Below are 56,135 nucleotides of genomic sequence, written 5' to 3'. Positions count from 1 at the left end.
GGGCCTTGTCCACGATGAACAGGTGGGGCTGGAAGGCCTTGGCCGTGGCCACCACGATGTTGCGCCGGATGTTCAGCGCGTGGCGCGAACTCAGGCGGATGGACAGGGGCTGGTATTCCTCGTTGGTGCGCTTGATCATCCCCGGGATGCGCACGAAGTCCACGCCGTCGGGGAAGTCGAAGCGCCCCACCAGGGGCGATCCGGTGAGAATGAGCACGTTCACCCCGCGCCCGCGCAGGTGCTGGGCGATGGCCATGGTCCGCCGGATGTGGCCCAGGCCGTAGGTGTCGTGGGAATACATCAGGATATTGAAGGTGGGCGCGCTGACCATGGGCGATGCCATATCCCCAATCGGCCCGGCCTGCAAACCCGGCCCTGGCAAACCCGCGCTTGCCAGAGGGACGCGCGTCGGGTAGGTGTGGAACATCGGGACCGGTCCCCCCCGCCGGTCCCGGGAGGGCTATGGGCACGGTCTACATCGAAGACCTGCGTCCCGGCATGGTCTTGTCCGCCGACGTGCGCAGTCGCCAGGGCAGACTCCTGTTCTCCAGGGGCCTCATCCTCGACGACCTCTCCATCCAGACGCTCAAGTTCTGGGGCGTCACCGAGACGCTCGTGGACGGCCACGACCAGCAGGCGCTGGATCGCGAGCGCATCCGCTCCCTGGACCCCGCCCTGGCCCGAACGGCCTGGGAACTGGCCGGGGAACGCCTGCGCCTTTCCCGGCAGGACCACCACGCCGTGCGCGAACTCAGGCGCGTGGCCTTCATCCACCTTGTGGCCTCCGGCGTTTCGCCGCCCCCCCCGCCGCGCCGCGATCCGCCGCCGCCCGACCCCCGCAAGCGCCCCGACCTGGCCCGCCTCGCCGGCGGGGCCGTGAAGCTGGCCTCCCTGCCCGCCGTGGTGGCCCAGGTGCTGGAAGCCATCAAGGACCCCAACGTCTCCTATTCCTACGTGGCCGAAGTGATCGGCAAGGACACCGCGCTTTCGGCCAAGCTCCTCAAGCTGGTCAACTCGGCCCTCTACGGCTTCCCGGAGCCCGTGGACACCATCGGCCGAGCCGTCACCGTGGTGGGGGCCAACCGCCTCACCAGCCTGGCCTTGGGGGTGTCGCTCATCAACGTCTTCGACGCCATTCCCCGCGACCTTCTGGACATGCGCTCCTTCTGGACCCACAGCCTGGCCTGCGCCGTGCTGGCCCGGCTCCTGGCCGTGCACGCCGGACACCCCAACGAGGAGCGCTGCTTCGTGGCCGGGCTCCTGCACGACATCGGACGCCTGGTGATGCTCAAGAACCACCCCGCGCACACGCTCCACGCCTTCTGGCGCGCGAGAGAGAGCAACACCGCCCTGTGCGGCGTGGAGAAAGAGCTCTGGGGCTTCGACCACGCCCAGCTGGGCGCGCGCCTGCTCGCGGCCTGGAAGTTCCCCCCCAGCCTGGAGCGCGCCGTGGGCGAACACCACTGCGCGGACTGCAGGCCCCCGCAGCAGGACGCCGCCCTGGTCCATCTGGCCGACGTGATGGCCCACGCCCTGGGCATCGGACAGAGCGGATCGCCCCTGGCCCCGCCGCTCTCGCTACCCTCGTGGGAGCTGATCAACATTCCCCAGAGCGCCCTGGGCGCTGCCGCCGCCCAGGCAGGCCGCCAGCTCGACGACCTCGAACGCATCCTCCTGGCCGACCATGACGCCGCCGCGCAAGCCAGCTAGCCACTCCGACAAGGAGCGCATGGCCTCCCTGGAAGAGGCGAGACGGCGCACCCTGGAACGCCTGGAGCGCCTGATCTCCCTGGGCGTTCCCGAGGGGGCGCGGTCGCTCGGCACGGCCATCCAGGTGCTCGACGAGACGGCCGCCCGGCTGCGCTGGCTCATGCCCTTCCGGGCGGTGGCCTTCTTCATGGTGCGCGAACCCCACGGCGACTTCTATCTGGCCCGCTGCCAGCCGCCTTCCCATGCCCGGTCCATGGAGCGCGAGCTGGCCCTGCTGGTGGATTCCGGCTCGGCGGGCTGGGCGCTCCAGCGCAGGCGGCCGGTGTTCACCACCTCGGAGCTGTCGGGCCGGCTGGTGCTTCTGCACTCCATGGCCACGGCCTCGCGCATCCGGGGCATGTTCCTTGGCATCCCGTCCCAGGAACAGCGCGCCATGGAGGACGACGCCCTGGCCATGGTCAGCCTGGTGCTGCGCGGGGCGGCCTCGCTCCTGGAGGGCATCGAACTCTACGGCCTGCTGCGCGAGGCCAACGCCGGGCTCAAGGCCAAGGTGGCGGCCCTGGAAAAGGCCCAGCGCGTGCTGCGCCAGGAGGTGGGCAGGCGCTGCAAGGCCGAGGAGATGCTCACCCGCCAGGCCCTGCACGACCCCCTCACGGGCCTGGCCAACCGCGTGCTCCTCATGGAACGCCTGCAGCAGGCCGTGCGCCGCTCCCAGCGCCGCGACGCCTGCCACGCCGTGGCCTACCTGGACCTGGACCGCTTCAAGCTCGTCAACGACACCCTGGGGCACGCCGCAGGCGACCAGCTCCTGACCGAGGCCGGACGGCGCATGGCCGCCCTGATCCGCCAGTCGGACACCCTGGCCCGCTTCGGCGGCGACGAGTTCGTGCTCTTCCTGGAGGAGGTGGAGAGCCCCGCCGAGGCCCTGCAGGTGATGAAGCGCATCCTCTCGGCCCTGGCGGAGCCCTTCGAGATCGGGGGCCACGCGGCGCGCGTCACGGGGAGCGTCGGCCTGGTGGCGGGGTCGCTCCAGCACCAGACGCCCCAGGGGGTTCTCAAGAACGCCAACACGGCCCTGCACTCGGCCAAGGAGGCCGGACGCAACCGGGTGAAGGTGTTCAATTCCCGCATGCAGGGCCGCGCCCAGGAGCGCTCCACCCTGCTCTCCAGCCTGCGCCGCGCCGTTGAGGCCGGGCGCACGGGCGTGGCCTGGACCCCCACGCGCCTGGGGGCCGGCGGGGCCTTCGACGGTTTCGAGGCCGTGCCCTGCTGGAAGCGCCGCGCGGGCGGAACCATCTCCGGCGCGCAACTGGTGGACCTGGCCCGGCGCGAGGCCGTGGCCTGGGACCTCTGGCTGGCCACCCTGCGGGGCGGGCTGGCCCAGCTGGCCCTGTGGGACGCCAGGGACGGCGCGGCGCGGGGCCTTACGCTCTCCCTCTCGCTCTTCCTGCCCCAGCAGCCCGAGCAGGGCTTCGCCCAGACCTTGCAGGACGCCCTGAACCAGGCGGGGCTGCCTGGCGCGCGCCTGCGCCTTCTCATCCCCATGGAGACCCTGGTGAAGGGCGGCGAGCCCTTCGCCCAGGAGCTGGGCAGGCTGCGCCAGGCCGGGGCGCGGCTTTTCGCCGCCGACGTGGGCGAGCGCTTCTTCCGCTACCGCCAGGAGCACCCCGGGCTCATCGAAGGCCTGAGCGTCACCCCGCAACGGGCGCCCCACGGCATCCTGGACGAGAGCACCACCACCGCCGCCGTGATGACCCTTGCCCGGATCATGGGCCTTACCGTGGTGAACGCGGCCTGGGACGAGGCCGAGGCCCGGGACCGACCCGAGGACTCGCCCTGCGGCCCCGTGTCCGGGCTTCTGGACGCCAGGCAGGCCCTGGCCTGGGCCGGGAAGGCGCGGGAGAAGGCGCCCGACTGACGCCCGGTGTCCGGCGCGCCCCCGCGAGCCCGCGTATCCTCCGACGCCAAGCGCCCGGCCGCCGGAAGCAGCCGCCCGGACCGTGCCCTCCCCTGACGCGCCCGCCGCAATGCGCCGCGGGCGCGGGAAGCGTTCCGCTCAGGGCACTTCCAGGCCCTGCTGGCGGTATTCCGAGAGCTTGTTGCGCAGGGTGCGCACGGAGATGCCCAGGAGCAGGGCGGCCTGGGTGCGGTTGCCAGAGGTCTGGTCCAGGCTTTTGAGGATCATCTGGCGCTCCAGCACGTCCAGGGGCACGATGCCCGGGGGCAGGTGGCCCTCCGGTCCCGGGGTCTGGGGCTCCTCGGGCGGGGCGCTGAGGGAGGTGACGCGCTCCATGGACACCGCGGGCTGCTCGTCGGCCAGGGGGAACTCGTCGCCCTCCAGGAGGAAGTGCACGGTGTCGATGGGGCCGTCCCCGGCCAGGAGCACGGCGCGCTCCATGAGGTTCTGCAGTTCGCGCACGTTGCCGGGCCAGTCGTGGGCCAGGAGCCAGTCGCGCGCTGCGGTGGAGAGATCGAGCCTGCCCAGACCGTAGGCCTTGCGGAACTTGTCCACGAAGAAGGCGGCCAGGCCCAGGATGTCGCCGCCGCGCTCGCGCAGGGGCGGCAGCTTGAGGGGGATCACGTTCAGGCGGTAGTAGAGGTCCTGTCGGAACTTGCCCTCCTCCACATACTGTTCGAGCCTGCGGTTGGTGGTGGCCAGCACGCGCACGTCCACGCCCACGGTCTCCACGCCGCCCACGCGGTCGAACTCGCCCTCCTGGAGCACGCGCAGCAGCTTGGCCTGGAGCCCCAGGTCCATCTCGGAGATTTCGTCCAGGAGGATGGTGCCGCCCTGGGCCAGCTCGAACTTGCCCAGCTTGCGGGCGATGGCCCCGGTGAAGGCCCCCTTCTCGTGCCCGAAGAGTTCGCTCTCCAGCAGGTGCTCGGGCAGCGCGGCGCAGTTGAGGGCCACGAAGGGCCTGGCGGCGCGGTCGGAGTGCGCGTGCAGGAAGCGGGCGAACATCTCCTTGCCCGTGCCGGACTCCCCCGAAATGAGCACCGTGGCCTTGGAGCGCGCCACCTGCCGCGCCAGGGCCAGCACGCGCAGGATGGCCGGATGCCCCCCGATGATGGAGAAGCGTTCGCCCTGGACGCCCTGGGGCGCGGCGATGGCCCGGGCCGCCGGCGGCGCGGCGGCAGCGGCCTGGACCGGCGCTTTCGCGGCAGGCGCAGAGGCCGGGGCGGCGGAGAAGGCGGGGTCGTCCTGCGCGTCGCGCGGGAGCACGGCCTCGATCTTTTGCCAGTCGAGGGGCTCCAGCCAGTAGTCGCGCGCGCCCTGCTCCATGAAGCTCTGGGCCTCCTGGGCCGAACCGCGCCCCGTGAACACGATCACCGGCGGGAAGTCGCCGGACTCGCGCGCCGCCGCCAGCAGCGTCTCGGCCTGGTATGCCCCGCCGATCTTGGCCTGCGTGAAGATCACCGCAGGGCGGTTCTTCTTCATCCAGGCCATGGCCCCCGGGAGGCTGTCGGCTATGCCTGCCTCGATCCCCGCTCCCTTGAACATGGGAAACAGGGACGTGATCGCGTGGGCCTGGGCCACGAAAAGGATGGTCTTCCCGGGCATGAAAACCCCATATCCGCAAGTCAAACGCATTTCAACGGCAACCGTCCACAATTGCACGGATTCGCGGGAATAAACCCGTGCGACGCCCAAGGCCCCCCCCTGCGGGACCCTCCAGGCGAGTGGTTTGCCTCTTTTGACAAATCCGCTAGGATGCGCGGAATCTCGAAACGAGGAACCCCATGACGCTCACCGTGCAGACCCTTTACGGCCCCCTGGGGCCGGTGGACTTTCCCGAATACGGCCCGGACGGGGCGCTCGTCGGCTGCGTACCGGCCGGCCCCCTCGCCCTGGAGACGCCTCTGGGGCGTCTGGACGCGCAACACTCCACCGACGACGCCCGCCGCCCCAAGGTGCATCCCGTCGAGTTCCATCCGAACGGCTCGCTCAAGTCCATGGCCCTTGAGGAGCGCACCGTGCTTCCCACCCCTCTGGGACCGCTCCCGGCCGAGTTCGTGAGCTTCCACCCGGACGGCGCGCTGCGCCGGGTCTTCCCGGTCTACGGCAAGCTCTCCGGCTACTGGACCGAGAAGGAGGAGGCCACCCTCAACGACCCGCTTACCCTGGAGACGCCGGCCGGACGCATCACGGCCCGCATCGCGGGGGTGCAGTTCTTCCCGGGCGGAGCGCTGAAAAGCGTGACCCTCTGGCCCGGCGAGAGCGTGGAGATCGAAACCCCCCTGGGGCGGCTCAAGGCGCGCATCGGCGTCTCCTTCCACGAGTCCGGGGCGCTGCGCTCCTTCGAGCCCGCCGCGCTCACCGCCGTGCCCACGCCCATCGGCATCCTGGAAGCCTTCGACCCGGACGCCCTGGGCGTGCACGGCGACGTCTGCTCCCTGGAGTTCGGGCCGGACGGCGAACCCGTGGCCCTTTCCACGCCCATGAACACCGTGGAGGCGACGCTCCCGGACGCTCCCCCTCGACGCTTCGCCCCCACGCGCGTGCCCAACCTCTGCGACGAGCGCGTCCAGGACGTGAAGCCCCTGCGCGTGCGCTTCCAAGGCGGCGCGGCGCTCCTGGGGGAAGACCCCGCCCCGGCCTTTCCCCTGGACGCCGCGCGCTTCACGGTGGGCAGGCTCCTGGAGGGCCTCTTCGCGCCCATCGGCTACAACTGCGGTCTCTAGCCCCCGCGCCAACCCTCAACCCGTGAAGGTCCATCCATGAAAAGCCCGGAATATTTCGAGAACGTCAAAGCCAAGGCCGTGGCCAACGTCTTCTTCAACGGCAGCGTGGTCAGCCACTCCATCTGGGACGCCTCGGGCGTGCGCCGCTCCCTGGGCGTGTGCCAGCCCGGGGCCTACACCTTCACCACCGCCGACCCCGAGATCATGGAGATCACGGCGGGCAGCGTGCGCGCCAAGGTGGACGGCGAGGACGAATGGGGAGTCTACGGACCGGGACAGGCCTTCAACGTGCCCGCCAACACCTCCTTCGAGATGGTGGTGGAGGGCGCGGTGGCCCAGTACGTGTGCACTTTCGGCTAGCAGACTGTCGAGGCGGGGGCGGGGTCAGCCTGCGGGCCTGCCCCGCTCCTGCCAGGCCTTGAGAAGCCCGAAGCAGCCCGTGAGCATCATGTCGCCCAAGGGGGCGGGGAAGCGCGCCGCGAGATGCCCGGCCAGCTCCGCGCGCCTGGGGCCGATCACCAGCGTCTCCCGGAAGGCCTCGCCGCCTCCGTGGAAGGCGCAGCCGTGCCCGCCCGCGCCGAACACCTCGGCGCAGTCCACCGCTCCGGCGCGGAAGCGCTCCAGCTGCCGGGCCAGCTCCGGGGCTTCCAGCATGCCGGTGTGGTGCTCGTAGACCCCGTGCAGGCGGCCGAAGCGCACCAGGAGGCCCAAAACGTGGCTGTTGCCCATGTTCACCACCAGCGCGCCCTCGCCGTCCACCAGCGCCTCCAGTTCGGGGTCGTGGAGCACGCCCAGGGCGGCCGCCGGGCCGGTGTCCATGACGGGTCCGCCGCCGATGGCCTCCTGGAGCTCGGCCAGCCGCGTGAGCTCCGGGGGAACTGCCTCATAGAGCAGGTCCGCGAGACGCCCCGGCCCCTGGGCCAGGAAGCGCTCCCAGAGCCGGAAGCGCCCCAGGCGGCTGGACTGCCCGGGGTGGCAGCCGTGGTCCTGGGCGCAGGCCAGCACCATGTCCGGGGCCTCGACGCCAGCCTGGGCCAGCAGGCCCTGCCAGAAGCCGGGGTCGAAATCGGCCTGGTGCACGGGGACGTGCCCCGCCGGGCAGCGCTCCAGGACGCGCACGCCCATGCGCGCCTCCAGGGTGGAGGGGTCGTCGGTGAGGGCCAGGGCGGCCCGGGGCGTGGCGCTCACGCCGAGCCCGGCCTGCAGGTGGGCGCGCACGGCCCGCACGAAGCCGCCGCCCATGTTGGCGCCGCACAGGTGGACGCCCGCGCCCCGGGCCGTGAGTTCCCGGATGCGCGCCCCCACCCTCCTGGCCGGGGAGGGCAGCACGAACTTGGGGCAGTTCTCGATGGAGAGCCCCGGCTGCCAGCAGAGCGCGTCCTGGGTGCCGCTGCCCACGTCCACGCAGAGGATGCCCGCCATCAGCGCCCCTTGGCCACGCCGTGCTTGAGGCTCACCCCCGGCTCCACCCCGCGCATCACACGGCGCACCAGGATGAACTCGGGGTCTGGCACGCGGGCGCGCAGTTTGTTGTCGGCGTCGCGCACCTCCACGGCGCTCGACAGGGGCCGGAAGGACTTCATGTCGCCCGAGTAGCCGAACTCGGCCACATAGAACACGCGGTAGGAATCAGAGCCCGCGCCCAGGGCCTCGGCCTCCAGGGGCATGCGCAGGGGGACCGTGACCACGGCCGTGCGCGAGGCTGCCGGTCCCCGGGCGATCCACTTTGCGGGTCCGGCGAACCACGGATAGCGCGAGAAGGCCTGCCCCAGGGTGAGCTGGCCGTCCACCTTGGGGAACACGCCGTTGACGATGCCCGCCAGGGCCGGATCGTCCGCAGGGTGGACCACCACGGGCTGGCCGTTCAGGGGGGCCTTGCCCTCGCTGCCCGGCCCGGTGGGCCGCAGGGCCGTCCCGGTGGCGATGGCCAGGGCGAAACCGGCCAGGAGCAGCCAGAACAGAGTGTCGCGCAGGATCAGTTTCAGCGCCATGAGATGCTCCTCGGGCGGCTCATTCGAGTCCGCAGGGGATGTTCTTGTAGATGTAGTCCACCTCGCCGGTCTTGCGGGAGGCGTCGTAGTGCAGGAGGATGTCCACGTTGGTTCCGCTCCAGGAGAGCATGCCGCCCTGGAGCGTCTCGGGCTTGCCGTGGCGCGCGGTGAGCTCCGCGGCCAGGCGGTCGTAGGCGTCTCGCCCGGCCACCTCGGCGTCCACGGTGTAGAGGTAGCCCTGCATGAAGACGTAGCGCAGGTTCTTCAGGGGCACGCCCAGCAGGACGAGATGGTCCGTGGCGCGGGTGCAGTTGAGGCCCTCCTCCGAATCGCGCTGGCAGGCGAAGGAGCGGTCGGGCTCGTAGGGTTTGGCGAAGGGGATGCCCAGGAAATCCTTGGGTTCGGCCTGCATGGCGGCCCAGGCCTGGGAGGCCGTGGCCAGCAAGAGCGCCAGGACGGTCAGGGAGGTGAGACGGCGGCTCACGTTCAGGCTCCTTCGGCCCATTCGCGCCGGAAGTCCGCTGCGGACTCCAGGCGATAGCCCTTGGCTTCCAGGCCGGCGCGGATGGGCGCGTCGTCGCGGGCGTTCACGCGCAGGATCACCATGCGCCGTCCGCCGTGAAAGAAGGTGCTGGTGGAGAGGATGCTCGCGCCGTGGGCGGCGATGACCCCGGCGGCTTCCAGGATCACGCCCGCGCGGTCCTCCACCTCGAAGACCAGGCGCGAGCCGCCCAGGGCCAGGCCCATTTCCTCCACGAGCACTTCGAGCATCACGGTGCGGTTGATGTAGCCCACCAGCCGCCCCTTCTCGTCCACCACGCCCAGGCCCGCCAGGTTCTTGTCGTGCATGATCTGGGCGGCCTGTTCGATCTCCATCTCCGGGGGCACGGTGGTGATGTCGCGGCGCATGACCATGCCCACGGTGAGCTTGGAGATGAGGTAGTTGGCCTCGTGGCGCTCCAGGGTGGAGACCAGGGAGGGCAGCGCGGCGGCCAGGTCCTCGTGGCGCACATAGCCCGCCAGGCGTTCCCCCTCGGTGACGAGGAGCATCCAATACTCTTCTTTTTCCAGGATTTTCCTGGCTTCGGAGAGGGGCGTTGCCGGAGTGACGGGGTGGAAATCCTTGAGCATCTTCAGGCCTACGTACATGGGGCCCTCCTGGAGTGTGGCGGCGCGTGCCGTGGGCAGGGTGCATAACCCACAAGGCCGCCCGGAGGGAAGAACCCAGGACGGGTCGGAAGAAACGTCCCGGGGCCTTGGGGCGGGGGAGCGCAAGGCCGCCGCGCCCGGCGCCCGCACGGCGCGGCTAGCCGAGCCAGGTGAGCGAGTAGAACCTGGCGTAGACGGTGGACACCTTCCTGGCCTGGAGCCTTCCGAAACCGATTTCGCAGAGCCTGCAATAGATGTGCGCCGGGTTGAGCCTGTGCTGCAGGTAGTGTCTCAGTGTTCTCAGTCTGTTCATGGCCGCCTCCCGCCGTGGCCGATCGGCTCTCTTCATGCCCGGGACGATGCATACCGCATGCCGGACGCTTTTCGCGGAAAGGGCTTCCGCCCGCTCCGAAAGGCTTATCGGACGCCCCGGGAAAAGGGTTTAGCCCGGCCGGGGTCCGCCTCCCCGGCCGGGGGTCCCTCGCCGCGCCGGGCCTCACGGGGTGAGGCGCGGCGCGGCGTCCTCCGGGATCAGTTGACCCGCGTGGCGGCAGGGGCGGTCTTGACGGCCGTCTCGGGCTTGGCCTCGGGCTTGGCGTCCGCCTTGGCGGCGGGCCTGGCCGCTTCGGCCGTCGGCTTGGCCTGGGCTTTGGATTCGGGCTTCGCGTCCGCCTTGGCATCGGCCTTGGCCGTTTCGACCACCTGCTTCGCGTCCGCCTTCACGGCGGGCTTGGCCTCGGACTTGGCGGCCGTGGCGGAGGGGTCGGCCTTGACGGCCTCGGGCTTGGCCGGATGGGCGGACTTCTCCAGCGGGGCCGGGTTCTTGGCGTGCACGGCCTTGTCGGGCGTCCCGTTCTTGGCGGCCGGGAGCGCCGTCTCCTTGGCGGAGGCCGCCTGGGAAGCAGGGGCGGCCACGGCGGGGGCCTCGGGCTTCTTGACTTCCAGGGCCGGAGCCGAAACCGGCGCAGGTTTCGCGGCCTGGACCGTATCGGCCTTATCCGATGCGAAAGCGTTGAATCCCGTCAGCAGAACGGCGCCAAGAACACCAACGGAAACGATGCGTTTCATTTTCTTTCTCTCCATGATGCGTTGCATTTTCGCTCTTCGGCCATCCACACCGGATGACCGACGCGAACATGCAGTCTATAGCATCAGCCGTGCCAACGCATGAATGCCCGCCGACCGGCCTTTCGCGGACATCATCAAGACATTATCCATCTCAAAGTACGCTTTTTGCGCTCCATCCAGCCCGCGAGTACGTTTTTTTCCTGCGTGCGCCTCCCGATTGACGGCCAAGCGCCCCAGCGCCTACACCCGTCCGGTCATGAGCAAGACCATTCGCCAGGCCCTGGCCGTGCCCTACGAGTTCCCCGTCGTCTTCACGCGCGACGCTTTCGACCCCGAAAACCCCGCCCTGGCGGACATCCTGGCCCAGGCCCCGGGCGGACCGCACCGCCTGGCCGCCGTCTTCGACCAGGGACTCCTCCGGTCCTTTCCGGACCTGCCCGCGCGTCTGGAGGCCTACCTGCACGCCAGGCCCGAGGCCGCGAACGTCGTGCCCCCCCTGGCGCTCCCCGGGGGCGAGGCGGCCAAGAACGACCTCTCGGTCTTCCAGGCCGTGCTGGAGCACATCTTCGCTGCGCGCCTGTGCCGCCAGTCCTTCCTGCTGGTGGCCGGGGGCGGCGCGCTCCTGGACGCGGCCGGGTTCGCCGCCGCCACGGCCCACCGGGGCGTGCGCCTGATCCGCATGCCTTCCACGGCCCTGGCGCAGAACGACGCGGGCGTGGGCGTGAAGAACGCCGTGAACTTCTTCGGCCGCAAGAACTTCCTGGGCACGTTCGCCCCGCCCTTCGCCGTGCTGAGCGATTTCGCCCTCCTGGACGGGCTGCCCGCTCGCGAACGCCGCGCGGGCCTGGCCGAGGCCGTGAAGATCGCCCTGATCAAGGACAAGGCCTTCTTCGACCGCCTGCACGCGGAGAGGGACGCCCTGGCGCGCTTCGAGCCCGGCCCCTACGAGCATTCCATCGAGCGCTGCGCCGAATTGCACCTGGAGCACATCGCCACCGGCGGCGACCCCTTCGAGTTCGGCTCCTCCCGGCCCCTGGACTTCGGCCACTGGAGCGCCCACGCCCTGGAGGAGGCCTCGGGCGGCAGCCTGGGGCACGGCGAGGCCGTGGCCGTGGGCGTGGCCCTGGACAGCGTCTATTCCAGGCTGGCTGGGCTCCTGCCGGAGGCCGACCTGGAGCGCATCCTGGAGGTCCTGCCCGCCTTGGGCTTCACCCCCTGGCACGCGGGCCTCGACAGCCTGGACATGGAGGCCGCCCTGGAGGCCTTCCGCGAGCACCTGGGCGGCAGATTGTTCCTGAGCCTGCTCACGGGCATCGGCGCGCGGGTTGAGGTGAACGCCGTGGACTTCGCGCTCATGCGCCGGGCCTCGGACCTGCTCCGGGAGCGTTTCGCGTGAGCCGACTGCCCGTCACCTACTGCACCAACATCCACCCCGGGGAGTCCTGGACCGACACCTTCGCCAACCTCCAGGCCCACACCCTGCGCGTGAAGGCCCGGCTCAGCCCGGACGCGCCCTTCCCCGTGGGTCTGCGCCTCTCCGGGCGCGCGGCGCGCGAGCTGGACCACGCCGAAGCCCTGCGCTTCAGGGACTGGATGGAGGAGCACGGCCTCTGCGTCTCCACGGTGAACGGCTTTCCCTACGGCGCCTTCCATGCCGCGCCCGTGAAGGAGCAGGTCTACCTGCCCGACTGGCGCGACCCGGCACGGGCCGCCTACACCCTGCGTCTGGCGGAGCTTCTGGCCCTGTGGCTGCCCGAAGGCGGCACGGGCTCGGTGTCCACCGTGCCCGTGGGCTTCCGCGCCGGGTTCGACCCGGCCCAGGAGCGCCAGGCCCTGGAAGGATTGCGCGGGACCCTGCGCGCCCTGCAGGAGCTGGCCCGGCGCACCGGGCGCACCGTGCGCCTGGCCGTGGAGCCCGAGCCCGGCTGCCTGGTGGAGACCACCCCCCAGCTGGCGGACCTGCGCGACCGCCTGGAGCTCTCCCCCGGGCTGGCCCCCCACTTCACCGCCTGCGTGGACTGCTGCCACCAGGCCCTGCAGTACGAGGCCCCGGCCGAGACCCTGGCCGCCCTGGCCCGCGCGGACCTGGGCATCGGCCACGTGCAGGTCTCCTCGGCCCTGCACCTGGACGGGCCGGACCTGACCCCCCTGGCGCGCTTCCACGAACCCGTCTACCTGCACCAGTGCGCGGCCCGCCTGGAGGACGGCTCGATCCTGCGCTTCGACGACCTGGACATGGCCCTGGCCGCGCGCCCCGCAGGCGTGGAGAGCTGGCGCGTGCACTTCCACGTGCCGGTGTTCCTGAAGGAGCTGCCCGGCTGCCTGAGCACCCGGGACTACCTGGAAGGCTTCCTGCCCCGCGTGCCCGGCCGTGTGCCCCTGGAGGTGGAGACCTACACCTTCGACGTGCTCCCCGAGGAACTCAAGGAAAAGGACGTGGTGGATTCCATCGAGCGCGAGATCCGCTGGGTGGAGGGGCAAAGAGGACCGAGGCCGGGAGCGTAGAGGGCGGGAGCAGGGGCGCGGAGCCGGAGACGGCGGACGCTGGAGATGTGCTCCCGCCGGAGACCAGGCGTCCTGATCTTCCTTGGTGAAGCGCCAAGGCCTGGCAAGGCGACGCGGCGGACAAAAAAAAGCGGCCCTCGCAGGCCGCTCGAAAAATGCGAAGGATTCGCTGGCGCACGAGCCGGATTGTCCGGCAGCCTCCCCTTCCTTCAGGTGTGGCTCTTGTGACGCGCTTTCGCGAATCCTTCTTCGCGCCCTTGGCGCGGCGTATGGGAATGAAGGCTTATTTCGCTCACCCCTCCGCTGGATTCCGGGCCGCTTCGCCCGTAGACACATTATAAGTCCGCTCTTGCAGGAGGGAAGGGGCTGTAAGGCGCGGCCGTCGAAATTTTCGGCGCATGACCGCTCGTTTCCGTCGGCATCCCGCGCGCCCCGCGTCCGTCCCGGATGCGCGGTGCGCGTCGTCCGTACGCCCCTGCTGAGACGCCCTGCGCAAAAACGCCCGGCGGGTTCCCCGGCCGGGCGTTTGCGATGCGTCGGACGCGGGCCGGGCAGCCCGCGTGTTGGGTCCGTCGGCCGCTGGTGTCGCGTCCACGAAATGCGCCTCTACGGATAGAGTACGTAACAAGCTAAAACAATTAACTTTAATTTTGAAAAACATATTCATGTTTTTCAAAATCGCGACACTAGAAACCGCAGGCCGTGAGGATGTCCCCCAGCACCTTGTCGGAGTCGAAGAACTCCTCCGCGATGGCCCGGGCGGCCTTGCGGTGGCGGGGGTAGTCCGAGAGCACGTGCTCGATGGCCGCGGCGGCGTTGTCCACGCCGTCGAAGGTGACGAGGCCCTCGCCCACGGGCAGGTAGGTGCCGAAGCCCGTATCCTCCACGATGACGGGACGCCCCGAGGCCAGGTAGCTCGCGGAGCGGTCGGAGAACCAGCCGGACTTGAGCTGGATGTTCTGCTCCTTGGCCACGGTGAACTCGGCCGTGGAGCCCAGGATGTAGTCGTGGTAGTTCCAGATGTCGCGGGAGAGCTCCAGGGCGTTCTTCACCACCCAGCCGTGCTCGGCGAAGCGCTTGGCGTCCTCCTTCATGCCGCTCATGGTCAGGTCGAGCGTCACGCCGGGGAGCCTGCCGGGCAGGTCGATGATGCGCTCGTACTTCTCGCACTTGCGCCAGGAGAGTTTCTTGCCCTCGTGCACGATGTCGCGGCCCTGGGCGTCCCAGTTGCCGATGGTGGTGAAGCCTGCGCCGGGGCCTTCCACGTTGGGCCAGAGGTCCAGGACGATGGGCACGTTGGTGGGGATGTAGTCGATGCCGGAGAGTTCCACCCCGGTGGAGCCGGTGGGGATGTTGCGTCCCCAGGTGAAGAACACGTCGTGGCGCTTGAAGTAGTCCCTGGTCCAGTCGTCCCCGGCGATCTTGGACTGGGTGAAGATGGGGTCGGTGTCGATGATGGCGCGCACCTTGGCCTTCATGAAGGATTCGCGCAGGGGGATCACGCCCGAGACGTTCAGGAAGAGGTCGGCGCTTTCGCAGAAGGCGTCCACGGCCTCGCGGGACATGCCGTAGTGTTTGCCCTCGAAGATGGTGCTGTAGGCCCAGCGGTCGCCCAAGCCGAGGCGGTCGAAGGCCTGGCCGATCACGCCGCGCCCGTAGGCGGAGTCGGCGGAGGCGTAACCTTTCACGGGGTCGAAGGGCAGCGCCCACTCGGCGGTGTCTTCCACGAAGATCACTTCATGGCCCAGCCGTTCGAGTCCCTTGAGGTAGTGCAGGAACATCCACACCTGGCCCCCGAGGGGAAAGCTGACCAGATAGCCTCCGACCGCGATCTTCAGTTTACGCATCCTTATGAACCCTTCTTGGCGATGGTTTTTTGCTTCGTGTCGTTTTGCCGGGCGGCCTGCATGGCCTTTGCGCCCTCGCGCACCGTGACCATGGGGATGCCCTCCTGGGCCACCCAGGCGCAGAGCTGGTCGAATTTGTCGGCGGGATAAGGCTCCCAGCCGGTCTTGTCGCCCACGCCGTGGAAACAGAAGACCACCCAGCCGCCGTACTCCAGGCAGTGGTCCTTGACGATGCGCGCCAAGGCCTGGGCCGAGTCCTTTTCGTGCACCATGAAGCGGCGGATGGCGTGGGGATTGAACGTGGAGGGGCGGTTGTCGGAGTCGCGCCCCGTGCAGGCCCGGGCGTAGGAGCGCCGCGAGAGGGCCTCCACGTCGTCGGTCCAGTAGTTGTGGGGGGCGATGTAGGTGTCCACGTCGAAGCCCAACTCCAGGAGCATGGCCTTGGACTGCTCCATCTCCCGCTGGTAGGAGCCGGCCGCGATGCCCAGGCTGGAGGGATCGCCCGGACGGGGCGGACGCACATGCAGCTCCGCGATGGCCCTGTCCAGCCAGTAGCTGCCCGGCGTGGCCTGCAGCGCGTCCAGGCTCTGCACCTCGGCGAGAGGTCGGCCGTCCTGGTAGAGCCCGGCGATGCGCTCGTACTCGTACTGGGTCTGGTACTGGCCGGGGAATTTCTCGCAGACGTGCCAGCCGTTGACCGGCTCCTGCTCGTAGGTCTTGGGAATCTGCGTGGGGCGCGAGTGGGTGAGGCTGTGGGAGGCGATCTCCCAGCCGTTGGCGGCAAGCTCGCGCACCTGTTCGACGGTCATGTAGTCGTCGTTGTTCGAGAGCATGCGCGAGACCACGATGCCCGCCGTGGCCACCTGCCCCCTGCTCTTGAGGATGGGCAGGGCGTAGCGGTGGTTGCTCACGATGCCGTCGTCGAAGGTGAAGGTGAGCATGCCCTTGGGGAAGGGCCGGGCCACGTTGGCCAGCGACGCGCCGGGCAGGGCCGCGCAAACGCCCGCGCAGGCGCACAGCGACAGGAAATGGCGGCGTTTCATACGGATGGACAACCTCACGGGCGCAGGACTCCTGGCCTGGACTGCGGGACCTGCCAGGAACGTCCCGCATGCAGAAAGCGGGCCAAACCTGGAACGGGCGCAAGCGCGCCAAGTCCGGCATGCCATGCCAGAAACCTTACCATAATGAAAAGCTTCGTCGAAATCAAACAATCCCCTGGCGCATGTCGCGCCGGTTACGTTTCCTGCACCCGGCGCGCAAAATCCGTCATCGCGGTCACTTGACCCCGCCGCTCAAACTGCTAGGAGGCCAGGACGCAGGAGGTGCCCATGCTTTTTTTCGTCCGAGCCCTGATCGTCGCGGCCTGCCTGGCCCTGCCCTCCCCGGCCCTGGCCCAGGCCAAGCACTTCGCAGCCTCCCAGCGCCACTTCGAGGACCTGGCCAACAAGGCTGCGGACCTCTCCGCCACCATGGACGACCCCGGCGAAAAAAACCTCTGCAACTACTACACCGCCACGGCCATGCTCTACTCCCTGCGCGCCCACGCCCTGGCCCAGCTCGCGGCCGTGGAGGAACGCCTGCGCCAGCCCGAGGACATGGCCCTGGTGCGCTCAAAAATCGTGGAGACCAAGGACGTGGCCGCACGGCACCTGACCAACGACCTCAAGGCCCTGGAGAGCCTGGCCGCATCCTCCGACAACTCCCGCATCCGCGACCTGGGCATGCGCCTGGTCAACGAGGTGCGCGTCTTCAGCCACAACGCGGACACCGCCGTCAGGCAGTGACCCCGGCCTACTCCCCAAGCCCCGGACCGGCCAGCCACACCCCCAGGGCGCGGTGGTCCTTGATGCCGTGGGCCATCAGCGGGAAATAGGGACGCGCCGCGAAAAGCCACACCCGCTGCCCCGGACGGGCCGCCTCCGTCGGGATCGTCAGCGTCGCGCGGCGCGGGCCTTCGCCCCCCAGGAGCGCCCGGGCCAGCATCGCGCCCCCCGAGGAGAGCCGCACTTCCACGGGCTGTTCCAGGTCCGGCCGCGACGCCCCGGCCTCGAAGGTCCAAGGCCCCTGCCCCGTGAGCAGGAACGACGCCGCACCGGGGCTCCACAGGGCCACCCGGCCGTCGATGAGCTCCGGCCCGTAGAAGCCCTGGGTGTCCTGGACGCCGGGCGCAGGGTAGGACGCCAGCCCCAGCGAGCGCGCCGTGGCCGCGAAGCCCGCGTTGCCCAGCTGCAAGGCCAGGGCCGCGCACAGGGCCAGGGCCGCGACGCGCGCCGCCAGGCGGCCCGTCCAGGGCGCGCTCCAGCCCGGGAGCTCGCGCTCCATGCGCAGGCACGCCGCCAGCACCACGAAAAAGAGCAGCCACACCGCCGGGATGTAGACCATCTCCTGGAAGAGCCCGAACGCGTGGAACACCGCCAGCGAAAGCGCCGCCGCCAGCGAGAGGGCGTCCGCCCGGAGCCTGTGGCGCGCCAGGGCCACCCGCAGGGCCCGCCAAGCCAGAAGCAGCCACGCCGCGAGACCCAGAACGCCGCCCCCGGCGAAAATCTGGATGAAGAGGTTGTGCGTGGCCTCGAACACCTCGGCCGAGGCGGGAACGCCCCGGGCCAGGGCGCTTTCGGGAACGGCCATCAGGTGGGGGTAGTGCCAGGCGTAGGTTTCGTAGCCCATGCCCGCCGCCGGGGCCTCGGCCCCCACCAGCACGCCGCTCTTGAAGACCATGGGCCGGGGACTCTCCAGAAAGCGCTCCAGGCGCTCGCCGATCATCACGGCCAGGGGGAAGTTCATGAGCGAAACCCGCGTGGCGGCCAGGGTTCCGTAGAGCCCCAGGGCCACCACCCCGGCCAGGGCCAGCCCCGCCAGCGCGCCCCGGGCCATGCGGCGGCGGTCCAGGGCGAAGAGGTCGAAGCGCGCCGCCGCGAGCACGGCCAGGGACACGGCCAGGCAGCCGAAGACGATCCACGCCCCCCGCGCCATGGTGAGCACCATGGCCGCCACGCCCGCCGCGGTGAGCGGCCACGCCAGCAGGCCCGCCCGACCGCGCCCCAGGAGCAGCAGGAAGGGGAAGGCCACGCAGAGGTATTCGGCGTACCATCCGGGATTGAGGAAAAGCGACGTGAGGCGGTCGCTCATGGCGAAGGCCTTGCCCTTGGCCAGGAAGAACTCGCTGAACCCGAAGGCCATGGAGGCCGGGAGCGACGCGGCGGCCCCGAGCAGCACGGCCCGGGGGGCGTCGCAGCCCCGCAGGCGGGCCAGCTCCCGGGCCAGCAGGGCGTAGAGGACCAGGCGGTCCAGCCCCGCCAGGGCGTAAAAGGAGCTCCTGGCCGGTGAATAGCCGAGCATCCGGGCCAGCCCCAGGGGGCCAAGCTCGCGCAGGGCGGCCCAGGCCTCGCCCAGGGGCATGAGCGGCACCCCGCAGAGCATCACGCCCACGAAGGCCGTCAGCCACAGGTTCAGGGGCGAGGGGGACGCCCCGTCCTCCCCCGGCAGGGGCTCCCTGCCCGAGGAGACCGCCAGGGCCAGACCCGCCAGGCCCGCCAGGTACGCCAGGGCCTGGGCGTGCACGGAATAGGACTGGAACCCGAAGAACATCAGCACGGCCCCGAGGCCCGAGAGCGCATGGGGCCACAGCGCCGGGCGCAGCACGCACAGGGCGAAGGCCAGGGGCGCGAAGGCCGTGAGGTTTCGGGCCGCCGGGCCCATCTCCAGGCACAATAGCGCGGCCGCCAGGGCGTTGGCGGCGAAGAACGCCAGCTTGGCGAAGTGCAGGACGGTCGCGACCATGGGGTGGTGCTCTAGCCCAGGCGCTCCCAAAAATCGAGGACCGATCGGCGCTGGGCCTCCAGGGAATAGGCCCGGGTCGTGGCGGCGCAGGCCTCCCGCACTCGGGCCAGGGGCTCTCCGCCCGCGCGGTGCAGCTCCAGGGCTTCTTCCAGGGCCAGGGCCGCGCCCAGCACGTCGTTGTCGGCCACATAGAAGCCGTTGCCGCCCCAGGGGCGCTCCTCCAGGGGGCAGTCCGGCCGGTGGCGGTCCGGGGCGGCCTGGCGCATGTAGTCCCAGCCGCCCAGGCCCGCGAAGCCGCAGGGCACGGCCCCGCAGGCCATGGCCTCCAGGGGGGGCAGAGGGCAGCCCTCGGGGAAGCCCGTGGCCAGGAAGGCGCGGCTCTCGCGCAGGACGCGGGCCACCCCGGCCTGGTCCAGCCCGGCGATGGGGGCGAAGCGCACTGCGAAGCGGCCGCGCGCCTCCAGCACGGCCATGATCTCGTCGGCCAGGGCCTTGTTCTTGCGCGGCATGTAGGCGACCGTCAGCTCGCCGGGCTTTTCCTCCGGCGGGGCGAAGAGCCCCAGGTCGATGCCCGGGCGCAGGATCGGGGCGTCCACGCCCAGGCTCTGGCGGATGAACCAGGCCACCGGAGCCGACACGGCCAGGAACGTCACCGGCAGGGAGCGCCAGTCCACGCCCGGGGGGAGCCCCGAGAAGAGATAGGCCCAGTTCTGCACGTACACCAGGCAGCGCGACCCGCCCTTGAGGCCCGGGGCCAGGGCGTTCACCCAGCCCTCGGGAACCACCCAGGCGTCGCGGGACGTGGGCGCCACGGTGAGGAAATCCTCCTCCGGGACGCTTTGGCCCGCGTCGTCGGGCCGCCAGTCCCCGGCCTCGCGCAGCACGACGCGGGCGTCGCGCCCGGCCTCGCGCAGGAAGCGGGCCATGCGCCAGAGCACGGCCACGCCCCCGGCCGCCCGGCGCACGGGGGGGATGAAGAAGAAGGTCCTCTCGGGTCTTGATTGCATCTTGTCACACCGCCTTGCGGGAGGCTAGGTTGGGGGCAAGTCATCGTAAACCGCGCGCGAGGCCATCATGCACCAAAGCGAACACCCAGGCCAGCCCTGGCCCCACCTGGACGCCGAGAAGACCCGCACGCCCAACCTGGGCGCGGCCAAGATCCCCAACCCTCGCCGTCACTCGCTTTTCGTGGACGACGAGCAGGGGGTGCTCGTGAACATCCTGCACCCGGGCCAGGGCAAGCGCCCCTCGGTGGCGTCCATGGAGCAGGCCGGCCCCCGGCGCATGATCTATTTCGACCCGCCCAAGACCAAATGCGCCGTGGTCACCTGCGGGGGCATCTGCCCGGGCACCAACGACGTGATCCGCTCCATCGTCATGGAGGCGCACCACGGCTACGGCCTCTCCGGTGTGCTGGGCGTGCGCTACGGCCTGGCCGGGTTCATCCCCAAGACCGATCCCGACGTGATGGAGCTCTCCCCCGCCTCCGTGGCCGACATCCACGAGTTCGGCGGCACCGTGCTCGGCACCTCGCGCGGGCCGCAGAACCCCGAGGACGTGGTGGACGCCCTGGAGCGGCTCAACGTGGGCATGCTCTTCGTGATGGGCGGCGTGGGCTCCATGCGCGCGGCCCAGGCCATCCAGGCGGTCACGGCGACGCGGGGGCTGCGCATCGCGGTGGTGTGCATCCCCAAGACCGTGGACAACGACATCCACTTCGTCTCGCGCACCTTCGGCTTCGAGTCGGCCGTGGAAAAGGTGATCGAGGCCGTGCGCTGCGCCCACGTGGAGGCCACCGGCGCGCCCTACGGCATCGGCGTGGTGAAGGTGATGGGACGCGAGTCCGGGTTCATCGCGGCGGCGGCGGCGCTCTCCATCAAGGAGGTGAACTTCGTGCTGGCCCCCGAGGAGCCCGTTGTGCTCGAAGGCCCCGGCGGCTTCCTGCCCGCCCTGGAGGCCAGGCTCCGGCGGCGCGGCCACGCCGTGGTGCTGGTGGCCGAAGGCGCGGGGCAGGACCTGCTCCCCGAATCCGGGCTCACCGACGCCTCGGGCAACAAGGTGCTGGGCGACATCTGCGGCCTGCTCATCGGCCGCACCAAGGCCTATTTCAAGGAGCGCCTGCCCATCAACCTCAAGTTCATCGATCCCAGCTACATCATCCGCTCCGTGCCCGCCAGCGGGGCCGACCGCGCCCACTGCAACATGCTGGGCGCCATGGCCGTGCACGCGGGCATGGCCGGAAAAACCGGCATCATGGTCAGCCGCCTGCACGAGATTCCCGTGCACGTGCCCCTGCCCCTGGTCACGGTGGGCCGCAAGGTCATGGACGTGCGCTCCAGCGCCTGGCAGCAGGTGCTCGACACCACGGGCCAGAGCAGGCTGCGCGCCGAGCCCGCTTGACGCCGCGCCCCCGGCCGCGCTAAGCCGCCCCCGCATCCCGGCCGTTGCGGAACACGGTGCGATTCCGTGGCGGACCCGCCGCAGTAAGCGGAGACGATGCCCGCGGAACCACTGTCCCTGGGGATGGGAAGGGCGGGCGGAGGACGACCCGCGAGCCTGAAGACGAACGGCCGGACCCGATCCGCGGATTGATCCCATGGCAACGGCAATCCCTTGTCCCCCCTCACGGGGGGCCGGGGGATTTTTTCATTGCACCGGCAGGCCCAGGACCGCCCATCACAAGGACTTCACCATGCACCCTCGCCTCAAGGCCCTCACCGACCCCATCGCCCCCGTGGACGCCTCCCTCGTCCCCGCGATCCAGGCCCGCCTCGACGACCTCACCAAGCCCCAGGGAAGCCTGGGACGCCTGGAGGAACTGGCCCTGCGCCTGGCCCTCATCCAGGGCGGCGGCAAACCCCAGGCCGACCCGGCCGCACTCTTCACCTGCGCCGGAGACCACGGCGTGGCCCAGGAAGGCGTGAGCCTCTACCCGCAGGAGGTCACCAGGCAGATGGTGCTCAATTTCATGGGCGGCGGCGCGGGCGTCAACGTGCTGGCCCGACAGGCCGGGGCGGAACTCGTGGTGGTGGACGCCGGATGCGCCGGGCCGGACTTCCCCGAGCACCCGGGCCTGGTGCGCGCCAAGGTGGCTCCGGGCACGCAAAACATGGCCAAAGGCCCGGCCATGACCATCGAACAGTGCCTGCAAGCCCTGGAACTGGGCGCGTCCCTCGCCCGCCAGGCCGCCGGGCGCGGCGTGCGCGTCATCGGCACGGGCGACATGGGCATCGCCAACACCACGCCCTCCACCGCACTCTACTGCGCCTTCCTGGACCTGGCCCCCCAGGCAGTCACCGGCCCCGGCACCGGGCTGGACCCCCAGGCCGTCAACCGCAAGGTTCGCGTGATCGAAACATGCCTCGACGTGAACCGCGCGGCCGTGGCCTCGGGCGACCCACTGGCCATCCTCGCGGCCCTGGGCGGCTTCGAGATCGCCTGCATCGCCGGGTTGATCCTGGGCGGCGCGGCCAACCGCCAGGCCGTGCTGGTGGACGGCTTCATCTCCACCGCCGCCTGCGTGGCCGCCCTGAAAATGGCCCCCGCCGCCAAGGACTACTGCTTCTTCAGCCACGCCTCGGCCGAACCCGGGCACATGGCCGTGATGCGCGCCCTGGACGCCGCCCCCCTGCTCGACCTGGGCCTGCGCCTGGGCGAAGGCACCGGCGCGGCCCTGGCCCTCATGCTCCTGCGCGCCTCGGCCGCCGTGCTCAACGAGATGGCCACCTTCTCCCAGGCCGGCGTGAGCCGCCAGGACGGCTGAACGCTCGACAAACCCGGCCAGGGGAGTTATTCAGAAACCAAAGGGCGGCCTTCCCGGCCGCCCCGCGCTCTCCCCCGGAGTCCGTCATGAACGACGGCCTTGTCCACTTCGCAGGCTATGACGGCCTGGTTCACTCGCCGGACGCCATCGTGGCGCAGCCGCCGGGACATTTTTGGGCCCACGACCCCGGACACGTGATCATCCCCACCCCGCCCGCCGACCAGGTGATCCACACCCTCACGGAAAACTTCGTGGGACACGTGATCAACGAGATCGTCTAGACGCCTTCAGCACGGTATCCGGGCCAGGCCCACCGCCGCGAACGACCACGCGGACATCAGCCACAACACCGCGCCCAGGCTCCACAGCCACGTCCGGCCGCGCCCCAGCTCCGGGCCGAACAGCGCCAGCACGCAGCCCGTCATGGGCAGGATCGGGAACAGATACCGCCCCTGGGACTGGAAATCGTTGTTCCACGAATGCCACAACGACTGGCCCGCCGTGAGCAGCGCGAACGCGAGCCACAGCGCCCACCCGGCGCGCGCCCACATCCCCGCCCGCCACAGCGCCGCCGCGTACGCCAGGCCGAACACCGCCGCCGCGCGGCCGATCCAGCGGTAGAACAGCAACGGCGCCTCCACGTCCATGGCCCCGTACTTGCCGAACGCGCTGCGGAATGTGAACACGTGCCACTTCCACTCGCCCGTGAACATCTCCACCAGCGTCACGCCCTTGGAGCGCATCCGCGAACCCCAGAACCCCTTGCCGTCCACCTGCGCCGACGGCTTGAACTCCGGCGCGGCCATCGCCTCCGCCAACTGGTGCTGCGCGTCCGGCGGCTGCGTGGCCGCCACCATCAGGTGCGCCCCGTAACGCGCGCCGAAAATCAACGCCGCCAGACCCAACGCCAGCAACGCCTCGCGGCCGCCCGCACCGGGCAGACCCCGACGCGCGCTCGCCGCCATGGTCCAGAACGCAACGAAAAACACCAGATACACATAGTAATTCTGCTTGGACACTGTCAAAAGCCCCAGCAGCGCCCCCATGCCCCACACCCAGCCGCGACCAGCGGACTCCGGTCCGGACGCCAAGCGCACCGCGCACAGCCACACCGTGCCCATGCCCAACGCCAACGGCAACGCGTCCCCGTTGAAATAACTGAACACGTACCAGGCCTGAGGCGTCAGGTACAAAGGCAGCAACGCCAGACGCCACCGCCCGGGCACGCTCCACGCCATCGCCGTCAGCAACGCGAACAACACCACGTTGAACAGACGCAGCGCCACATGATCCTGCCCCACCAGAGGCCGCGCCAGCACCGCGAACTTGCCCGCGAAAAAATACACCGCGTCCAACTGGTTGAGGTACGACACCCCGTAGTTGCTGTACGCCCCCTTGGCGCGCTCGTCCCCCACCGCCGGAGGATCCCAGTAGCGCATGTAGTACTGGCCTGCGCCCACGTGGTCCTTCTCGTCGGGATGGGCGGCGAAGGCGCTCAAAAACGCCATCGCAACCACCAGCCCCAGCGTCCCCGCCGTGGCCGCGCGCCAGAGCAGCGTCCAAAGACGATCAGGCGACGTCACGAAAAGCTCCGGACAGAAAGGAGAGGGAGGGAGAAGAGACGGGAGGAGAATATGCCTCCGGCGGCCAAAGGGCTACGCCCTTTGGAATCCCATTCCGCTTCGCGGGTTTCACCGGATGCGCATGCGTTGCCGGTCCAGGTTCTCCGCGCGGAGAACCTGGACCGGCTGGCAAGGCCTTTGCGGCTGCGCCGCCTGTCGCGCCGGAATTCGCGCAAAGCCGCGAATCCCCGCGCGGGGGGCCGTGGCGCTTCGCGCCAGGGGGTGGATCAAGGACTCTTTTGGATTTCTGAAGACACACTCCTTGCGCATCGCCGCTTGCGGCGATGGCAGTCCGCCGGGATAAGCGCCTGCCTTGAGGCGCGTTCCCGGCGGGTGTCCGCTGCTGTGCTGCGTACGGACCAGGACACGATGTCGTGGCCGGTGGAACCCGCGAAGCAATAGCCGGGTCCAGGGGGAGGCTCTCCCCCTGGGAGAGTGCAGAGAGGGCGGAGCCCTCTTTGCCCGCCGGAGGCCTCTTACCCGCCGTCCCCGCCGCGCGCATTCTAGGCTTTGCCTTGTCCGTAGACGGCGCGCAGGATGTCGCCTCCTCCCTGGGCCAGCACGTCTTCGGCCACGAGGCGTCCCAGTTCCGCGGCCTGGCCGCGCGGGGCGCGGCGCTCGGCGCGCACGGGCCGCTTGCCGTCGGGGTCGGCGACGAGACCGGTGAGCGCCACCTGATCGCCATCGAGGCGTCCGTGGGCGGCGATGGGCACCTGGCAGCCGCCTTCGAGGCGCGCGAGGAAGGCGCGTTCGGCGTCCACGGCGTCGCGGGTGTCGGGGTGGTCGAGAAAGGCGGTGAGATCGCGGGTTTTGGCGTCGTCGGCGCGGAATTCCAGCCCGAGTGCGCCCTGGGCCACGGCGGGGAGGAAGTCCGGGGGGCCCAGGCGGACGTTGTGGGGCGCTGTGAGTCCCAGGCGGTTGAGCCCTGCGGCGGCCACGACGATGGCGTCGAACTGGCCGTCGAGGAGCTTGCCCACGCGGGTGTCGAGGTTGCCGCGCAGCATGCGGATTTCCAGGTCCGGGCGCAGGGCGAGGAGCTGGGCCTGGCGGCGCAGGCTGGAGGTGCCCACCACGGCGCGCCGGGGGAGCGCGTCGAGGGAGGGGTACAGGGTGGAGAGCAGGGCGTCGGCCAGGTCCTCGCGCCGGGGGATGGGGCCCAGGGCGAGGCCGGGGCGGCGCTCCACGGGCACGTCCTTCATGGAGTGCACGGCGAGGTCGGCGCGGCCGTCGGCCAGGGCTTCCTCGATCTCCTTCACGAAGAGGCCCTTGCCGCCCACCTTGGCCAGGGGCACGTCGAGGATCTTGTCGCCCTGGGTCTTGAGGATGAGCAGCTGGACGCTCAGGCCCTGGTGGCGGGCCTCGAGGAGCCCCTTGATGTGGTGGGCCTGCCAGAGGGCCAGCTTGGAGCCGCGCGTGGCGATGGTGAGGCTTACTTGCACGTGGAGCAGCTCCCGCCGGAACAACCGGCGCAGCCTCCGCCCCTGGGGACCGAGGCGGGGACGGTGTTGCCCTGGTAGCCGCCGGGGTTGTGTCCGGCGGTGTGACGGCAGGCGCTCATGAGCTTGCCGGTGTCCTCGGAGCCGCATTGGGGGCACGGGGGCTTGGCGTCTCCGAAGACGAGTTCCTCGAAGTCCGCGCCGCACTGGTTGCAGCGATATTCGTAGATGGGCATTGGGTGAGCTCCTTGGGGCCGCGCGGTCAGGGCGCGGCGTCGAGGTAAGGCTTGAGTTCCATGACGGCCTCGAAGAGGTAGTGGTCGGCCAGCTTGCAGAGCAGGTGCCCGCAGGCGATGTGGATCTCCTGGATCATTGCGGTGACGCCGTGGGGCACGAGGAGCGCCAGGTCGCTGAACTGGACGATCTCGCCGTTCTTGCCTGCCATGCCGAGGGTGGTCAGCCCTTTTTCCCTGGCCAGGCGCATGGCGGCCACCACGTTGGGGCTGTTGCCCGAGGTGGAGATGCCCACGAGCACGTCGCCGGGGCGTCCGAGGGCCTGCACCTGCTTGGAGAAGATCTGGTCGAAGCCGTAGTCGTTGCCGATGGCTGTAAGGATGGAGGTGTCGGTGGTCAAGGCCAGCGCGGGGAGCGGCGGGCGCTCGAGCTGGAAGCGGTTGACGAACTCGGCGGCCAGGTGCTGGGCGTCGGCCGCGGAGCCGCCGTTGCCGCAGAAGAGGATCTTTCCGCCCTTGGCGAGGCACAGGGCGAGGGCTCGCCCCGCAGCGACCACTGCCTGTCCGTTTTCGCGAAAGAAGCGCTCGCGCAGCTGCGCGCCTTCCCGTGCGTGCTCGTGGACGATCTCGAGGGCGTCGGTGGACATGTGGCCTCCGTTGTTGGTCGATCCGGGGGCGACAATCTAACCAAAACGCGCTCCAAAGACAACGGCGGCAGCCAGACGGGGAGTGACTGTTGCAATGGTGTGAAATCCGGGATAATCAAGCTCATTGCTTCGATTCAGGTTTCGTGGGCACGCCGGGCATCTTCAACGATTCCGGGAGCGGGCGCAGTGCGGCCCGGCACGGTTCCGCTGAGCGAAACGATGCACGTTTTTGGCGTTCCTCTGGCCGGAACAACGATATTTTTGCAATTTTGTACTTTTTTTTCATTGCCGGTTAAGCTATCAGATGCCCTGCCGCAGCATCGCGGCGGACGTTTGTGGAGAGGCTTCGTTGCGGGCAATCACGCCCAACCCAACCACAGGAGCGGTCAATGAAAAAATTCCTCGTTGCCTTGCTGGTCGCGGCCTTCGCCTTCCCGGCGGCCGCATTCGGCGCCGACACCCTTAAAATCGGCTTCAACATCCCGCTCACGGGCGACATCCCCAAAGTGGGCGAGATGAGCAAGAACGCCGCCGAGATGCTCAAGGAGAAGATCAACGGCGCCGGCGGCCTGGATGTGGGCGGCAAGAAGTACCAGCTCGAATTCGTCTATGTGGACAACGAGGCCAAGCCCGAATCCGCCGTGAACGCCGCGCTCAAGCTCATCGAGGGCGAGAAGGTGCTGGCCATGGTCGGCCCCCAGGGCTCCGGCCGCGCCATCCCCGCCGCCGAAGTGGCCAACAACAACAAGACCGTCATGATCTCGGGCTGGTCCACCAACCCCAAGACCACCCTTGACCGCCCCTACGTGTTCCGCGCCTGCTTCCTCGACGACTTCCAGGGCCCCGTGGCCGCCAAGTTCGCCGCCGAGCAGCTGAAGGCCAAAAAGGCCGCCGTGCTCTACGCCGTGGACCAGGACTACTGCAAAGGCATCTCCGAATTCTTCAAGAAGGACTTCGAGAAGACCAACGGCGCCGGCTCCGTGGTGGCCTACGAAACCTTCACCACCAAGGACGTGGACTTCTCCGCCCAGCTGACCAAGATCATCAAGGCCAACCCCGACATGCTCTTCGTGCCCCAGTACTACAACGAAGTGGGCCTGATCGTGAAGCAGGCGCGTGACCTGGGCTTCAAGGGCCCCATCCTGGGCTCCGACTCCTGGGGTTCCGCCGAGCTCATGAACCTCTGCGGCGACGACTGCAAGGGCCAGTACTTCGTGACCCACTACGCCGCCGCCGGCGCCAAGGGCGCGACCAAGGAATTCATCGACGCCTTCAACACCAAGTTCAAGCAGGTGCCCGACGACGTGGCTGCCCTCACCTGGGACGCCACCGGCATGGTGCTGGCCGCCATCCAGAAGATGGGCGCCCCCTCCGGCGACCTGGTCAAGGACCGCGCCGCCCTGCGTGACGCCATGGCTTCCATGCGCGGCTACGACGGCATCACCGGCAAGATGAGCTACGACGGCAAGACCGGCGACCCGGTCAAGTGCGCCGTGATCGTCAAGATCACCGACAAGGGCGAGTTCTCCTTCCACGAGTCCGTCTGCCCGTAAGCTTATGACCCCACGGGGCGCGGGCGTCCTCGCACGCCCGCGCCCCCGACGTTCCCCGCCCAGCGGCCCTTAATCCGTCAGCCTCGGGACCAACATGCTCGACACCGTCATCCAACAGGCGCTCAACGCCTTGCAGCTGGGGAGCTACTACTCCCTCATCGCCCTGGGCTACTGCCTGGTCTACGGCGTGCTGCTGCTGATCAACTTCGCCCACGGCGACATCTTCATGGTGGGGGCCTACATCGCCTTCTTCGCCGCCACCTTCCTCATGGGCCAGCACGCGCTCATCCCGCCTGCCTCGCCCGTGGCCGTGAAGCTGGCCTTCGCGGGCTTCTTCGCCCTCCTGCCGACGTTCGCCATGGCTTGGTGGCTCGGCAGAAAACGAAGTCAGGGCGCGGCGCTCACCGTGAACTACCCCGCCGTGGTAGGCGGCGTGTTCGTGGTGTTCTCGGCCGCCGTCTACTATTTCGGCCAGAGCGTCTCCATCGCCTCGGGCACGGACAAACTGGTGGTCTTCGCCGTGACCATCCCCCTGACCATGGTGCTCACCTCCGTTGTGGGCGTGTTCATCGAGCGCGTGGCCTACAAGCCCCTGCGCCTCAAGGGGGCCAACCGCCTCTACGTGGTCATCACGGCCCTGATGATGGGCATCATCCTGGAATACGGCAACCTGTCGCTGTTGGGCACGAGCCGCCTCTCCTTCCCCACGCTCCTGCCGCGCACCGTGTTCGACGTGCTGGGGGCCAAGATCACCATCACCAAGCTCTCGGGCATCGCCGTGAGCTTCCTGGTGTTCGCCCTGCTCCAGTGGATCGTCACGCGCACCAAGCTCGGCATGGCCATGCGCGCCGTGTCCTACGACAAATTCGCCGTGCCCCTCATGGGCATCCCCCTGGACGCGGTGATCATCTTCACCTTCTTCCTGGGCTCCTCCATGGCCGGCCTCGCGGGCATGTTCTACGCCATGAACTTCCCCGTGCTGGACCCCTTCATGGGCGCGCTGGTGGGCTGGAAGGCCTTCGTGGCCGCCGTAGTGGGCGGCATCGGCGACATCCGGGGCGCCTTCGTGGGCGGTTTCCTCCTGGCCTTTCTGGAAGTGACCGTGGCCGCCGTGTTCAGCTCCGAGCTGCGCGACCTGATCAGCTTCACCATCCTTCTGGGCATCCTCACCTGGAAGCCAACGGGGCTTTTCGGCAAGCCCAAAACCACGAAGATCTAAGCCATGGGCAAGTCACTCTCCGTTCCGGCTCTCCTGGCAGCCCTGCTGCTGATGGCCGTGGCCGCCGCCAAGATGGGCATTCTGGGCCAGTACGCCGTCACCTTCCTGTGCAGCATGGGCATCTTCATCATCCTTTCGGCCAGCCTGAACCTCGTCAACGGCTACATGGGCGAGTTCAGCTGCGGCCACGCCGGGTTCATGGCCGTGGGGGCCTACGCCTCGTCCATCCTGGGCGTGTTCCTCTTCGTGCCCGACCAGGTGTTCGGCCAGCCCCTGCTCTCCATGGCCTGGACACCCTGGGCCTTCCCGATCATCCTGGCTGCGGGCTTCGCGGCTGCGGCCCTGGCCGGGCTGGTGGTGGCCATCCCCTCCTTCAAGACGCGCGGCGACTACCTGGCCGTGATCACCCTGGCGGCGGGCTACATCATCAAGAGCGCCATCGAGAACGTGGAGGCCGTGGGCGGCCCCCGGGGCTTCATGGGCATGGGCAAGATCGTCCAGGGCATGGACGCCGTGGCCAAGCTCCCCTGGATGCTCGTGTGGATCTTCCTGGGCGTGGTGTTCACCATCTGGGTGCTGCGCCGCTTCGTCTACTCCACCCTTGGCAAGGGGGTCATGGCCATCCACCAGGACGAGGTGGCCGCCGAGATCATGAGCGTGAACACCAACAAGATGAAGCTCATCGCCTTCATGCTCTCCTCCGGGCTCGCGGGCCTGGCGGGGGGGCTCTTCGCCTACATGGTGAGCTTCGTGAACCCGGCCTCGTTCACCATCCTGCGCTCCACCGAGTGCCTGGTGATGGTCTACCTGGGCGGCATGGGCTCGCTCACGGGGTCGGTGCTTTCGGCCATCGTCTTCGCGGTGATGCTCGAGTTCCTCAAGCCCCTGGAGCAGCTCAAGTGGGTGGCCATTCCCCTGCTGCTCATCCTGCTCATGCAGTTTCGGCCCGAAGGCATCATGGGCAACCGCGAGCTCTCGGACCTCTTCCCCAAACTCAAGCGCTACTACAGGTTCAAATAGCCATGGCCCTGCTCGAAATCACCGATCTCACCCAGCGCTTCGGCGGGCTCATCGCGGTCAACGACTTCTCGGTGCGCCTTGAAGGCCGGGAATTGAACGCCCTCATCGGACCCAACGGAGCGGGCAAGACCACCGTGTTCAACCTGGTCAGCGGCTTCTACCAGCCCACATCGGGTTCCATCACCATCAACGGCGTGAACACCCGGGGCATGAAGCCCCATCAGGTGACCAGCCTGGGCGTGGCCCGCACCTTCCAGAACATACGCCTCTGGAACGACATGACCGTGCTCGACAACATCCGCGTGAGCCAGCACTCCCGCCTGGGATACTCCCTGGCCGACTCCATCCTGCGCACGAAACGCTACGCCGACCGCGAGGCCGCCATCGAGCGCACCGCCATGGAGCTGCTGGAGTTCATGGGCATGAAGGACCTGGCCAACGAGTTCCCCCCCAACCTCTCCTACGGCACCCAGCGCAAGGTGGAGATCGCGCGCGCCCTCTCCACCAAGCCCAAGCTCCTGCTCCTGGACGAGCCCGCCGCGGGCCTTCCCTCCTCCGACGTGGTGGAGCTGATCCGCCTGATCGAATGGATCTACAAGGAGTTCGACCTGGCCATCTGGATGATCGAACACCAGATGACCGTGGTCATGAGCCTGTGCAAATGGATCAAGGTGATCGACTTCGGCGCCACCATCGCCGAGGGCACCCCCGAGGACATCCGCAACAACCCCACGGTGATCAAAGCCTACCTGGGCGACGAGGCCATCTGATGCTTTGCGTCTCCAATCTCAAGGTCAAATACGGCAACATCGAGGCCCTGCACGGCGTGAGCTTCACCGTGGAGAAGGGCGAGATCGTCACCCTCATCGGGGCCAACGGCGCGGGGAAAACCACCACGCTGTTGACCATCGCCCGCCTGGGGCCGCCGGAAGGGCCCCGCGTCACCCAGGGCGACGTGACCCTGAACGGGCAGAGCCTGCTCCCCGTGCCGCCCCACCAGGTGGTGGCCAACCTGCGCATGGCCCTGGTGCCCGAAGGACGCCACATCTTCGGCAACCTCTCCGTGATGGACAACCTCACCCTGGCCACCTACGCCCGCCAGGACAAGGACCGCGCCGCCAAGGACCTGGATTTCGTCTTCGAGCTCTTCCCCCGCCTGGCCGAGCGCCGCAAGCAGCGCTCCGAGTCGCTCTCGGGCGGCGAGCAGCAGATGCTGGCCGTGGGCCGCGCCCTCATGAGCGGGGCAGACTTCATCCTCCTGGACGAGCCCAGCATGGGCCTGGCGCCGCTGCTCATGTACGACATGTTCCGCACCCTCAAGAAGCTCAACCAGCAGGGCATGACCATCCTCCTGGTGGAGCAGAACGCCCGTCTGGCCCTGGACTTCGCCCACCGGGGCTATGTGCTGGACACCGGGCGCATCGTCGCGGAAGGCCCCTGCGACGAACTGCGCGACAACCCGGACGTGAAGAAGGCCTATCTTGGCGGTTGAGGCCGTGACGCCCTTCGCCCCCCTGAGGCGCATCTCCGACGAGCGCTGCGTGAGCCTCATCGGCATCGCTGGAGCAGGCAAGTCCACCCTGGGCAAGGCTCTGGCAGCCAGACTCGGCTGGGCGCACCTGGACACGGACCGGCTCATCGAGGCCACCCTGGGCCAGCCCCTCCAGACCATCCTGGACGAGCGAGGCCTCACGGGCTTCCTGGCCGCCGAGGAAGCCATGGTGGCCACCCTCGGGGTGAAGCGCACGGTGGTCTCCACCGGGGGCAGCGTGGTCTACAGCCGCAAGGCCGTGGAACGCCTCAGGTCCCTTGGGCCGGTGGTGCACCTGCGCATCGGCCTGGACGACTTCCTGGAGCGCGTGCAGGGCGCGGACGGCCGCGCCTTCGTGCGCCCGGACGGCCGCTCCCTGGCCGACGTGTTCGCCGAGCGCGAACCCCTTTACCGACAGGCCTGCGACTTCTCCCTGGACACCTCCCACGCGGACCTGGACGCCAGCGTGGAGCAGTGCGCCGGCCTCCTGGCCGGGCTGCTCGCCGGGGACTGACCCCCATGGGACGCCTCGCCCTCGCTCTGGCGGCGTGCGTCCTTCTGCTCTTCCCCGCGCCCGCGCGCGCGGCCGATCCGTACGCCCCCCTCAAGAAGCGCCTCACGGAATACCTCACGCGCCAGATGCGCGCCAACCAGGTCAAGGGCCTGACCGTCGTCCTGGTGGCGGGTTCCCGCGTGGTCTGGATGCAGGGCTTCGGCTGGGCCGACGAGGCCCGTGGCGCGCCCGCCGGGCCGGACACGGTGTGGCGCATGGGGTCGGTCTCCAAGGTGGTCACCAGCTACCGCGCCGCCATGCTGGCCCAGGCCGGACGCCTGGACCTGGACGGCGACGTGCGCCGCCACGTGCCGGGCTTCGCCGTGCGAAGCCGCTTCCCCGAGGCCGCCATCACCCCGCGCATGCTCATGACCCACCACTCCGGGCTGCCCACGGACATCCTGGCGGGCATGTGGACCGACCGCCCCGAGAGCCTGGAGGCCTTCATCCCCCGCATCGCGCGGGAATCCCTGTGCAGCCCGCCCGGGCGCGAGTGGCGCTATTCCAACGTGGGCTTCTCCCTGCTGGGCCGGGTGATCGAAGAGGTGGAGGGCTTGCCCTTCGCGCAGGCCATGCGCCGGGGCCTGCTGGCCCCCTTGGGCATGGCCGACTCCTCCTTCGAACTCGCTCCGGCGCTGGCCCCGCGCCTGGCCCAGGGCTACGCGGCGGGACGCCCGGCCCCGAGCCCGCCCCTGCGCGACCAGCCCGCCGGATCGCTCTATTCCACGGCCGGAGACATGGCCCGTTTCCTGGGCTTCGCGCTCTCCGGCGGACGGGGCCTGCTCTCCGAGGAGTGGACCCAGCGCATGGGCGTTGTGCAATTCCCCGGCCAGCCCCTGGATTTCGGCCTGGAAATGGGCCTTGGCTGGATGGTCTCCGGGCTTTCCACGGCAGACGGCCACCGGCTGTGGTGGCACGGCGGCGCGGCCGCGCCCTTCCAGACCCTGGTTGTGGTCCAGCCCGACGAGGACCTGGGAGTGGCGCTGCTTTCCAACTCCATGGAAGCTTCCCGCTTCCTGCCCCGGGCGGCGCTCATGGCCCTGGACATGGCCCTGGAGGCCAGGACCGGGCGGCGCGCCCCGCCTCCTCCCCGCATCCCGCCGCCGAGGATCGTGCGCCTGGCCGCCGAGGAACTGGCCGCCTTCGCCGGTCCCTACGCCACCGTGGGCGCGCAGCTGGGCAACGTGCGCACGGCCGGAGCCGCACTTGCCGCCGACATCCCGGGCCGGGCCTTCGAGATGGTCCCCCTGCTGGACGGGACCTTCGCCGTGCAACGCGACACCCTGGCCGGGCTCTTCCCGCGCCTGGACCGCGAGCTCTCCGTGCGCCCGGTCCGTGCGGACGGACGGCGCTTCCTGGTGCTCGAAGGGCAGCCCATGCCGCTGCCCTTCGAGCAGCTCCCACGCGATCCCATCCCCCCGGCCTGGGTCGGCCGATTGGGCGCGTACGCCCCGGACGGCCCTTGCGAGGGCCTGTGCTACGTCCGCCTGGAGCTGGCCCAGGCCCAGGACGGCGTGCTCACGGCCCGGCTCTTCCTGGCGGCCGGGTCCGCTCCGCCGGGGCCTCCCGCCGTGTTCCCGCTGCTGCCGGTCTCGGACGACGAGGCCGTGGTCGCCGGAGCGGGCATCAACTCGGGCCAGGCCGTGCGCGCGGTGGAAGGCGGCCTGTACCATTCGGGCGCCCTGTTCCGCCCGGCGCGCTGAGCCCACCGTCCACGCCGTTGCGCTGGACTTCCTTCGTGTTTTGGTATCTACGGTCAAACAAAGACCGTCCCGATCGATCAACTCTCCGGTGAGCGTATGGCAGCCCACGGCAACGCGACCACTACCCGCTGGACCCTCCCCCGGGCCCTGACCCTGGTGGTGTTGGCCGCCCTGCTCCCGGCCATGGCCGTGCTGACCCTGACCGGCCTGGAACAGCGCGACCACGCCCGGCGCGACGCCCTCGACAAGGCCCAGGGCCTGGCGCGGAGCCTTTCCGCCCTGCACAAGGCCTCCGCCGGGGAGGCCCGGGCCATGCTCTCGGCCCTGGCCCGCTCGCGCATGGTGCAAACGCGCGACCTCGCGAGCAGCGCAGAGGTCTTCGCGGGCATCCTGGCCGACAATCCGCAGATGACCAACGTCTTCCTGGCCGACTCCTCGGGCAGGGCCGTGGCCTCGGGTCTGGCCCCGTTCACGGGGACCGACGTTTCCGACCGCGCCTACTTCAAGAGGGCCATGGCCACGGGCGAGTTCAGCGCCGGGGACCACATCCACGGACGCACCTCCGGACTGCCCATCCAGGTGTTCGCGCTGCCCCTCAAGGACCCGGATGGCCGCCCCGAAGCCGTCCTGGTCCTGTCCTACCAGCTGGCCATGTACGAGCGCTTCCTGCAGGGCTACGCCATGCCCTCCTCGGCCCGGGCGGCCTTCATCGACTCCCGGGGCGTGCGCATGCTGGCCTACCCCTTGGAGAGCTCCCGCCTGGCGGGAACGCCCGTCTCCCCGGCGGTGTGGGAGCGCATCCGGACAGCGCAGAGCGACGAGGGCTGGTTCACGGAAACGCGCACCGGCGGCGCGCCGGGCCTGTTCGTCTTTTCCCGGCTGCGCCTGGAGGGCCACGCGGAGCCCTTCGTCACCGTGGCGGTCTCCTTCTCCGACGCGGAGATCTTCGGCGAGGCCGACCGCAGCCTGGCGCGCAACCTCCTGCTCGCGGCCCTGGCCGGGTTCCTGGCCCTGGCCGTCTCGCGGCAGCTGGGCCGCCGGGCCATCCTGGACGGCATGGAGGGCCTGCGCGCGGCCGCCGCGCGCCTGGGCGGGGGCGAACTGGAGGCGCGCGCGGACGAGGAGCGCGGCTGCCTGGAATTCCGCGAACTGGCCGTCCGCTTCAACGCCATGGCCCAGTCGCTCCAGAACCGCCAGGACGAACTGACCCGCTCCGCCCGGGAGCTGGCCGCCATGCGCAACCTGCTGGCCAACCTCCTGGAGTCCATGCCCTCGGCGGTGATCGGGCTTGACGCTCAGGAGCGCGTCACCCACTGGAACCGGGGCGCGCAACTCCTTACGGGAGTGGAGCCGCCCCAGGCCCTGGGAAGGACCCTGACCGAGGTGTTCCCCTGGCTCGCCCAGCGGGTGGACCACGTGGAGCGCGGGCCCCGGGAGGCCAAACCCCTCGAACTGACGGCCCGCCCCCTCCCAGGGGACGACGGGACGCGCTACATGGACATCCTGGCCAGCCCCCTGGTGGCCAACGGCGTGGACGGCGCCGTGGTGCGCGTGGACGACGTGACCAGCCGCGTGCGCCTGGAGGCCCTGCTCATCCAGTCCGAGAAGATGAACAGCATCGGCAGCCTGGCCGGAGGCATGGCCCACGAGATCAACAACCCCCTCTCCGGCATCCTCCAGGCCGTGCAGATCATCCAGCGCAGGCTTGATCCGGCCAACGACGCCAACCGCGCGGCGGCGAAGGAATCCGGCGCGGACCTGGAGATCCTGCAGGATTACCTCCAGCGCCGGGGCATCCCCGCCTTCCTGGACACGGTGCGCGAATCCGGCGAGCGCGCGGCGCGCATCGTGCGCAACATGCTGGGCTTCATCCGCAAGAGCTCGTCGGCCCGGGTGCCGGTGTCGCTGCCCGAACTGGTGGACAAGACCATCGAAATCGCGGCCACGGACTACGATCTCAAGAAAAAGTACGATTTCCGCTCCCTCGAGATCGTCCGGGAATACGCGCCGGGCATGCCGCTCGTGCACTGTTCCGCCTCGGACCTGGAGCAGGTGGTCTACAACCTGCTGGTCAACGCGGCGCAGGCCATGGCCTCGCGGGAAGCGCCCCCTGCGCCGCCCCGGCTGGTGGTGCGCGTCCACGCCGCCGACGGCATGGGCGTGCTGGAGGTGGAGGACAACGGCCCGGGCATGGAGGAATCCGTGCGCCTGCGCGTGTTCGAGCCCCTCTTCAGCACCAAGCCCCCCGGGGAGGGCACGGGCCTGGGCCTGGCCGTGGCCTGGTTCATCGTGGTGAACAGCCACGGGGGCGACATCCGCGTGGAATCGAGCCCCGGAAGCGGCGCGCGCTTCGTGGTGCGCCTGCCCCTGATCGCTCCCGGACACGCGGACTCCGGCGTGCCCCTCACGCCCCCGGGCGGGTGAAGCACTCGCGCGCCGCCTCCAGGAAGGCCCCGGCCGCTGGCGAGAGCCAGCGCCCCTCGTGGCGCACCAGGAGCACACTGGCCCAGAGCGGCCCGCCGCTGAACCCGGCAAGGGAAAGCTCCCCCCGCGCCGCCTCGGCCCGCACGGCGAACAGCGGACACACCGAGGCCCCCAGCCCCGAGGCCACGCAGCGCTTCACGATCTCCACGCTGGTGCACTCCACCACCGCCTCCGGGCGCACATGGGCCCGGCTCAGGGCCTCTTCGATGAGCCGCCGCGCGCTCCAGACGTAGCGCGTGAGGAACAGGGGCATCCCCGCCAGATCCTCTGGCCTGGCCACGCCCCCGTCCAGCGGCGACCCCGGCGGCAGGATCACCGTGAGCGGCTCGCGTCCGAGAACCTCCACCTCCAGCGACGGCCCCGTGAAGGGCTCGCCCAACAGAAGGGCCACGTCCGTGACCCCGTGGGCCAGGTCGCGCGCCAGCCCCTGTCGGGAGGTCTTGTCCACGCGCAGGCGCGTCTGGGGGAAGCGCTCACGGAACCGGCGCAGCACCTTGGGCAGACGCCAGGCCCCCAGGCTCTCGGAGACGCGCAGGGCCAGCTCGCCCGCCTCGTCGTCCCGGGCCGAGAGGGCGCGGCGGGCCTCGGCCTCCAGGTCCACCAGCCTGCGGGCGTGGGCCAGAAGCCGCCTGCCCTGCTCGGCCAGAAGCACCCCGCGCCCCACGCGGTCGAAGAGCGGCGCGCCCAGGGAATCTTCCAGGCCCTTGAGCTGGGCCGTCACGGTGGAGGGAGCAAGGTGCAGGGCCTCGGCCGCCCCGCGCACGGAACCGGCCGAGACCACGGCCAGGAAGGTCTTGAGCAGGCGCAGTTCGAGCATCGTTCATCATCTCCGAACAGACAGTGCAAAACGATTCGCTTGTCCATCAACATGCCAGAGGCTATCCACTGGATCAAGCATTGAGAACGTCGGCAGCGTTCGGCAAATCAAAACAAAGGAACCCCCTCATGGACGACTCCCTGAAAGCCCTCTCACTGGCCCGCAAGAAGGCCCACAAGCGCCTGCTGGACATGGACTCTCCGGTCTACAAGGCCTTCCTGGACATGGAGCGCGCCACGTATGCCGACGGGGCTCTCCCGAAGCAGGTGAAGGAGCTGATCGCCGTGGGCATCTCGGTGGTGATCGACTGCCGCTCGTGCATGCAGTGGCACGTGGAGCAGGCGGCCCGGTCCGGGGCTGGAGTGCGCCAGGTGCTGGAGGCCGTGGAGGTGGGCATGGAGATGGGCGGCGGACCGGCCACGGTCTCGGCCCGTTTCGCTCTGGAGGTGATGGAGGACGTGTTCGGACGCGAGGCCCTGGAGGCCTCCCGCCCCGCCGGGAAGGTTTGAAATTCGCGGCCGATGGGAGTAGGTGGACGCCTCCGGAGGAACCCATGAAACACGTGAGCAAGCGCACCCTGTCCCGGCGGCTGGCCGCCCTCTACGGCAAGATGGCCCAGGCTTACGCCCAGGCCGCCCCCCGGGGCTTCACCTGCCGGGATTGCGCCAGCAACTGCTGCGTCAGCTACTTCCAGCACCACACGCACATCGAGTGGCACCACCTCTGGGAGGGCCTGAACGCCCTGCCCGCCGAGCGCCGCGAGACGTATGTGGAGCGCGCCCGAGACTATGTGGCCAAGGCCCGCCAGGCCCTGGACGAGGGACGCACGCCCGACGCCATGTGCCCCCTCAACGACGAGGGCGGCTGCGGCGTCTACGAGCACCGCATGATGATCTGCCGCCTCTACGGCGTGCCCAACGTGGTGTTGGGCCGCGACGGCCTGCGCCAGTTCCCGGGCTGTCCCCGCTGCATGGAACTGGCCGACCCGGTCAAGCCCCCGGTGGTGGACCGCACCCCCCTCTACCGCGAGCTGGCCCAGCTGGAGATGGAATACCTGGGGAGCCGCCGCAACCAGACCCCAAAAGTGGACATGACCCTGGCCGAGATGATCCTGGCGGGACCGCCCCGCTAGCCGACGCCCCGCCGGGAAAGGACGTGCGATCATGGTTTTCGAAGGCCTCCTGGCCCTGGCGAAGGTTCTCGGCGTGTTCGGCTGCATGCTGGCGGGCATGCGCCTGAAGCTGGGCATCGGCCCCTCCATCCTGGCTGGGGGGTTCCTGCTGGCCCTGCTCTTCGGCATGGGGCCGGCCGCGTGGGCCGAGGCGGCGGTCTCGGCAGCGCTCACGTGGCAGTGCCTGTCCCTGGCGGCCATCGTGGTGCTCATCCTCATGCTCTCCCACGTGCTGGAACGCACGGGGCAGTCGCTGCGGCTCATGGACGCCCTGGCTGGCTTCCTGCCCAGCCGCAGGCTGCGGCTCATCTTCTTCCCGGTGCTCATCGGGCTTCTGCCCATGCCGGGCGGCGCGGCCTTCTCCGCCCCCATGGTGCGCCAGACCGGCACGCCCCTGGGCGTCACCGAGGACGAAATGTCCCTGGTGAACTACTGGTTCCGCCACGTCTGGGAGCTCTGCTGGCCCCTCTACCCCGGCATCATCATGACCGCCGGGCTCCTGGGCCTGCCCCTCTCCACCGTGGTGGCCCACACCTGCGCGGGCTCCCTGGCCTTCGCGCTCCTGGGCTGGTGGTTCATCCTTCGGCCCATGGGGCCGAAGCTCAAGGCCCTGGACCAGACCGCCCAGGACCAGACGCCCCCCGCGCGCGATCCGCTCCTGGCCCTGCGCCTGGGCGCGCCCCTGATCGTGGCCATCGCGGGCTCCTTCGTGCTGGAGGCGGCCGTGGCTTCTTCCCTCCCGGAGGCCTCCTTCGAGGTGGGCATCATCGCGGCCCTGGCTGCGGCCATCGTGGTGGCTTTCGTCCAGAACCGCGCCGGGCGCGACTTTCTCGTGCAGAGCCTGCTCCAGAAGGAACTGCGCCAGACCCTGGTGCTGGTGGCGGCCATCTTCGCCTTCAACCAGGTGCTCACCGAGGCTTCCGTGGTGCGCGAACTGGTGAAGCTGGGCGGCGACGCGGCCCTTTTGGCCGCCGCCGTGTTCGTGCCCCTGCTGGTGGGCATGGTGGCGGGCATCACCATGGCCTTCGTGGGCGCGTCCTACCCCTTGATCCTGGGCCTGCTGGACCAGCTGGGCCAGCGCGACCAGGCCCTGGCCTGGGCCGTGCTGGCCCTGGTCTCCGGGTTCACGGGGGTGATGGCCTCGCCGCTGCACATCTGCTTTGTCATGACCTGCCAGTACTTCGGGGTGGACCCCGCCCGCTCCTGGCGCAAGGTGGCGGCCCCGTGCCTGGGGCTCTTCGTTTTCGGCTGCGTGTGGTTTGCGGTGCTTCGCGCGCTCTGATCGCGCGTTGACCAAACCGTTCCCAGCACGTAAGGACACGGCGCATGAAGGCGTCCGTTCACTGGAGAACCGCCTGGCCCGTACTCTTGTGCCTGGCTCTGGCTTCGTTTCTCGCCGTATCACTCACCCCGGTGGAATCCCTGGCACGCTCCTCTTCAACGAAGGAGCAGAGCGTCAAGCGTTCCAAGACGGAGAAGTCCGTCCCGGCTTCTGCCCCGCGCACCACTTCCTCCAGGAAGAAGCGCTCCGGGGCGCGCGCAGCCGCGTCCCGCGTCCCCGCTCCTGAAGACAAGCAGGAGCTGCGCCTCAACGTGAAGGCCGCGATCCTGATGAACATGAACAACGGCAAGATCTACTACGAGCACGACGCCGACGAGCGCATCGCCCCCGCATCGGTGACCAAGGTGCTCACCCTCTACCTGATCCGCGAGGCCATGGCTCAGGGCTGGCTCGGCCCCAACACGCCCATCCCGGTCAGCACGGCGGCCGTGCGCACGGGCGGGTCCACCATGTCCCTGCACAGAGGCGAGAAGGTGCCGCTGTCGGAGATCATCAAGGGCATCAGCGTGGTGTCGGCCAACAACGCCTGCGTGGCCGTGGCCGAGACCATGGGCAAGGGCGACGTGCGCCGCTTCGTGGCCCTGATGAACGCCAAGGCCAAAAGCCTGGGCATGACGCGCAGCACCTTCATGACCCCCAACGGCCTGCCCGCCACGGGCCAGCTCACCACCGCGCGCGACCTGGCCAGGCTCTCGGCCGCCTACCTTCGCCGCTTTCCGGAGTCCCTGGTCATCCACTCCATGACCTCCCACACCTACCATGGGGTGACCCACCGCAACGCCAACTCCCTGCTGGGCCGCTACGAGGGCGTCGACGGCCTGAAGACCGGCTTCGTCTGCGCCTCGGGCTACAACATCTCGGCCACGGCGAAGCGCGGCAACACCCGGCTGATCGCCGTGGTGCTGGGCGCGCGCAACCCCGTCGTGCGCGAGGTGGAGACCGCCCGGCTCCTGGAATACGGATTCCAGAAGGCCGCCGAGGACGCCTCCGCGCCCGCCAAGCCCGCCCGGAAGTCCCGCAAGACCACCCCGCAGGCGGAGCAGTGACCCGCCCCTCCACAATGCCCTCACGGTGCGCCCAAGGCATCCCCATGCCTGGGCCACATGCCCATTGACCACTGGCTGGGCTCCCTCGACCACGCAGGACACCACGGCGTCCACGGCGACCTCGAAGCCCTCGGCGGCCTCGCCTACCCTTTCCTGAACGGCGGCCAGAGCGCCCTCCAGATCGAACGTCTGAGCCTCCACCTGGCCCTGCTGCCCCAGGAGGACCGGCGCAGGGCCATCGCCTACTCGCTCTACGTGCGCCAGCTGGACGCCATCCAGGAGGCAGGGGTGCGCGCCCTCTGCGCCCGGAACTGCCCGCGCCCGCCGCCAGGCTGCTGCAACGCCAATCACTTCGTGGTGCTCTCGCCTGCGGACATCCTGCTCTACCGGCCAACCCCGGCCGCCCTGCGCCTCTCTCACGCCATCGACTCCCTCCAGCGCCACGAGTTGCGCCACGCCCTGGCCCAAGGCGGCGTCCGGACCGGCTCCCGCTGCGCCTGCCTCTGCGCGACAGGCTGCGCTCTGCGCCTGTTCAAGTCGCCGCGCTGCGCGCACTACCTCTGCGAACAGGCCGAATCGGCCCTGGCCGCGCCTGAGGGGTCGGACAGCGCCCCCTTCCTGGCGGCCATGCGCGACGCCGCCCGCCAGACCATCGCCACCACCCGGGACTTCACCACCCCCCGGGTGCTTCTCGAAGCCGCCCTGCTCTTCCCCTGCCCGGCCTGACCGGCCCCTCCCGGCCCGACGCGCCACGGGCCGATTCCGGCAAGAGGGCACGCCCCGCCTCGCTCGGCGCCCTTGACCTTACCACCGGTACGCAATCTCCGCCCCAGCCTACCCTTCAAAGGGATATTGACATCTTTGTTGCTTTGAGCGATTTCTTCGTTCGGTTCAACGCTGCATAGATTTCGCTGAAACTAACGGCCGTTCCTCCTAAAGGAACATCTGACAGCTTTCAACCCCAAACAAGGAAGACTCCCATGATCATCGGCATCCCCAAGGAGATCAAACCTCAGGAAAATCGCGTGGCCATGACTCCCGGCGGCGTCGCCTCCCTGGTGCGCGCCGGTCACGAAGTGCTCGTGGAGGATGGCGCGGGCGCGGGCTCGGGCCTCACCAACGACGAATACGTCAAGGCCGGGGCCAAGCTCGTCACCGCCGCCCAGGCCTGGGGCGCCAAGATGGTCATCAAGGTCAAGGAGCCCATCGCGGCCGAATATCCGTATCTGCGCCCGGACCTGCTGCTCTTCACCTACCTGCACCTGGCCGCCGACGAGCCCCAGACCCGCGCGCTGCTGGCCTCCAAGTGCACCGCCGTGGCCTACGAGACCGTGCAGCTGCCCGACGGCTCCCTGCCCCTGCTCACCCCCATGTCCGAAGTGGCCGGGCGCATGGCCACCCAGGTGGGCGCGCACTACCTGGAGAAGTACCAGGGCGGGCGCGGCGTGGTGCTGGGCGGCGTGCCCGGCGTGGCCCCCGGCAACGTGGTGGTGCTGGGCGGCGGCGTGGTGGGCACCAACGCCGCCAAGATGGCCCTGGGCCTGGGCGCCAACGTCACCCTGCTGGACGTCTCCCACAAGCGCCTGCAGTACCTCGACGACGTGTTCGGCGGCCGCCTGACCACCATCACCTCCACCGAGCCCAACATCTGGGACGCCGTGGCCAAGGCCGACCTCGTGGTGGGCGGCGTGCTCATCGTGGGCGCGAAGGCCCCCAAGCTTGTCACTCGCGAGATGCTCAAGGTGATGAAGGAAGGCTCCGTGATCGTGGACGTGTCCGTGGACCAGGGCGGCTGCGTGGAGACCATCAAGGCCACCACCCACAAGGATCCCACCTACGTGGTGGACGGCGTGGTGCACTACGGCGTGGCCAACATGCCCGGCGCGGTGCCGCGCACCTCCACCTTCGCCCTCACCAACCAGACCCTGCCCTACGCCATGAAGCTGGCCGCCAAGGGCCTGGACGCCCTCAAGGACGACGCCAGCCTGCTGCCTGGCCTGAACGTCCACAACGGTCTGCTCACCTGCAAGGCCGTGGGCGAGGCCTTCAACATCGCCAGCGTGGCCCCCGGCGACGTGTTCTAGACGGAGAAAGTCCGCTTTCCGCGCCCCCGGCAGGCCAACGCCCGCCGGGGGCGCTTCTTTTCCCCCTTCCGGGCGTCGCGAAGCCCCCCGGGGACGCGCCGCGCTTGTCATTTCCCTCGCGATTTGCCAGTATCTGCGCAAACATTCGGTCCGTGCAGGCATGAACACCCCAGGCGCCCTCACCACCCGGACCCTGATCCGGACCTACCTCCGATGCTATCTCGTGGGCGCTTCCTTCAACACGCGCGGGCTCCAGACCATTGGACTGGCCCTGGCCATGGAACCGGGCCTCGAAATCCTCTACCCGGACCCGCAGGCCAGGCGTCACGTCTGGCGGCGCTACCTGAAGATCTACAACACCCACCCCTTCTGGACCCCGTTCCTGGTGGGGGTGTTCCTTGCCCTGGAGGCGCGCATCGCCCGCCGCCAGTTCCCCGACACCATGCTCGACCAGGTGAAGAGCACCGTGGTCTACACGCTCTCCGCCGTGGGCGACTCCTTCTTCGGCGGCAGCCTGGCCGTGTGCTGGTCGCTGGCCACGGCCTGCCTGCTGGCCGCCGGGCAGCCCTGGGCCGCGTTCCTGCTGGCCGGCGCGCTCTTCGCGGCGCTCAACCTGTTCAAGCTGGGCACGTTCATCCTGGGCTACCGCCACGGCTTCGCCGCGCTCACGCGCATCCGCAACTGGGACCTGATCAACTGGGGGCGGCGCATCAAGGTGTTGAACGGCGCGCTCCTGGTGGTGCTCTGGGCCCTGGTCTGGCCGCGCGACATGGGCCCCGCCGCCTGGGCCCTGGGCGTGGCCTCGGTGCTCGCCCTGGCCTTCGCCGCGGGCAGGGGCCGCATCCCCCGCGAACTCCTGGTCGGCCTGGCCATCGTCGCCTGTTTGTTTTTTTTCTGGATTCACGTATGATCTGCCGGTTTTCATGGTGACCACAATGCCCGACACGACATCCCCGCCCCCCCTCGACACAGCCCAGGACGACGAATGCGTCCGGCTGGTCTGCGTGCTCAACGAGCAGGGCCTCCACGCCCGGCCCGCCGCCCGTCTCGCCCAGGCCGCCCAGACGTTCTCGGCCGACATCGCCATCACCATGGGCTCGCAGACCGTGGACGCCAAATCCATCCTCGACATCCTGACCCTGGCCGCCGGACACGGGGCCAACCTGGAGCTGCGCGCCAAGGGGCACGACGCCCGCCAGGCCCTCGATTCCCTGGCCGACATGTTCAAACACCGCTTCCAGTGAGACCCGCCATGGCCACCGCCAAGCTCGCCGGCATCCCCATCTCCGCTGGCATTGCCATCGGCAAGGCCTTTTTCCTCAACCGCTCGCACTTCGCCCAGGTTCCGCGCCACACCGTGCCCGAAAGACTCCTGGACGAGGAGCGCGAGCGCCTGCGCGTCGCCTTCCAGCAGGCCCGCGACGAGCTTTCCGGCATCCGCAAGCGCGTCCCCGCCGAGCTCAAGGACCACGCCCTGATCATCGACTCCCACCTGATGATCATGAGCGACCCCAAGCTCCAGGGCGCGGCCGAACGCCACCTGACCGAGCTGCGCATCAACGCCGAATGGGCTCTGGAAAAAGCCGTGGCCGACCTGGAAGAGGCCTTCAACGCCCTGGACGACCCCTACTTCCGCGAACGAGCCCAGGACGTGCGCGTGGTCTGCGACCGCGTGCGCGGGCAGCTCATGGGCCGCAAGGTGGACTTCAAGGCCATGGGCAGCCGCGCCGTGCTCCTGGCGCACGACCTCACCCCCGCCGACACCGTGGAGCTCCAGGTGGACAAGATCATGGGCTTCGCCACCGTGCAGGGCGGCAAGACCTCCCACGCGGGCATCCTGGCCAAGTCCCTGGGCATCCCCGCCGTGGTGGGCGTGGACGGCCTGGAGGAAGCCGTGCAGGACGGCTCCATCGTGGTGGTGGACGGCCTCAAGGGCGTGGTGCTCGTGGAGCCCACCGAGGAGGAACTGGCCGCCTACGGCGACCTCAAGTACCAGTTCGAGTCCTACCGGGGGGCCATCATCAAGAACTGCCACCTCCCTGGCGAGACCCTGGACGGCTACCGCCTCAAGGTGAAGGCCAACATCGAGCTCTACGAGGAGGTGGCCCAGGTCATCGACAACGGCGGCGACGGCATCGGCCTGTTCCGCACCGAGTACGCCTACCTCAACCGCACCGAGCTGCCCACCGAGGATGAACTCTTCGAGCATTACCGCGACCTGGCCGACATCCTCTCGCCCCGGCGCGTGATCCTGCGCACCCTGGACCTGGGCGCGGACAAGTTCATGGCCCACTTCGGACGCCTGGAGGAGCAGAACCCGGCCATGGGCCTGCGCGCCGTGCGCTTCTGCCTGCGCAACCGCGAGCTGTTCCGCACCCAGCTGCGCGCCATCGCCCGGGCCTCGGTGGTGGGCAACATCTCCATCATGTTCCCCATGATTTCGGGCCTCAAGGAGCTGCGCCAGTCCATGAACCTCCTGCGCCAGTGCCAGGCCGAGCTGACCGCCCAGGGCCTGCCCCACAACCCCGCCATGCCCGTGGGCATGATGGTGGAGCTGCCCTCGGCCGTGATGACCGCCGAGATCATGGCCCGCGAGGTGGACTTCTTCTCCATAGGCACCAACGACCTCATCCAGTATTCCCTGGGCATCGACCGCACCAACCGGCACGTGTCCTATCTGTACCAGCCGCTGCATCCGGCCGTGGTGCGCTCCATCAAGCACGTCACGGACTCGGCGCACCAGGCGGGCATCGAGTGCAACCTCTGCGGCGAGATGGCCTCCGATCCGTTCTGCGTGCCCATCCTCATGGGCATGCAGATCGACGCCATCAGCCTGAACCCGCAGAACATCCCCGGCATCAAGCACATCATCCGCCAGACCACCATGGACGACTGCAAGAAGCTCCTGAAGCAGGTGCTGGAGTCGCCCACCGTTGCGCGCACCAACCAACTGGTGCGCGAGACCATCTTCCAACAGTTCCCGGACCAGCTGACGTTCTTCTATTCGCTGCTGGATTCCGAGGAGGGCCCCACGCAGTGAGTTCCAAGTCCGGCGAACCCGTCAAGGTGATCGCCTCCAACAAAAAGGCCCGGCATCTTTACGAAATCCTCGGCACCATGGAGGCGGGCATCTCGCTCATGGGGTCGGAGGTGAAGAGCCTCAGGGCCGGCAAGGCCAGCTTCAAGGACTGCTACGTGCAATTCACGGGCAACTTCGAGGCCATCCTGAAGGGCCTGCACGTGAACCCGTACGAAAACGCGGGCTACGCCCAGCACGAACCCGAGCGCGACCGCAAGCTTTTGCTTCACGACCACGAAATAAGGGCCTGGAAGGCGAAGGTGGAGCAAAAGGGCCTGACCGTGGTGCCTTTGAAGATCTACCTGAAGCGCGGCAGGATCAAAGTGGAGATCGGGCTGGGGAGAGGGAAGAACGTGCACGACAAGAAGGACACGTTGAAAATGAGGGACTTGGAGCGGGAGGCGCAGAGGGAGAGAGCAAATTACTAAACACCATCACATACCGCATCAATACACTGACTTGCAACACCAAAGCGAACAGCCATGCCTATAAACGAACTACAGATCAATGCCATTGAGCACTACGCCAACAGCAACACATCGCCACGATATGCAATAATGCTAAACGGACAATGGGGCACCGGTAAAACACATTTCACACAAAACGTCATCAACAACCTCAGAGCCAACAACAAGACAGCATATCACATCAGCCTATTTGGCGCTACATCCGCTGACGACATTGACAATCTCCTGTTTGAAGCAGCCCACCCCATACTAGCTTCAAAAGGCATGAGGATAGCAACCAAACTTCTTAAATGCTCACTCCGAGCAACACTTAGATTTGATTTTGACAAAGACAAGAAAGACGACCTATCCGTAAGTAGTCAAGGATCACCACCCAAGCTATCCGACATATTCCCAAACGTAAAAGACGCTTTGATAGTGTTCGATGACTTCGAGAGAAGCGCCCTATGGCAAGATCAGGTCCTAGCCTATATCAATCATTTAATAGAGCACAGCACCATCAAGGCCATTGTTGTTGCAGACGAAGAAGGTCTCAGGAAAATTTGTGAACAGCGTCACAAAAATTATATGACGATGAAAGAAAAGGTGATCGGCAAAACCCTAACAATTCTTCCGGACACGAAATCAGCACTAGATTCTTTTATCAAAGAACTAGAGTCTGAGAACGCAAGAGAAATCCTGTCCGAAAACGCCGAACTCATTATCGACATATTTACCAAATCAGGACACAATAACTTGCGATCACTGCGACACGCAATAATTGACTTCGAAAACGTACTAACGATACTACCTGAGTTTTCGCGCAGCGACATAAGCTTTACACGCCACATCCTTGAGATACTCCTCATCCTTACCATGGAAACCAAACAGGAGACAACATGCTCAAGAAAACCATCTGACATTCTCCTATCACGAAGCACCCCCCTGTCACTTACCAACGACACCCTCAGTGAAATACGAGACAAGTACCCCTCAACTAATTTTTACGAAACAGGCATAGGAGAAAGCACCTGGGATGATTTTTTCTCAAGAGGCTCATTCTCTACTGAAGCATCCACAGCATACATCAAGAATAACTCATTCTTTTATAGCGACACAAGAGAACCATGGATCACACTCTGGCACTACAACGACTTAGACATTACAACATACAACCAGACAATTGAGCAAGTACAAACGAGTATTTTGTCTTGTCAACACAAAGACATAGACACAATTAAACACATAGCACTGATTCTAGTCTCACTATCAAAGGAAGGCATCATAGACACATCTTTAGAAGAAATTGTATCGCAAATAAAAAACTGCATCACAAAGGCCCGCGACAACAACGAGCTAATATATCAAAATTATTATGAGTCGCGCCGCTACAGGACAGCTCATGGACTAGGATTTTATTGCATCAACTCAGAAGAATACAAAATGATTGATTCAATTTGCGAGGAAGCTGTCGAGAAAACAATGGAATCGAACCTGCAGCACAAAGCAAAAGAACTCCTTAATACGCTCAGCGCGTCACCAGAACTTTTCCTGACAGAACTCCAAAAGGCCACGGATGGCGTGGCGTTTAACAACAAACAGCCAGTACTTAAATACATAAATCATGCTGATTTTTTCACATCACTGGCGCGACTGAATCCACAACAGGGAAGACTCATCCTTTCTTCCATCTACGAAAGATACGACAAAGCGGACAGAGACACACTATACCATGCCGAACACAACTTCATATTATCTCTACACAAAACAATCATGGACAAAGCAGAAAAATGTTCCGACAAATTTCAAAAATATACACTAACCACGCTTGCAAACTACATTAATAACGACATTTTGACTAAATTCGACAAACTACACACCAACACCAATCAACACGAGACATCTTAGCTTCTTACGCGATGTCAAACATCAGCGATGTGGTGTATGTCATCACACAGAAATACAGCTTGTATGCAACAGGAAACCCTCCCCCTCATCCACCCGGCGAAATCCTCCTTGAGGAGTTCATGCAGCCCCTCGGCATCAGCCGGAACCGCCTCGGGCGGGACCTTGCCGTGCCCGCTCAGCGCATCGCCGAAATTGTGCACGGGCGGCGCTCCGTCACCACCGACACCGCCCTGCGTCTGGCCGCGTACTTCGGCGTCTCCCCGGACTTCTGGCTGAACCTCCAGAAATCCTACGATCTGCGCAAGGCCCGCCAGGACGGGCTCACCGAGCGCATCGCCAGGGAGGTCCGGCCCCTGCCCGCCCAGGCCTGAGCGCCCTACCCGTTCCCCGTCATCATCCGCAGCAGCCCCAGCAGCTTGCCCAGAAGCGCCGCGCCCATCTCCTTGGCCTCGTGCAGGGCCGCCTCCCAGCGCGTGGCGAAGCCGGGCACGCTCGAGCCCTCCGGGAGGTCCTCCCCCGTGGACCACACGTTGTAGAGCATCAGCTCGTCGCCCGAGACGAAGCAGAACGTGTTGCGCTCCATCTCCCCGGCGAAGCGCGCGTCGATGCACACCGCAAGCTCGCGTTCGCCCGACGCGCCCTCCACCACGCCCACCTGGCGCTTGCCCAGCATCACCTTGGCGGGCGGCGCGACAAGCTCCGTCCGGAACGTCACGCGGAACTGCCGGCACGCCTTGCGCTCCTCGGCCAGCGCCTCGCACAAGGGCATCAGCGCGGCCAGGGCGGCGCCGGCCACCCCGCATCCAAAACGTCCCATGGAGCCTCCTTCGTTTCCGAGGCCCGGGGCTTCACCCCGGGCCGATGCACGGCAACAGCGCCGATTGTTTCAAATCCGCCGCGTCAGCGCAACGCGCGCACGAATCCCGCCGTGCGGCGCATGTTCCCGGCCAGCAGCACCGCCGCGAACACCGCATAGAGCACCGAAAGCGCCACGCGCTCCGGCATGGCCACGGCATGGGCAAGACCCGTCAAACCCGCCAGCGCGGGCCACGCGAACTGCAGCACGAACAGCGCGAAGAGCGTCGCGGCCCCGCGCATGGACAACCGCAGCCGCACCAGCAGAAACACCGCCAACAGAGACTGCGCCGCCGTGAGCAACACCTCGTTCATCTGCACGCCGTCCAGGGGCATGGAGGCCGTCAGGTCCCCCGAGGACACACCGTACACCCCGGGGATCATCCCCACCAGCAGCGTCCACTGGTTGAGCTTGGACGATAGCAGGCTCCCCAGCGCCACGCCCGCCTGACCGCGCATCGCGAACATCACCGCCAGCACAAACTCCGGGGCCTCCGAGGCGATGGGCGCAAGCCACTGCACCAGCAGGAATTCGTTGATCCCGAGCACCTTGCCCGTGGCCACCAGCCCCTCGCTGAACAGCTCCGCCACCGCCAGAATCACACCGGCCGCGTAGAGAAACAGCGCCGCAGTGGCCGCCCGGCGCTGCCCCTGGGGCAGATGCCCCAGCACCTCGGCCGGGCCTTCCAGCTCCACCTCACCGCACGGACGGCGGCTGACCACCGCGATGTACCACGCGTAAAGCCCCACGAACACCAGACCGTCGTACCAGGTCAGGCTCCCCTTGAGCGGCACGGTGAAGGCGTAGAGGGTCGCAAGCCCCAAAAAGGCCACCTCCGTGGAGCGCTCCTCCTCCAGGTGCACGGGGCCGCGCGTGCGCAGCCAGCAGATGAAGGCGATGGACGCCCAGCCCACGCCGATGAGCAGACGGTTGGCCCCGGTCATGTTGGCGATGGCGTAATGGGAGTACTCGGAGCCCGGATGCTGACCGGCTTGCCAGGTGAAGTACATGTCCACGGCGTACTCCGGCAGCACGGCGATGAGCGCCACCACGGCCAGGGCCAGGGTCTGGGGGATGTCCTTCTGGGCCACGTCGCAGGCCCAGAGCAACAAAAAAGAGGCCCCCAGCACGGCCGCTCCCGTGAGCAACGTCACGGCGGGGGCGGGCAGTTCCAGCCCGGTCAGGCGCAGGGAAAGCCCGGGTAGCGCGACCAGGGCTGCGATCCAGAGTGGGACGAGACGTTTCGCGGCGTTCATGAAGCCTCCAGGCGGTCTTCGGTTCGCCGGAGGCTTTCAAAAGAAAAAACCTCCGGCATGAGTGGACTCATGCCAAAGGTCTCGCTCATCGGTTGGACCGACGGCAAAGCCAGGCGTGGCACGCCAGGATGTTGACTTTGCCTTTGGGAAGCTACTCCCCCTTGGACAAACGGCCTATACGCCAATGCGACGCCGCGCGCAAGCCCCCTCTCCGGCTACCGGGCGTCCGAGAGAGCCAACCGCACCCCCAGGCCCACGAAGAGCGCCCCGGTGGCCCGGCCCAGCCACGACCCCGTGCGCCCGTTGCCGCGCAGCAGGGACGCCGCCTTGGCCGAGGACCACGCCAGACAGAGCATCCACGCCGTGCCGGTCAGGTTGAAGACGAACCCCAGGGTCAAAAACGCCAAGGCCTTGCCCGGCGCGGACTGGTCGATGAACTGGGGCAGAAACGCCAGGAAGAAGAGCGCCACCTTGGGGTTGAGCACGTTGGTCAAAAACCCCTGGGTGAACACCTTGCGCCGGGCCAGGCCCTCGGGCGCGACCGCCCGCGCCTCGCCGCCGCCGCGCGCCAGGAGCAGGGAGAGCCCGCTCCAGACCAGATAGGCCGCGCCCGCAAGCTTCACCACCGTGAAGGCCGTGGACGAGGCCGCCATCACCGCCGAGAGCCCCAGCGCTGCGGCCAGGATGTGCACCACGCACCCCGAGGCGATGCCGAAAGCCGCCAGCGCGCCCGCCCGGAACCCCTGGGACGCCGCCCGACCGGCCACGTAGAGGTTGTCCGGCCCGGGAGCGATGTTCATCAGGACCCCGGACGCGACGAACAGCCAGAAATCATGGATGCCAAGCATTGCGATCCCCCCGCGCGATCCGATGGCCGCGCCTCCCGGCCGGTTGCCGGTGGCCCTGGCTAGCCCCGGCGCGCGGCCGCGTCAAGGGAGCCTTCGCGCGGCTTGACAAGGTTCCCCCCGCGTGTTTGTTTTCATTCCGGGGTGTTAGGAAAATGACCGCAAGGCAGGGGCCATCCATGCGTCACGGCGCGCGCACGCTCGAAGACCGTCTGCTCTTCGACCGCAAGGACCACGAACTGCTGGGCATCGTCCACGACGTGCTCGGCCGCGAAGACCTCTCCGGGGTCAAGCACCTGCTTACGCCCTATCTCCACCCGCGCGGCATCAAGGAGACTGCGGCCAGCCAGGGGCTGCGCACGGCATACGCAGCAGCCAACCTCCTGGGATCGCTGGAAATCGGCAAGGCGCACGACCGCATCAACGCCCTGCGCGCCCTCCAGGCCGAGGCCATGAGCACCGCCGCCACACACCTCAAGCGCAACACCGCCCGCGTGCTCATGCAGATCATGAAGGAACTGGTGCGCACCGAAGGCGACCCGCGCCGCCAGTTGGAACTGGCCCGCGATTTCCGCGCCGCAGCCACCGGCAAGCCCCGCGTGGTGGCCCGCCAGCTCCGGCAGAGCCACCTGGCGCTCATGCCCGAGGAGTGGACCCAGATCAGCTTCGACAACCACGTCCACGACGCCAACACCAAGGGCCGCAAGTCCGCCACGCACCTGATCATGGACGCCTGGATCAAGGGCATCCGCCACCTCACGGTGATCTACTACAACTTCGTGCCCGAGGGCGCTGCCGAGGAGCTCCTCTCGGCCGCCGAGATCATGGGCATCACCGTGCGCATCGGCATCGAATTCCAGACCCGCTACCGCGAGAAGCAGGCCAAGATCATCTGGGTGCCGCGCGGCTTCTCGGGCCGCTCGGACTTCCTGGCCTTTCTGCGCCACGAGGAGGTGGTGCGCTTCATGAGCCAGGGCCAGCGCCTGGCCCAGCTCCAGCAGGAGCAACTGCTCCACGTGCTGGGGGCCTTCAACGAAACCGTCCTGCCCGACTTCAACTCCTACTTCGGCCTGGACGCAAAGCCCTTCGGCGCGGAGGGCTTCCTGGCCGCCGTGGGTTCGGGCCAGGCCTCCCTGGTGCACCTGGGCAAGTACCTCCACGCGGGCCTGATGCCCCACCTCCAGGCCCGCCACCAGACCCTGGAAGCCGAACTGGCCTCCGCCGCGCCCGAGGATCGGCCCGCCGTCGAGGAGCTCATGGAGGAGCTGGACCTCCTCGACGCCGACGCCCTCATGGACGACTACCTCGAAAGCCTCGTGAGCCGCGAAATCCCCGACGACGGCGAGGCCGCGCCCCTCTACTGCGCCTCCCAGGGCCCCATGCAGCTCATCGAGGAGGTTACCCGCCTGCGCGCGGGCAACCGCTTCATCCTGAACCTCTGCTGCCTCGACGCGGAAGACGTGCTGGACATCCTGCGCCTCTGCCGGGGCAGGATCACCCACCTGGAGACCGTGAACCTGCGCAACTCCGCCATGGGCCAGGCCAAGGACCCCGTGGAGATCGCCCGCCTCCAGCACCTGATGAACCGCCAAAGCCTCATCCCCCTCAAGCGCTGGGTGCTCGGGCGCATGGACGCCCTGCGCGCCAGCGACGCCCCCGACGCTCCGGCACGCCTGGAGCGCCTGGAAACCGCCCTGCGCGCCCTGCCCTCGCTGCACGCCCAGTACCGCGACAGGCCCCTGCGCACCTCCATGGGCTCGGACTCCACGGGCCAGTCCTGCCGGGGCTACGGCATGGGCATGGTGGCCCGCGAAACCCTGCCCCCCGCCGCGCGCAAGGCCCCCTGGGCCTTCACCCGCGACGCGGGCCGCGCCATGGTGGTGGGCCTGCGCGTGGACCCGCGCACCGTGCGCGAACCCCGCGAAAGCTCCCACACGTCCCTGGACTCCCTCTACGCCTGGGCCAGGCGCACCCGGGGCATGCGCTGGCTGGGCTTCAAGGCCCGCGAGGAGTTCAAGTCCCGGGGGTTCTTCCCGGCCAGGCCCGGCGAGAGCAACATCCTCATCATGGGCGGGGTCAAGAAGGGCTGCGGCAACGCCCTGGGCCGCCAGGACCGGTCAGACCCCGCGCCGCGCAAGGGGCTTTCCTGGACCTACCTGACCACGGGACTCAAGAACACCCTCAAGGTGCTGGCCGGGTTCCTGCCCGCCATGCTCACCTTCCTGCTCACCAAGGACTGGTGGGTGCTCTCCTGGTTCGGGGCCGTCATCTGGTTCGCCATCACGGGCCTGCGCAACGTGATCCAGTCGGTGCTGGGCGGCGGGGGCATCTCGCGCACGCCGCTGCTCAAGTGGAACGACTACGTGAGCGTGGACCGTCTCTGCGAGTCGCTCATGTTCACGGGCTTCTCCGTGCCCCTGCTGGACTTCTTCGTGAAGACGCTCCTCCTGGACCGGGGCCTGGGCGTGAGCGTGGCCACGAGCCCCACGCTCCTCTACACCGTGATGGCCATGGTCAACGGGCTCTACATCTGCTCCCACAACCTCTACCGGGGCCTGCCGCGCAAGGCCGCCTTCCTGAACCTGTTGCGCAGCGCCTTCTCCATTCCCCTGGCCATGGGCTTCAGCGCGGCCCTCGGCGCGGCCATCTCCGCCCACGACCCCTCCCTGGCAGCCCCCATCCTCCAGCAGTGGGCCGCCGTGATCTCCAAGCTGGCCTCCGACTGCGTGGCCGGAATCATCGAGGGCCTGGCCGACCGCGAGAGCAACATGGCCCAGCGCCTGGGCGACTACCGCGACAAGATCGAACAGATGCTGGCCGTCCAGGAGAAGCTGGAGATCCTCCACCCCACCGTGGACGGCCTGGACATCCTGGCCGAACCCAAGCGCTTCGTGGCCGACCTGGGCAAGGACAGACCGGATCTCGTGAACGCCGTCATCGTCAACTCGCTCGATTTCCTCTACTTCTGGATGTATCAGCCCCGGGGCCGCCAGGCCCTGGCCCGCGTCCTGGCCGAGATGGACCCCAAGACGCGCCAGATCTTCTCCCATTCCCAGCAGGTGCTCCTGCGCAAGCGCGAGATCAGCCAGCTCTTCCTGGACGGCCTGCTGGGCAAGAACTTCTCCAAAGGCCTGGCCTTCTACCTGGACCACTCCGAAGGCTACCTGGAGGCCCTGGAGGAGATGGCCCCCCTGGAACGCGGGGCCTGACCAGACACCGAACACGGCCCGCAGCAACGCGGCGTCCGCCCCGGCATGCCCTCAACCCGGCGTCCCGGCGGGGATGCGCGCGGAGGAAAACCCGTCCATGGTCATCGACCTCGCCCAGCTCTTCGAGCTCCAGCCCCTGCTGCTCTTCTTCGCGGTGCTGGCGGCGGGCTACGCCGTCAGCAGGCTCGGCTTCCGGGGAGTGCACCTCTCCGCGCCCGTGGGCGTGCTCGTTGCGGGCATGCTCTTCGGGCACTTCGGCTTCAAGGCGCCGCCCATGCTCCAGGAGATCGGCTTCACGCTGTTCATCTATTCGGTGGGGCTCACGGCCGGGCCGCGCTTCTTCAACATCCTGCTGGCCGACGGCTCGCGCTACCTGGCCCTCACGGTGGCGGTGGCCCTGCTGGCCGGGGCCACCGCCCTGGGCCTGGGCCACCTCTGGGGCTTCAGCGCCCCCTCCTCGGCAGGCATGCTGGCGGGCACTCTCACCAGCTCGCCCACCCTGGTGGCAGCCCAGGAAGCGCTCATCCAGTCCAACCCGGACTCCCACACCGCCCTGGCCCAGATGGGCTCGGCCTACGCCCTCACCTACCTGGTGGGGCTCTTCAGCATCCTGGCGCTCATCCGCTTCGCGCCCGTGGCGCTGCGCGTGGACCTGGCCGCCGAGGCCCAGCTGCTCTCGCGCGAGCGCCAGTTCCGCGACGACGCCGACGATCTGGAGCCCGCCTTCCCTCCGCCCCAGCTGCGCGCCTTCCAGGTGGAGCGACCGGAGCTGGCCGGACTGGCCTTCGAGCGCCTGGACATCTGCCGCAACGGCCGCTGCGCCCTCCAGGCCGTGAAACGCGGCGGCGAGGTGTTCGTCCCCGCCCCCGGCGACCCTCTCGAAGCGGACGACCTGGTGGCCCTCTCCATGCCCGTGGGCATGGCCCCCCTGGCGACGGAACGCATCGGCCGCGAGGTGTTCGACACGGACCTGCTCTCAGACGTCATCGACACCGCCGAGATCACCGTCACCAGCCAGGACGCGGCGGGCAGGAGCCTGGGCGAGCTGACCGTGCTGGCCAGGCAGGGCTGCACCCCCGTGCGCCTGGTGCGCTCGCACATCCCCATCGCGCCCAGGCCCGACATCGTGCTGGAAAAGGGCGACCTGCTCACCGTGGCGGGGCTCAAGCACCGGCTCGACGCGGTGGTCAAGGCCCTGGGCTATGTGGAGCGCTCCATGGTGGAGACCGACCTCATCGCCTTCGTCTGCGGTGTGCTCCTGGGGCTGTGGCTGGGGGCCCTCAAGTTCCGGCTGGGCGAGGTGACGGTGGGGCTCGGACAGGCCGGGGGCCTGCTTGCCTCGGGGCTGGTGTTCGGCTTCGCGCGCTCCGCCCTGCCCAGCTTCGGGCGCATGCCCCAGGCGGCTCGCTGGCTCCTTTCGGAGCTGGGGCTTCTGTTCTTCATGGCCTGCGTGGGCCTCAAGGCGGGCGAAGGGGTGCTGGCCGCCCTGCGCGACTCGGGCCTGGAGCTGCTGGCCTGCGGCGTCGCCATCTCGGCCGTGAGCCTCTTCGGCGGCCTGGCCTTCGGGCGCTACGTG

At 68.4% G+C, this 56,135-nt stretch carries 53 protein-coding genes and 1 riboswitch (1 of these 54 running past the window's edge); of the genes, 33 read left to right on the top strand and 20 right to left on the bottom strand.

Going from position 1 to position 56,135, the window contains the following annotated elements; translation table 11 throughout:
* Positions 1-331 carry the 5' portion of a glycosyltransferase family protein gene (locus ACV4UX_RS01070; protein ID WP_491591491.1) on the bottom strand. Its footprint begins 866 nt before the window's first position, so 331 of the gene's 1,197 nt are visible here — the first part of the coding sequence; its start codon is at positions 329-331; its stop codon lies beyond the left edge, outside the window.
* A 131-nt stretch (positions 332-462) separates the two neighbouring features.
* Here ACV4UX_RS01070 and ACV4UX_RS01065 point away from each other — a divergent pair, with 131 nt between their 5' ends.
* Both ACV4UX_RS01065 and ACV4UX_RS01060 read left to right on the top strand, forming a co-directional pair.
* Positions 463-1,710 (top strand): HDOD domain-containing protein, encoded by a 1,248-nt coding sequence (locus tag ACV4UX_RS01065; protein ID WP_491591490.1) that lies wholly within the window; start codon positions 463-465, stop codon positions 1,708-1,710.
* Positions 1,685-3,628, top strand: a complete 1,944-nt coding sequence (locus tag ACV4UX_RS01060) for a diguanylate cyclase domain-containing protein (protein ID WP_491591489.1) — start codon at positions 1,685-1,687, stop codon at positions 3,626-3,628. Before ACV4UX_RS01065 ends, ACV4UX_RS01060 begins: the two co-directional genes overlap by 26 nt.
* Positions 3,629-3,766: 138 nt before the next feature.
* Here the strand turns inward: ACV4UX_RS01060 and ACV4UX_RS01055 are convergent, their stop codons facing one another.
* Positions 3,767-5,272, bottom strand: a complete 1,506-nt coding sequence (locus ACV4UX_RS01055; RefSeq protein ID WP_491591488.1) for a sigma 54-interacting transcriptional regulator — start codon at positions 5,270-5,272, stop codon at positions 3,767-3,769.
* A gap of 179 nt (positions 5,273-5,451) precedes the next feature.
* On the opposite strand from ACV4UX_RS01055, the gene ACV4UX_RS01050 reads away from it, so the two are divergent.
* Positions 5,452-6,393 (top strand): hypothetical protein, encoded by a 942-nt coding sequence (locus tag ACV4UX_RS01050; RefSeq protein WP_491591487.1) that lies wholly within the window; start codon positions 5,452-5,454, stop codon positions 6,391-6,393.
* A 36-nt stretch (positions 6,394-6,429) separates the two neighbouring features.
* Positions 6,430-6,753, top strand: coding sequence for a pyrimidine/purine nucleoside phosphorylase (ppnP, locus tag ACV4UX_RS01045; RefSeq protein ID WP_491591486.1), 324 nt, complete (start codon positions 6,430-6,432; stop codon positions 6,751-6,753).
* 24 nt (positions 6,754-6,777) lie between these two features.
* Here ppnP and ACV4UX_RS01040 read toward each other — a convergent pair whose 3' ends face one another.
* The 6 genes from ACV4UX_RS01040 to ACV4UX_RS01015 form a co-directional block, all read right to left on the bottom strand.
* Positions 6,778-7,815 carry a DUF1786 domain-containing protein gene (locus ACV4UX_RS01040; RefSeq protein ID WP_491591485.1) on the bottom strand — a complete coding sequence of 346 codons (1,038 nt, stop codon included), beginning with the start codon at positions 7,813-7,815 and terminating at the stop codon, positions 6,778-6,780.
* On the bottom strand, positions 7,815-8,384 hold the full coding sequence (locus tag ACV4UX_RS01035) for a hypothetical protein (protein WP_491591484.1): 570 nt from the start codon (positions 8,382-8,384) through the stop codon (positions 7,815-7,817). The genes ACV4UX_RS01040 and ACV4UX_RS01035 overlap by 1 nt, the downstream gene beginning before the upstream one ends.
* Positions 8,385-8,403: 19 nt before the next feature.
* On the bottom strand, positions 8,404-8,868 hold the full coding sequence (locus ACV4UX_RS01030; RefSeq protein WP_491591483.1) for a hypothetical protein: 465 nt from the start codon (positions 8,866-8,868) through the stop codon (positions 8,404-8,406).
* A gap of 2 nt (positions 8,869-8,870) precedes the next feature.
* Positions 8,871-9,533 carry a CBS domain-containing protein gene (locus ACV4UX_RS01025; RefSeq protein ID WP_491591482.1) on the bottom strand — a complete coding sequence of 221 codons (663 nt, stop codon included), beginning with the start codon at positions 9,531-9,533 and terminating at the stop codon, positions 8,871-8,873.
* 157 nt (positions 9,534-9,690) lie between these two features.
* Positions 9,691-9,846, bottom strand: coding sequence for a hypothetical protein (locus ACV4UX_RS01020; protein WP_173081700.1), 156 nt, complete (start codon positions 9,844-9,846; stop codon positions 9,691-9,693).
* Between the two features lie 218 nt (positions 9,847-10,064).
* Positions 10,065-10,601 carry a hypothetical protein gene (locus ACV4UX_RS01015; protein ID WP_491591481.1) on the bottom strand — a complete coding sequence of 179 codons (537 nt, stop codon included), beginning with the start codon at positions 10,599-10,601 and terminating at the stop codon, positions 10,065-10,067.
* Positions 10,602-10,857: 256 nt separating this feature from the next.
* Between ACV4UX_RS01015 and ACV4UX_RS01010 the strand changes: the two genes are divergently transcribed.
* Both ACV4UX_RS01010 and eboE read left to right on the top strand, forming a co-directional pair.
* Positions 10,858-11,997, top strand: a complete 1,140-nt coding sequence (locus ACV4UX_RS01010) for a 3-dehydroquinate synthase (RefSeq protein ID WP_491591480.1) — start codon at positions 10,858-10,860, stop codon at positions 11,995-11,997.
* Entirely contained in the window at positions 11,994-13,106 is a 1,113-nt protein-coding gene (gene eboE, locus ACV4UX_RS01005) for a metabolite traffic protein EboE (protein ID WP_491591479.1), read from the top strand. Before ACV4UX_RS01010 ends, eboE begins: the two co-directional genes overlap by 4 nt.
* A gap of 686 nt (positions 13,107-13,792) precedes the next feature.
* Here eboE and ACV4UX_RS01000 read toward each other — a convergent pair.
* Complete coding sequence (locus tag ACV4UX_RS01000) at positions 13,793-14,953, bottom strand: glycosyltransferase (RefSeq protein ID WP_491591478.1); 1,161 nt, start codon at positions 14,951-14,953, stop codon at positions 13,793-13,795.
* 2 nt (positions 14,954-14,955) lie between these two features.
* Positions 14,956-15,996, bottom strand: a complete 1,041-nt coding sequence (locus ACV4UX_RS00995) for a polysaccharide deacetylase family protein (protein WP_491591477.1) — start codon at positions 15,994-15,996, stop codon at positions 14,956-14,958.
* A gap of 288 nt (positions 15,997-16,284) precedes the next feature.
* Here ACV4UX_RS00995 and ACV4UX_RS00990 point away from each other — a divergent pair, with 288 nt between their 5' ends.
* Positions 16,285-16,740, top strand: coding sequence for a hypothetical protein (locus tag ACV4UX_RS00990; RefSeq protein WP_491591476.1), 456 nt, complete (start codon positions 16,285-16,287; stop codon positions 16,738-16,740).
* A gap of 7 nt (positions 16,741-16,747) precedes the next feature.
* Here the strand turns inward: ACV4UX_RS00990 and ACV4UX_RS00985 are convergent, their stop codons facing one another.
* Both ACV4UX_RS00985 and ACV4UX_RS00980 read right to left on the bottom strand, forming a co-directional pair.
* A complete protein-coding gene (locus ACV4UX_RS00985) occupies positions 16,748-18,736 on the bottom strand; it encodes an O-antigen ligase family protein (RefSeq protein WP_491591475.1) in 1,989 nt (662 codons plus the stop codon).
* A gap of 11 nt (positions 18,737-18,747) precedes the next feature.
* Positions 18,748-19,743 (bottom strand): glycosyltransferase family protein, encoded by a 996-nt coding sequence (locus ACV4UX_RS00980; protein WP_491591474.1) that lies wholly within the window; start codon positions 19,741-19,743, stop codon positions 18,748-18,750.
* A gap of 67 nt (positions 19,744-19,810) precedes the next feature.
* Here ACV4UX_RS00980 and ACV4UX_RS00975 point away from each other — a divergent pair, with 67 nt between their 5' ends.
* The 3 genes from ACV4UX_RS00975 to ACV4UX_RS00965 all read left to right on the top strand — a co-directional run bounded on the left by ACV4UX_RS00975 (position 19,811) and on the right by ACV4UX_RS00965 (position 22,780).
* On the top strand, positions 19,811-21,136 hold the full coding sequence (locus tag ACV4UX_RS00975; protein ID WP_491591473.1) for an ATP-dependent 6-phosphofructokinase: 1,326 nt from the start codon (positions 19,811-19,813) through the stop codon (positions 21,134-21,136).
* A 48-nt stretch (positions 21,137-21,184) separates the two neighbouring features.
* Positions 21,185-21,300, top strand: a riboswitch (cobalamin riboswitch).
* 128 nt (positions 21,301-21,428) lie between these two features.
* Entirely contained in the window at positions 21,429-22,499 is a 1,071-nt protein-coding gene (gene cobT / locus ACV4UX_RS00970; protein ID WP_491591472.1) for a nicotinate-nucleotide--dimethylbenzimidazole phosphoribosyltransferase, read from the top strand.
* A gap of 86 nt (positions 22,500-22,585) precedes the next feature.
* Positions 22,586-22,780, top strand: coding sequence for a hypothetical protein (locus ACV4UX_RS00965; RefSeq protein ID WP_491591471.1), 195 nt, complete (start codon positions 22,586-22,588; stop codon positions 22,778-22,780).
* Positions 22,781-22,786: 6 nt separating this feature from the next.
* On the opposite strand, the gene ACV4UX_RS00960 is transcribed toward ACV4UX_RS00965, so the two are convergent.
* The 4 genes from ACV4UX_RS00960 to ACV4UX_RS00945 all read right to left on the bottom strand — a co-directional run bounded on the left by ACV4UX_RS00960 (position 22,787) and on the right by ACV4UX_RS00945 (position 26,437).
* Positions 22,787-24,082 carry a hypothetical protein gene (locus ACV4UX_RS00960; protein WP_491591470.1) on the bottom strand — a complete coding sequence of 432 codons (1,296 nt, stop codon included), beginning with the start codon at positions 24,080-24,082 and terminating at the stop codon, positions 22,787-22,789.
* Between the two features lie 542 nt (positions 24,083-24,624).
* Positions 24,625-25,560, bottom strand: coding sequence for a hydroxymethylbilane synthase (hemC, locus tag ACV4UX_RS00955; RefSeq protein ID WP_491591469.1), 936 nt, complete (start codon positions 25,558-25,560; stop codon positions 24,625-24,627).
* Positions 25,551-25,793, bottom strand: coding sequence for an FmdB family zinc ribbon protein (locus tag ACV4UX_RS00950; protein ID WP_491591468.1), 243 nt, complete (start codon positions 25,791-25,793; stop codon positions 25,551-25,553). Before ACV4UX_RS00950 ends, hemC begins: the two co-directional genes overlap by 10 nt.
* 26 nt (positions 25,794-25,819) lie before the next feature.
* Positions 25,820-26,437, bottom strand: coding sequence for a D-sedoheptulose 7-phosphate isomerase (locus ACV4UX_RS00945; protein WP_491591467.1), 618 nt, complete (start codon positions 26,435-26,437; stop codon positions 25,820-25,822).
* On the opposite strand from ACV4UX_RS00945, the gene ACV4UX_RS00940 reads away from it, so the two are divergent.
* The 9 genes from ACV4UX_RS00940 (at position 26,408) to ACV4UX_RS00900 (ending at position 36,440) form a co-directional block, all read left to right on the top strand.
* The gene (locus ACV4UX_RS00940; RefSeq protein WP_491591466.1) at positions 26,408-26,830 is read left to right on the top strand and encodes a hypothetical protein; all 423 of its coding nucleotides are present in this window, start codon (positions 26,408-26,410) and stop codon (positions 26,828-26,830) included. The two genes, ACV4UX_RS00945 and ACV4UX_RS00940, sit on opposite strands and share 30 nt — an antisense overlap.
* Positions 26,827-27,990, top strand: a complete 1,164-nt coding sequence (locus tag ACV4UX_RS00935; protein ID WP_491591465.1) for an ABC transporter substrate-binding protein — start codon at positions 26,827-26,829, stop codon at positions 27,988-27,990. The genes ACV4UX_RS00940 and ACV4UX_RS00935 overlap by 4 nt, the downstream gene beginning before the upstream one ends.
* Before the next feature lie 94 nt (positions 27,991-28,084).
* Positions 28,085-29,209, top strand: coding sequence for a branched-chain amino acid ABC transporter permease (locus tag ACV4UX_RS00930; RefSeq protein WP_491591464.1), 1,125 nt, complete (start codon positions 28,085-28,087; stop codon positions 29,207-29,209).
* A gap of 3 nt (positions 29,210-29,212) precedes the next feature.
* Positions 29,213-30,229, top strand: coding sequence for a branched-chain amino acid ABC transporter permease (locus ACV4UX_RS00925; protein WP_491591463.1), 1,017 nt, complete (start codon positions 29,213-29,215; stop codon positions 30,227-30,229).
* Between the two features lie 2 nt (positions 30,230-30,231).
* Positions 30,232-30,999: an ABC transporter ATP-binding protein gene (locus tag ACV4UX_RS00920; RefSeq protein WP_491591462.1), complete on the top strand. Its 768-nt coding sequence runs from the start codon at positions 30,232-30,234 to the stop codon at positions 30,997-30,999.
* Positions 30,996-31,721 carry an ABC transporter ATP-binding protein gene (locus tag ACV4UX_RS00915; protein WP_491591502.1) on the top strand — a complete coding sequence of 242 codons (726 nt, stop codon included), beginning with the start codon at positions 30,996-30,998 and terminating at the stop codon, positions 31,719-31,721. The genes ACV4UX_RS00920 and ACV4UX_RS00915 overlap by 4 nt, the downstream gene beginning before the upstream one ends.
* Positions 31,711-32,274, top strand: coding sequence for a homoserine kinase (gene thrB, locus ACV4UX_RS00910; protein ID WP_491591461.1), 564 nt, complete (start codon positions 31,711-31,713; stop codon positions 32,272-32,274). The genes ACV4UX_RS00915 and thrB overlap by 11 nt, the downstream gene beginning before the upstream one ends.
* Positions 32,275-32,279: 5 nt before the next feature.
* Positions 32,280-34,016, top strand: a complete 1,737-nt coding sequence (locus tag ACV4UX_RS00905) for a serine hydrolase domain-containing protein (RefSeq protein WP_491591460.1) — start codon at positions 32,280-32,282, stop codon at positions 34,014-34,016.
* Between the two features lie 96 nt (positions 34,017-34,112).
* Complete coding sequence (locus tag ACV4UX_RS00900; protein ID WP_491591459.1) at positions 34,113-36,440, top strand: ATP-binding protein; 2,328 nt, start codon at positions 34,113-34,115, stop codon at positions 36,438-36,440.
* Here the strand turns inward: ACV4UX_RS00900 and ACV4UX_RS00895 are convergent.
* On the bottom strand, positions 36,421-37,317 hold the full coding sequence (locus ACV4UX_RS00895; RefSeq protein ID WP_491591458.1) for a LysR family transcriptional regulator: 897 nt from the start codon (positions 37,315-37,317) through the stop codon (positions 36,421-36,423). The two genes, ACV4UX_RS00900 and ACV4UX_RS00895, sit on opposite strands and share 20 nt — an antisense overlap.
* Positions 37,318-37,445: 128 nt before the next feature.
* Between ACV4UX_RS00895 and ACV4UX_RS00890 the strand changes: the two genes are divergently transcribed.
* From ACV4UX_RS00890 to ACV4UX_RS00835, 12 genes are all read left to right on the top strand, one after another.
* On the top strand, positions 37,446-37,826 hold the full coding sequence (locus ACV4UX_RS00890; RefSeq protein ID WP_491591457.1) for a carboxymuconolactone decarboxylase family protein: 381 nt from the start codon (positions 37,446-37,448) through the stop codon (positions 37,824-37,826).
* A 44-nt stretch (positions 37,827-37,870) separates the two neighbouring features.
* Positions 37,871-38,449 (top strand): YkgJ family cysteine cluster protein, encoded by a 579-nt coding sequence (locus ACV4UX_RS00885; protein WP_491591456.1) that lies wholly within the window; start codon positions 37,871-37,873, stop codon positions 38,447-38,449.
* A gap of 31 nt (positions 38,450-38,480) precedes the next feature.
* The gene (locus ACV4UX_RS00880; protein ID WP_491591455.1) at positions 38,481-39,770 is read left to right on the top strand and encodes a DUF401 family protein; all 1,290 of its coding nucleotides are present in this window, start codon (positions 38,481-38,483) and stop codon (positions 39,768-39,770) included.
* A 44-nt stretch (positions 39,771-39,814) separates the two neighbouring features.
* Positions 39,815-40,876 (top strand): D-alanyl-D-alanine carboxypeptidase family protein, encoded by a 1,062-nt coding sequence (locus ACV4UX_RS00875; protein ID WP_491591454.1) that lies wholly within the window; start codon positions 39,815-39,817, stop codon positions 40,874-40,876.
* Between the two features lie 57 nt (positions 40,877-40,933).
* A complete protein-coding gene (locus tag ACV4UX_RS00870) occupies positions 40,934-41,602 on the top strand; it encodes a hypothetical protein (protein ID WP_491591453.1) in 669 nt (222 codons plus the stop codon).
* 254 nt (positions 41,603-41,856) lie between these two features.
* Positions 41,857-42,960, top strand: a complete 1,104-nt coding sequence (gene ald / locus ACV4UX_RS00865; RefSeq protein WP_491591452.1) for an alanine dehydrogenase — start codon at positions 41,857-41,859, stop codon at positions 42,958-42,960.
* A 160-nt stretch (positions 42,961-43,120) separates the two neighbouring features.
* Positions 43,121-43,870, top strand: a complete 750-nt coding sequence (locus tag ACV4UX_RS00860) for a PTS system mannose/fructose/sorbose family transporter subunit IID (RefSeq protein WP_491591451.1) — start codon at positions 43,121-43,123, stop codon at positions 43,868-43,870.
* 25 nt (positions 43,871-43,895) lie between these two features.
* Positions 43,896-44,204, top strand: coding sequence for an HPr family phosphocarrier protein (locus ACV4UX_RS00855; RefSeq protein ID WP_491591450.1), 309 nt, complete (start codon positions 43,896-43,898; stop codon positions 44,202-44,204).
* Between the two features lie 8 nt (positions 44,205-44,212).
* Positions 44,213-46,000, top strand: coding sequence for a phosphoenolpyruvate--protein phosphotransferase (gene ptsP, locus ACV4UX_RS00850; protein ID WP_491591449.1), 1,788 nt, complete (start codon positions 44,213-44,215; stop codon positions 45,998-46,000).
* Entirely contained in the window at positions 45,997-46,467 is a 471-nt protein-coding gene (gene smpB, locus ACV4UX_RS00845; RefSeq protein ID WP_491591448.1) for an SsrA-binding protein SmpB, read from the top strand. Before ptsP ends, smpB begins: the two co-directional genes overlap by 4 nt.
* 54 nt (positions 46,468-46,521) lie before the next feature.
* Entirely contained in the window at positions 46,522-48,393 is a 1,872-nt protein-coding gene (locus tag ACV4UX_RS00840) for a P-loop NTPase fold protein (RefSeq protein WP_491591447.1), read from the top strand.
* Positions 48,394-48,404: 11 nt separating this feature from the next.
* Positions 48,405-48,764 carry a HigA family addiction module antitoxin gene (locus tag ACV4UX_RS00835; RefSeq protein ID WP_491591446.1) on the top strand — a complete coding sequence of 120 codons (360 nt, stop codon included), beginning with the start codon at positions 48,405-48,407 and terminating at the stop codon, positions 48,762-48,764.
* Positions 48,765-48,769: 5 nt separating this feature from the next.
* On the opposite strand, the gene ACV4UX_RS00830 is transcribed toward ACV4UX_RS00835, so the two are convergent.
* From ACV4UX_RS00830 to ACV4UX_RS00820, 3 genes are all read right to left on the bottom strand, one after another.
* Complete coding sequence (locus tag ACV4UX_RS00830) at positions 48,770-49,210, bottom strand: hypothetical protein (RefSeq protein WP_491591445.1); 441 nt, start codon at positions 49,208-49,210, stop codon at positions 48,770-48,772.
* 83 nt (positions 49,211-49,293) lie between these two features.
* Positions 49,294-50,505 (bottom strand): calcium:cation antiporter family protein, encoded by a 1,212-nt coding sequence (locus tag ACV4UX_RS00825; RefSeq protein WP_491591444.1) that lies wholly within the window; start codon positions 50,503-50,505, stop codon positions 49,294-49,296.
* Between the two features lie 215 nt (positions 50,506-50,720).
* The gene (locus ACV4UX_RS00820) at positions 50,721-51,305 is read right to left on the bottom strand and encodes a LysE family translocator (protein ID WP_491591443.1); all 585 of its coding nucleotides are present in this window, start codon (positions 51,303-51,305) and stop codon (positions 50,721-50,723) included.
* A 224-nt stretch (positions 51,306-51,529) separates the two neighbouring features.
* On the opposite strand from ACV4UX_RS00820, the gene ACV4UX_RS00815 reads away from it, so the two are divergent.
* Both ACV4UX_RS00815 and ACV4UX_RS00810 read left to right on the top strand, forming a co-directional pair.
* Positions 51,530-54,559 (top strand): hypothetical protein, encoded by a 3,030-nt coding sequence (locus tag ACV4UX_RS00815; RefSeq protein ID WP_491591442.1) that lies wholly within the window; start codon positions 51,530-51,532, stop codon positions 54,557-54,559.
* Between the two features lie 97 nt (positions 54,560-54,656).
* Positions 54,657-56,135: aspartate:alanine exchanger family transporter (locus ACV4UX_RS00810; protein ID WP_491591441.1), on the top strand; the 1,479-nt coding region annotated here is incomplete at its 3' end.

Source organism: Fundidesulfovibrio sp., assembly GCF_058402725.1.
Note: the sequence above shows the minus strand (reverse complement) of the source record. Positions and strands in the feature narration are given on the sequence as shown.

Coding starts and splice junctions, on each gene's coding strand:
- ACV4UX_RS01065 (WP_491591490.1), top strand. CDS start 463: ATGGGCACGGTCTACATCGAAGACCTGCGTCCCGGCATGGTCTTGTCC.
- ACV4UX_RS01060 (WP_491591489.1), top strand. CDS start 1,685: ATGACGCCGCCGCGCAAGCCAGCTAGCCACTCCGACAAGGAGCGCATG.
- ACV4UX_RS01055 (WP_491591488.1), bottom strand. CDS start 5,272: ATGCCCGGGAAGACCATCCTTTTCGTGGCCCAGGCCCACGCGATCACG.
- ACV4UX_RS01050 (WP_491591487.1), top strand. CDS start 5,452: ATGACGCTCACCGTGCAGACCCTTTACGGCCCCCTGGGGCCGGTGGAC.
- ppnP (WP_491591486.1), top strand. CDS start 6,430: ATGAAAAGCCCGGAATATTTCGAGAACGTCAAAGCCAAGGCCGTGGCC.
- ACV4UX_RS01040 (WP_491591485.1), bottom strand. CDS start 7,815: ATGGCGGGCATCCTCTGCGTGGACGTGGGCAGCGGCACCCAGGACGCG.
- ACV4UX_RS01035 (WP_491591484.1), bottom strand. CDS start 8,384: ATGGCGCTGAAACTGATCCTGCGCGACACTCTGTTCTGGCTGCTCCTG.
- ACV4UX_RS01025 (WP_491591482.1), bottom strand. CDS start 9,533: ATGTACGTAGGCCTGAAGATGCTCAAGGATTTCCACCCCGTCACTCCG.
- ACV4UX_RS01020 (WP_173081700.1), bottom strand. CDS start 9,846: ATGAACAGACTGAGAACACTGAGACACTACCTGCAGCACAGGCTCAAC.
- ACV4UX_RS01015 (WP_491591481.1), bottom strand. CDS start 10,601: ATGAAACGCATCGTTTCCGTTGGTGTTCTTGGCGCCGTTCTGCTGACG.
- ACV4UX_RS01010 (WP_491591480.1), top strand. CDS start 10,858: ATGAGCAAGACCATTCGCCAGGCCCTGGCCGTGCCCTACGAGTTCCCC.
- ACV4UX_RS01000 (WP_491591478.1), bottom strand. CDS start 14,953: ATGCGTAAACTGAAGATCGCGGTCGGAGGCTATCTGGTCAGCTTTCCC.
- ACV4UX_RS00995 (WP_491591477.1), bottom strand. CDS start 15,996: ATGAAACGCCGCCATTTCCTGTCGCTGTGCGCCTGCGCGGGCGTTTGC.
- ACV4UX_RS00990 (WP_491591476.1), top strand. CDS start 16,285: ATGCTTTTTTTCGTCCGAGCCCTGATCGTCGCGGCCTGCCTGGCCCTG.
- ACV4UX_RS00985 (WP_491591475.1), bottom strand. CDS start 18,736: ATGGTCGCGACCGTCCTGCACTTCGCCAAGCTGGCGTTCTTCGCCGCC.
- ACV4UX_RS00980 (WP_491591474.1), bottom strand. CDS start 19,743: ATGCAATCAAGACCCGAGAGGACCTTCTTCTTCATCCCCCCCGTGCGC.
- ACV4UX_RS00975 (WP_491591473.1), top strand. CDS start 19,811: ATGCACCAAAGCGAACACCCAGGCCAGCCCTGGCCCCACCTGGACGCC.
- cobT (WP_491591472.1), top strand. CDS start 21,429: ATGCACCCTCGCCTCAAGGCCCTCACCGACCCCATCGCCCCCGTGGAC.
- ACV4UX_RS00965 (WP_491591471.1), top strand. CDS start 22,586: ATGAACGACGGCCTTGTCCACTTCGCAGGCTATGACGGCCTGGTTCAC.
- ACV4UX_RS00950 (WP_491591468.1), bottom strand. CDS start 25,793: ATGCCCATCTACGAATATCGCTGCAACCAGTGCGGCGCGGACTTCGAG.
- ACV4UX_RS00945 (WP_491591467.1), bottom strand. CDS start 26,437: ATGTCCACCGACGCCCTCGAGATCGTCCACGAGCACGCACGGGAAGGC.
- ACV4UX_RS00935 (WP_491591465.1), top strand. CDS start 26,827: ATGAAAAAATTCCTCGTTGCCTTGCTGGTCGCGGCCTTCGCCTTCCCG.
- ACV4UX_RS00930 (WP_491591464.1), top strand. CDS start 28,085: ATGCTCGACACCGTCATCCAACAGGCGCTCAACGCCTTGCAGCTGGGG.
- ACV4UX_RS00925 (WP_491591463.1), top strand. CDS start 29,213: ATGGGCAAGTCACTCTCCGTTCCGGCTCTCCTGGCAGCCCTGCTGCTG.
- ACV4UX_RS00920 (WP_491591462.1), top strand. CDS start 30,232: ATGGCCCTGCTCGAAATCACCGATCTCACCCAGCGCTTCGGCGGGCTC.
- ACV4UX_RS00905 (WP_491591460.1), top strand. CDS start 32,280: ATGGGACGCCTCGCCCTCGCTCTGGCGGCGTGCGTCCTTCTGCTCTTC.
- ACV4UX_RS00900 (WP_491591459.1), top strand. CDS start 34,113: ATGGCAGCCCACGGCAACGCGACCACTACCCGCTGGACCCTCCCCCGG.
- ACV4UX_RS00895 (WP_491591458.1), bottom strand. CDS start 37,317: ATGCTCGAACTGCGCCTGCTCAAGACCTTCCTGGCCGTGGTCTCGGCC.
- ACV4UX_RS00890 (WP_491591457.1), top strand. CDS start 37,446: ATGGACGACTCCCTGAAAGCCCTCTCACTGGCCCGCAAGAAGGCCCAC.
- ACV4UX_RS00885 (WP_491591456.1), top strand. CDS start 37,871: ATGAAACACGTGAGCAAGCGCACCCTGTCCCGGCGGCTGGCCGCCCTC.
- ACV4UX_RS00880 (WP_491591455.1), top strand. CDS start 38,481: ATGGTTTTCGAAGGCCTCCTGGCCCTGGCGAAGGTTCTCGGCGTGTTC.
- ACV4UX_RS00875 (WP_491591454.1), top strand. CDS start 39,815: ATGAAGGCGTCCGTTCACTGGAGAACCGCCTGGCCCGTACTCTTGTGC.
- ACV4UX_RS00870 (WP_491591453.1), top strand. CDS start 40,934: ATGCCCATTGACCACTGGCTGGGCTCCCTCGACCACGCAGGACACCAC.
- ald (WP_491591452.1), top strand. CDS start 41,857: ATGATCATCGGCATCCCCAAGGAGATCAAACCTCAGGAAAATCGCGTG.
- ACV4UX_RS00860 (WP_491591451.1), top strand. CDS start 43,121: ATGAACACCCCAGGCGCCCTCACCACCCGGACCCTGATCCGGACCTAC.
- ACV4UX_RS00855 (WP_491591450.1), top strand. CDS start 43,896: ATGCCCGACACGACATCCCCGCCCCCCCTCGACACAGCCCAGGACGAC.
- ptsP (WP_491591449.1), top strand. CDS start 44,213: ATGGCCACCGCCAAGCTCGCCGGCATCCCCATCTCCGCTGGCATTGCC.
- ACV4UX_RS00840 (WP_491591447.1), top strand. CDS start 46,522: ATGCCTATAAACGAACTACAGATCAATGCCATTGAGCACTACGCCAAC.
- ACV4UX_RS00835 (WP_491591446.1), top strand. CDS start 48,405: ATGTCAAACATCAGCGATGTGGTGTATGTCATCACACAGAAATACAGC.
- ACV4UX_RS00830 (WP_491591445.1), bottom strand. CDS start 49,210: ATGGGACGTTTTGGATGCGGGGTGGCCGGCGCCGCCCTGGCCGCGCTG.
- ACV4UX_RS00825 (WP_491591444.1), bottom strand. CDS start 50,505: ATGAACGCCGCGAAACGTCTCGTCCCACTCTGGATCGCAGCCCTGGTC.
- ACV4UX_RS00820 (WP_491591443.1), bottom strand. CDS start 51,305: ATGAACATCGCTCCCGGGCCGGACAACCTCTACGTGGCCGGTCGGGCG.
- ACV4UX_RS00815 (WP_491591442.1), top strand. CDS start 51,530: ATGCGTCACGGCGCGCGCACGCTCGAAGACCGTCTGCTCTTCGACCGC.